Consider the following 56,350-nt stretch of genomic DNA (forward strand, 5'->3'; position numbering starts at 1 on the left):
CCGGTGGCCGTGGTGGGTTACTCCTCGGAAATGGTGGTAGCGGCGGGGCCGGCGCCGATGGGGTCCGGGGCGCCGACGGCAGCATTTCGGGACAGGCGGGCGGCGCGGGCGGTGCCGGGGGTAGTGGTGGCGCAGGCGGTGCCGGCGGCCTGATCTTCGGTGCCGGTGGCTCCGGCGGTGCGGCTGGACGCGGCGGCGATGGTGGCCACGGATACCAGGGGGCCGCTGGTGCCGCGGGTTTGACAGCGGGCGCCGCCGGACAACACGGTCAGGTCGGTGGCGACGGCGGTGCCGGCGGCGTGGGCGGCGCCGGAGGCAGTCAGGGCCAGGGCGGACTTCTCGGCGGAGCGGGTACCGCGGGAGCCAATGGAAGCGGTGGGACGGGCGGCAACGGGGCCCGCGGTGGCAACGGCGGTCGTGGCGCGGACAGCACGCAATTCACTGTCCGCCCGGGTGGCGCCGGCGGCGATGGCGGCGCTGGAGGTAACGGCGGTGCGGCGGGTGCGGCGGGTAGCGGCGGTGCCAACGGCACCGGTGCGGCCGGTGTCGCCGGGAACGTGGGCAGCGGCGGCGACGGTGGGGCGGGCGGCCTGGGATGGGCCAGCCTGACCGCCGGTGGAGCCGGCGGTGACGGTGGCGCGGGCGGGAACGCAGGTTCGTCCGGGAACACCGCAGGCTCGCGGGGCGGTAAGGGTGGCGACGGCGGCAACGGCCGCGGACATGACGGCACCTTCGACCGCAACGGGGCCGAGGGTGTCGGCGGTAACGGCGGTGCGGGCGGCACCGGTGCCGTCGGCGGCGACGGAGGTCATGGAGGGATCGGCTACGGCGGCAGGGGAAGTGGCGATCGTCCGACCCGGGGCGGCAGCGCAATCGGTGGCAACGGTGGTGCGGGTGGTCTCGGCACGGACGGCGCCGGCGGTGACGGTGGGTTCGGTGGTGAGGGTCGTCGCGGTGTCGACTCCACCTATCAGCGGCCTACCGAGCTGCCCATGGCGGAGGGGCGCGGAGGCAATGGTGGTGACGGGGGTGCCGGCACAGGTGCCCGCGGAGGCCATGGCGGCGAGGGTGGTATGGGAAGTGCCGGTGGCCCCAATGGTGTCGCTGTCGGCGGCGACGGGGGTGCGGGCGGTGAGGCCCGCGCGAGTTCATCGGGTGGTGCAGGCGCCGCCGACGGCGGCAACGGCGGCCGGGGCGGTGAGGGCCAGATCAGCTATGGGTCCAGCCGCGGCGGTAACGGCGGCGACGGCGGCCGGGGTGTCCGCAATGGTGGCAACGGCGGTGACGGGGGCAATGGATCGGCCGCAACAACAACAACAAGCAGTATCCAGCAAGGCGGCAAAGGTGGCCGTGGCGGAGCCGGTGGTTCCGCTTCCGGCAGTCCCGGCACCGACGGTCAGCCGTCCGCGGGAGCGGCCTGAGGAACCCGATAGGGCCAGTCAGCCTGACGTGCAACATGATCCGGCACGGATCAACCGAACAGCACCACCGGGTTGGCGTTCATCAACCCGTGGGTGACGAGCAGCGGCCACATGGCCTGCCCGCGCGCCCACAGCAGGCCGAGGAAGAGCCCGGTGACTCCCTGGTTGACGATCGTGTTCGCCAGATCCATGGCGAGGTCGCCGCCGCCCTGAATCGCGGTATGCCAGGACGCCCACAGCAGCGAGGACACGATGACCGCCGGCCACGTACCACCGAGCACCCGGGCCCATCGGGTCTGCAGCCACCTGCGGTAGAAGAATTCCTCCACCACCGCGTTGATGAGAAAACCGAGCACGAGTCCGACGACCAGTGTCACCCACTCGATGTGCTGGGCTGGCGCATGAGCCGATAGCACCAGATGGGTTGCCGCCCAAGCGAGCACGGGGATCCAGGGGCGCCACCGGTGGCCGGGTCGTGGTTCGTCGACGAAACCCGAGGCAGGTCCCCGGCGGCGCCCGACCGCGAACAGCAAGAGCGGACAGATCACCAGCAGAGCCACCTTGAGCACGGTGTAATTCGGCTCTGTCGGACCCAACAGGACAAGCAGCGTGGCGAACATGATGGCGAGCAGTGTGAGCACCACCGCGTCGACACGGTCACGAGACGTAGCCAAAACCGGTCGGCTCCGCTGCGGTAATGCAACAAGCGTCAGTGCGATACCGACCGCGGCCGGCAGCCACGGGTGCCACATCGGGATGGTCGCCGAACTGTCTGCCGTGAAACGGATCTGGCCCGCGGCGCCGACGTACACGGCGACAGCAGCGGCCAGGTAGATGACCAGACCCACGCCAATGACAGCCGACGGAACCCACCGCACAGAAACGCGAAACGAATCTGCGGTGCCGGACACGATCTCGATGCTAGCCAACGTCAGGTATGTCACCCTGGCGGCATGGTCGGAGTTGTCATCACAGAGCCCGGGGAACTCAGCGGATCCCAGCTCGACAGCGCTGAAGCATTGGTGCGCAGCGCATTCGGTTCGTCGTTCAGATCACACGATTGGTTGCACGCCGTCCCCGGCCGACATGTTGTCCTCACCGATGAGGACCGGTCCATGGTGGGCTTCGCCGCCGTCGTGCCACGGACGTTGCACCACGACGGTGTGGCGTTCGACACTGGTTATGTCGAGGCCGTCGCTGTACGCGGCGATCAACAGGGCCGCGGGCTGGGTCGGATCATCATGGACCGCGTCGAGGACATCATCCGCGTCCGCCACCAGCTCGGTGCGCTCAACGCGGTCGCCACGGCCGCGCCGTTCTATGCTTCCCGCGGGTGGCAGCTCTGGACCGGCCACACCCAAGCCATCGGATCGACCGGGGTGGTGGACACCTTCGACAGCACCGACCTGATCTACCTGTTCGGCGTCAACGGTCGCCCCCTGCCGGATCCGCATACATCGCTGGTCTGTGATTGGCGGCCGGGGCATCTCTGGTAGCCGAAATTGCCGTCGGAACACTTCGCGCGCCCGCCGTAACATTGACGGCGATGCACACCACCGAAGGGGATTCGATATGACGGACAATCTGGTCGTCGACCCCGCGTCGCTGACAGCCGCCAGCACCGCTTTTCGTCAGGCCGGTGCGCAACTGGCGGGCCTTGGTGCCGATGCACCGCTCACCGGCGCCGCAGCCGCGGTCCCGCAGCTACAGACCGGCGCCGCCTGCCACGCGGCCGGGACCGCCATAGCCGCGGACACCGCCGCCCTTGCCGAGTCTGTGCAGTCCTACGCCGACAACCTCTCCGCGGCCGCCACCCGCTATACCGACCAGGACGCGGCCGCAGCCCAGGCGCTCACGCCGTAGCCAAACCCGGCACCGATTGAGTACCGCCGCGCGCAAGTAGGGTCGACTGCGTGACGGGTCTCGTGCTGGCGCTGCTCGGGCTGGCGTTTCTGGACTCCCTCAGCGTCCTGAACATCGGAGTGGTCTCGGCCGTGGTGTACGGCAGTCGGTTGAATCGTCAATCAGCCCTACCCGGCGGTCTGAGCTTCATCGCCGGAGTGTTCGCGGTCACCTCCACCTTCGGGATCTTCTTCGTACTGGGCGTCGACCTGCTCACCGAACTCACCGAGTTCGAGATCACACCCGGCGTCCGGTACTGGGGTGAGTTACTGATCGGCGCGGCGTTGATCGTGCTGGCGTTCTTCCCATTGGTGGCCCAGTCCACCGCCCCGGGGTGGGCGTTCGCGGCACTCAAGCAGCGACCGTGGCTACTCGGATTCGTCGGTGTGGCAGTCGGTCTCGGTCAGGCACCGACCGCAGTGCCATATCTGGCCGGGCTGGCGATGATCGCCACCCGCCAACCGCTGCCGACGGGTTGGCCGGTGCTGGTGTTGGCCTACTGCGCGTTGGCGCTGTTGCCGTGCATCCTGGTGCTGGCCCTGTCCACCAGCAGGAGTCGGCGGGCCGACCGGATGCAACGCGCACTGGTACGGACACTGACCAGGTACGGACCCATCGGGGTGCGCATCCTGTTCGTCGCCGCCGGGGTGGCGCTTGTCGCCGATGCGCTGATCCACCGCAGGGCTCTGGTGTGACCGGCTCAGTCGCAGTTGACGCAGATCCCGGTCAGGGATAGCTCCAGCCCGCACGGGCACCGTTGGGCGGCGCGCCGCACGTCACCGGTGCGCACCCGTGAGCGCTCGGCGGATTGTTCGGCCCTCGGCGGTGATTCGGAACGCTCATCCGTCGACGGCACGTACCCGACGATAGGTGGGTTGAGTGTCACCGGCGAGGCATGACAGTTGAAATCCCTTTGAACAGAGCGTGTTCAGCGGACGACGTCAGCCCAAGGCCTGCGCCAGCGATTCGGCTCCGGTGACCACCGGCTTCAACCGGTGTCGCACCGCTGACTCCGCCCACTCTTCGGCGGAAAGTTCATAGACCTGTTCGGTGAGTTGCCGGCCATGCTCGACGATCATCTCCGCGCCGATCAGGCGGTATCCGAGCCGTGCCGACACGGTCGTGCTGGCGACGTTCTCATCCAACGCCCAGGACTTCGCCTTCTCCGCACGCAGGATCCCGAATGCGAGTTCCAGGACGCCCGCGCGGGCCGCGGTCCCCAGGCCGCGGCGCTGATACGAGGTGATCAACCACGACGTGGTGCCGACGACCCGGCGCTGCGGCCACTGCTCGAAACCCGACAGGCTTTGCAGCCCGACGGGACGACCGCCCACGACGATGGCGAGGTCGAGAGTCCATCCCGGGCCCGTGGTGAGGTCGCGATTGGAGCGAACCCGATCGATGCGCTGCTGCTCGATCACTTCCGGGCTGCGTCCGTCGATCCACTTGACGTAGTGGGTCTGATCCTCGGGGAGTACCGCTCCCGGCGTCGCGGCCTGCCGGGCCAGTACCGCCAACTGCGCATCCGTCGGAACGACGAGACAGACCCCGGTCACGTCGACGCGCAGGTGCCTTGCCGGCGAGGTCATCACAGCGCGGGCGCCTCATCGGCCGGCGGGCGCGGCTTGTTGCCCTTGGCCAGGTACAGATCGCGGTCCGCGGCAGCCAGCAGATCGGCGAACGCAGCCGGATCGTACGCGGCTCCCACGGCGACGCCGTTGCTCACGCGGATCGGCCCGTCGCCGCTGAGCGTTTCGGCGAGTGCCCGCGCTCGGGACTCGTCGTAACCGGTGAGCACGATGACGAATTCGTCGCCGCCGAGTCTGGTGACGAGCGCACCGTCGGGCACCTGGGCGGTCCAACGCGCGGCGAGTTCGGTCAGTACGGTGTCCCCGGCTGCGTGGCCGTCACGGTCGTTCACCGACTTGAAATCGTCGATATCCAACACGATGACTGCCAGGGCTTCCTTGCGTCGCCGCGCACGGGGCAACAGATCGTCGAGTGCGCGATTCAGGCCGGCCCGGTTCCACACCGTGGTCAGCGGATCACGGTGTCCGACATCGAGAAGAGCCGAATGCAGCAGCCCGATCACCTCGGCGATGCCCATGATGCAGGCCGGGAACATCAACAGCCACAACGGCGGGACCGGGGCGGGCGCGATCAGCAGCCCCACATCCGCACCGAGACCGAGCGCGGCCGTGACCAACCGTGCGGTCCGCGTGCGGTGCCAGCTCCTGACGAACACGGCGATGAGGATCAACGGGATCAGCGCCCAGACCTGGGCGGCCAACTCGGTATGACTGATCAACGCGATCGGCGGCGCCGCACAGGCGCAGAACAACGCAACCCGGTAGCGCCACCCGGCGGCCGGCCGGGGGAGCGCGGCCAGCAGTCCGATCGCGACCAGCGATGTCGCGATCCATTCACCCCACGCGTCGGACCGTCCGAGCGAGCTCAGTATCGCGAGCGCGTAGAAGAACAGGCAGACCGTCAGATAGATCAGCAGGATGCGGCGGCGCAGCACCGTATTCAATACCGGCACCACCACCTCGCCCCCGCCAAGTCCCCATTCCGGCATCCCGATTGTCCATGTTCCTACCGGATGACGCACGCCTTGGGAAATGCCGGGAAACGGGCGGATGGCCACCGGGCTACACGCAAGCGGTTGCGCGGCGCCCGTGCGGTCAGAAGTCGGTCCAGCCGCCCTGCACCATCGTCTGGAACTTCCAATCGCCCGCGCATTTCACCAGCAGGTCGCCGTAGCGCACCTGCCGGCTGATATCGCCCATCGTGATGGTGGCATCGGTGACGACGAAGACCAGATTCTCGTTCAGGAACGTCGGTGTGCGGACCGAGACCATGTCGACCTGTTCTGAGCCGCCGAACTCGGAAGTCATCTGTGCGATGTAGCGGGCGCGGTCATAGGACTCCGCCTTGCCATCGCTGACCTCGTTCAATGGAAACATCGCCTTGTCGGCCATTGCCTCGACATCCCTGGCGACGGCAAGGGCGTCGAAATGCTCGAACCAGGCCAGGACACTGGCGATGTCGGCGGGGCTCGGGGTGTATCCCGTCGGTGCGGGGTTGCCGGTGCTGAGTGCGGACATGATCTCTCCTCGATCTAATAACTCCGTACAGCGTACGCCGTACATAGTACGGAGATATATCGTGGCCGTCTACGATCGACGGACAGCGAAAGGAGGATCGACCATTGCCCAGCGACAAGGAGCGCTCCAGCGCCGGAGACCCGGTGCGCACCCTCGAGTTGCTGTGGCGTCGACCCTCCGGCAAGCCGATGCGTGGTCCCCGGCAGCGCATGACCGTCGATCAAGTGGTGGAGGCCGCGATCGGCATCGCCGACGAGCACGGCCTGGGTCAGGTGACCATCCGCGCGGTGGCCGCCGCGCTGGGCGCGGCGCCGATGGCCATCTATACCTATGTGCCGGGTAAGGCCGAGCTGCTGGACCTGATGCTCGACGCCGTCTACCGGCAGATGCCGCGCACCGACCTCACCGGAATGTCCTGGCGAGACAAGGTTTCGGCCATTGCGGACGAGAATCGGGCGATGCTGGCCCGCCACCATTGGGTCGTCGGTCTACCCACCACCCGGCCGCCGCTCGGTCCGGGGATGATGACCAAATACGAACACGAACTGAGCGCCTTCGACGGCCTCGGACTGACCGACCTGGAGATGGACGCGGCCCTGACCCACCTACTCGGCTTCGTCGACTCGGTATCCCGGATCGCCACGGAGTCCCGCGCCGCAGCCGAGGACAGCGGCGAATCCGACGACCAGTGGTGGCAGCGGGTCGGTCCGCTGCTGGAGGGCGTCCTCGACGCCGAGCGATACCCGCTGGCCGTCCGGGTCGGCGCGGCGGCCGGCCAGACTCACCACAGCGCCTACGACGCTGGGCACGCCTACGATTTCGGGCTCGCCCGAATCCTCGACGGATTCGCCGTACTCATAGAGCCCCGCCGCACCTGATCGGACTCAGATGCCGAAAGCGTTGCGCAGGAACGGTGTCGAATCCGCCAGCGAGGCCAGCACCGTTCCGCTGTGGTCCTCCTCGGGATACACCTTCAACTCGACATTCTGGTTGTTGGCCACCAGCTGGTCGTAGAACGCCAGCGTCGAGGCCGGCGGCACATCGCGGTCGAGCAGGCCCACGCCCAGGAAGATTGGCCGGTCATACCCGGTGACCGGGGTCCCCATGAACTCGTTGAGCGCGTCCTCGATGCCCGGGATGCTCAGCAGCGGCTTGGTGAACATCGCCGCCGGATTCAGGTGGGCCAATTCATCGGTCAGTGGGTGCACGCAGACCGTCTCGGCCCGGTCGGCCGCCTGAAGACCGGCCGGTGACAGCACGCTGTTGACGTCCAGGTCGGGCCGCGCCTCGCGCAGAGCTGCGAGGATATAGGCGGTGTACGCGTTGGCGACCGGGCCGAGTTCGGGCAGTTGCAGGTCGGGGCCGGCCTGCGCCACGAACTTCTGGATGTTGGCCGGCGTCCCGGTGGCCACGACGCCCCGATAATCCAGCCCGCTGCCGGCACTGAACTCGGTGGCCCACCGGGCGCTGGCCACCGCCGCACCACCACCCTGGGACTGTCCGACGATCGCCCACTTCGGTGAGAGTGACAGCGGCATCTTGTGCGCGGCGACGACCGAGTCGATGACGCCGTGCGCGGTGGTCACGCTGTTGAGATAGCTCATCAGCCCGGGTGTCCCGAGCCCGGCGTAGTCGCTGGCCACCACGACGTAACCCTGGTCCAGCCAGTGCGACAGGTACTCGTTGTCGCGCGGCGTGCGCGGCAGCGCCGACGGGGTGCAGTCGTCACCGAGCCCGACGGTGCCGTGCGCCCACGCGATCACCGGGTAGCCGCCCGCCGGTGCGGGCGCATGCGGGACGAACACCGCCGCGGTACTCACGGCCGGAGCTCCGTGCTGATCGGTGGTGGAGTACAGGATGCGGTAGGCGGCTCCCGCACCGGTCAGGGACAGCTCGGGGGCCAGCGGCACGGTCTCGATCACGTTGCCCGCGGCGGGGATCGGCCCCGCGTAGAAGCGGGCATCCATCCCCGACCAGTTCGGGGCGACCGCCTGTGCCGCCGCGGGTATGGCCAATGCGATTGTCGAGAAAAGCAATACGAGAACCCGCGCGACATGTCGAAGAGCCATGCCGCACACCCTAGTGGGGCCCGATCGGCGCACCTAGAGCCCGTCATCGGCGGGGTATGGTCGAACGGCGCTGGGCCGCACGGTCCAGCCCGTTGCCAGATTCTGCGCTGGCGCCCGTGACGAGACGATGACGAGGGGCCCGTCGGCCCGGACTGCGAGACCAACGATGCCGAGCGCGCCAGATCAACCGACATCGCCATCCGCGCCGGGTCGTATCCCCCGGCTGGCTGCCTGGCTGTTGGTACTGGCCGGCGCCGCGCTGCTGGCTGCCGCGCCGACTGCCGCCGAGCCGGTCCCGGATCAGGAACCCGAGCCGAGGTCGACCACGGTGGCGGTGCACACGCTGGAGCCGTTCGTGATGCGGACCGGCAATGGGGACCTGACCGGCTTCAGCATCGAGTTGTGGAACGACATCGCCAAACGCCTCGGCTGGTCCACCGAGTACGTCGATGTCGGCAGCGTCGGCGGCCAACTGGCGGCGGTCGCCTCCGGGCAGGCCGACGTCGCGGTCGGCGGCATCTCGCTGACCGCGGATCGCGAGCGCACGTTCGACTTCTCCCATCCCACGCTGGATGCCGGCCTGCAGATCATCGTTCCGGTACACGACACCCGACCGTCGATACCTGGCCTCGGGGGATACCTGGACTTGTTGCTGTCGCGCACCATGCTGATCTGGCTCAGTGCCGCGATCGTCGTCAGCGTCGTACCGGCACACATCTATTGGCTGATCGAGCGGCGCAGTCCCGAACCGGTGATCGCGCGCGCGTACCTGCCGGGAATCTTCCAGGCGTTCGGCTGGGGTATCGGATCGTTGGTCGGCAAGAACGCGACCACGGCGACGCGGACGGTCACGCAGGCGTTGGCGATCCTGTGGGGTTTTGCCGGGATCGTCTTCATCTCCTTCTACTCGGCGAACCTCAGTGCCAGCCTCACCGTCGCCAAATTGGACGCCAAGATCGCCGGACCTGCCGATCTCTACGACAAGTCCGTCGCGACCGTCGGCGGCACCACCGCCGCGGAGTACCTGCGTGACATGGGTATCGACGCCACCCTCACCGACACCATCGAGGAGTCGTATCACCTGTTGCGCGAGGAGGGTTATGACGCGGTCGTCTTCGACGCGCCGACGCTGCGCTACTACGTGGCGCACCGCGGTGAGGGTGTCGCGGTGATGGCAGGTCCGGTATTCCACGACGAGGATCAGGGTTTCGTGATGGGATTGGATAGTCCGCTGCGCAAGCCGGTCAACCAGATGCTGTTCCAGATGCGTGAGGACGGCACCTACAACCTCATCAAGAAGAAGTGGTTCGGCGACGACATCGCGACCACGGCGGCCGATCCCAACTGAGGCAGCCCACCGGCATCCTTATCTTGACTAATTCCAGAAAACGGTCCAGACTCGTCGTGTGCCGACCGCGCAGGAGTTCCAGCAGATGCTGCGGGGCGCATCGCTTCGAGTGACGCGCCCGCGCATCGCGGTGCTCGGTGCGGTGCACCGGCATCCGCACGCCGACACCGATACGGTGATCCGGGCCGTGCGCGCCGAACTCGCCGATGTCTCGCATCAGACCGTCTACGACTCGCTCAACGCGTTGACCGCGGCCGGCCTGCTGCGCCGCATCCAGCCCACGGGTTCGGTGGCGCGATACGAGTCCCGGGTCGGCGACAACCACCACCACGTCGTGTGCCGCTCATGCGGCGTCATCGCCGACGTCGAGTGCGCGGTGGGGGAGGCTCCCTGTCTCACCGCGGCAGACGACCACGGGTTCACGATCGACGAGGCCGAGGTCATCTACTGGGGCCTGTGCCCCGATTGCATTACCGCACAAGAACTTCAGCCGCACGTCGGCTCGAAGTAAGTAACCAGTCCGACAGCCCCGGAAAGGATCCACCACGTGCCCGAGACAAGTCCCCCGATCGGTGAAGCGCAGACCGAACCCACCGAGGCGAAATGCCCGATGGTCATCAAGCCGCCGGTCGAGGGTGGCAGCAACCGTGACTGGTGGCCCAACGCGGTCAACCTGAAGATCCTGCAGAAGGATCCTGAGGTCATCAACCCGCACCCCGGATTCGATTACCGCGAGGCCGTGCAGAACCTGGATGTCGCGGCACTCACCGCCGATGTCGACGCCGTGATGACCGACTCGCAGGACTGGTGGCCCGCCGACTTCGGCCACTACGGCCCGTTCTTCGTCCGGATGACCTGGCACGCCGCAGGCACCTACCGGGTGGCCGACGGCCGCGGCGGCGGCGGTAAGGGCATGCAGCGCTTCGCCCCGCTCAACAGCTGGCCCGACAACGTCAGCCTGGACAAGGCCCGTCGGTTGCTGTGGCCGGTGAAGAAGAAGTACGGCAAGCAGCTGTCCTGGTCGGATCTGCTGGTGTTCGCCGGCAACCGGGCACTGGAGAAGATGGGTTTCACCACCGCCGGTTTCGCGTTCGGTAGGCCCGACTACTGGGAGCCCGAGGAGGATATCTACTGGGGCGCCGAGCACGAGTGGCTGGGCAGCCAGGAGCGGTACGCGGGCGCCAACGGTGACCGCACCAAGTTGGAGAACCCGCTGGGCGCCAGCCACATGGGTCTGATCTACGTCAATCCTGAAGGCCCGGAGGGCAAGCCGGATCCGCTCGCGGCGGCAACCGATATCCGCGAGACCTTCGGCCGGATGGCGATGAACGATGTGGAGACCGCGGCGCTGATCGTCGGTGGTCACACCTTCGGCAAGACTCACGGCGCCACCGAGGTCGAGAACGGACCCGAGCCCGAGGCTGCACCGCTGGAGAGCCAGGGCCTCGGCTGGGCCAACTCCGGCGTGGGCAACGAGACCGTCAGCAGTGGTCTCGAGGTGACTTGGACGCACACCCCGACCAAGTGGGACAACAGCTTCCTGGAGATCCTGTACGGCAACGAATGGGAACTCGTGAAGAGCCCCGCCGGTGCCTACCAGTGGCAGCCCAAGGACGGCGGTTGGGCCAACTCGGTGCCGATGGCCCAGGGCAACGGCCGCACCCATCCGGGCATGCTGACCACCGACCTCACTATGCGGATGGATCCGGGCTTCGAGAAGATCACCCGGCGCTGGCTGGATCACCCCGAGGAGCTGGCCGAGGAATTCGCCAAGGCCTGGTTCAAGCTGCTGCACCGCGATATGGGACCGGTGAGCCGCTACCTGGGCCCGCTGGTTCCGAAGCAGACGTGGCTGTGGCAGGACATCGTTCCGGAGGGCACCCCACTCTCGGATGCCGATGTGGCGAAGCTCAAGACGGCGATCGCCGACTCGGGTCTGACTGTCTCCCAGCTCGTCTCGACGGCCTGGAAGGCTGCGGCGTCCTACCGCAACAGCGATATGCGCGGCGGCGCCAACGGTGGCCGCATCCGGTTGCAGCCGCAGATCGGCTGGGAATCCAACGAGACCGACGAACTGACGCCGGTGATCGCCAAGCTCGAGGAGATCCAGGGCTCGGCCGGAGTTGACGTCTCCTTCGCCGACCTGGTCGTTCTCGGTGGCGTCGTGGGCCTGGAGAAGGCCATCAAGGCAGCCGGTTTCGATGTCGCGGTACCCTTCACCTCCGGTCGCGGCGATGCCACCCAGGAACAGACCGATGTCGAGTCGTTCGCCTACCTGGAGCCCAAGGCCGACGGCTTCCGCAACTACGTGGGCAAGGGCCTGCCGCTGCCCGCGGAGTACCAGCTGATCGACAAGGCCAACCTGCTGGGTCTGTCGGCTCCCGAGATGACCGTCCTGATCGGCGGACTGCGGGTGCTGGACACCAACTTCGGTGGCACCAAGCTCGGTGTGTTCACCGACAACCCGGGCGCGCTGACGAACGACTTCTTCGTCAACCTGCTCGACATGGGCACCAAGTGGGCGCCCGCGCCCGCCGATGACGGCACCTATGTCGGTACCGATCGCGCCAGTGGGGCCGAGAAGTTCACCGCCAGCCGGGTCGATCTGCTGTTCGGGTCGAACTCCCAGCTGCGGGCCTTCGCCGAGGTGTACGCCGAGGACGAGGCCAAGCAGAAGTTCGTCGAGGACTTCGTCGCCGCGTGGACCAAGGTGGCCAATGCCGATCTGTTCTAGGCGGACCTGAACCAATCTGCAGCCCTCGATCCAGGCCGGTTCCTTCGGGAACCGGCCTGGTCGTGGTTGTGCGGGCTTTCAGTGCGCCGAACCTGAAGAAGATGCCGGAGAATGCGCGAATCCTCGCAATCTTGTGCAGATTCGGCGCGGAAGGCCGGTCTAGTGCGCGGCGGCCTTCTTCTTGCCGAAGGGCAGCACGTGCACGATCAGCGCGACGACCGCGCCGATGATCAACCCGACCACCGCCGAGATCCCGGTGTTGACCAACCAGGCCACCCCACCCTCGAACACGCCGATGGCATGCGCGGTCCAGTGTTCGGCGTCGTGGACCAACTCGTACGGCGGGCGCAAGCCGGCCTCGTAGCTCTGTGCCAGCAGGATGTGACCGCCGACCCACAGCATGGCCACCGTTCCGACGATGGACAGTGTGGACAGCACCTTGGGCATCGCGGCGACCAGTCCGCGACCCATCTTCTGGGCGAAGGCCGAGCTGCGTTGTGCCAGAGCCAATCCCGCGTCATCCATCTTCACGATGAGCGCGACGACGCCGTACACCGCGGCGGTGATCACGATGGCCACGATCACCAGACTTGCCAGCCGCAGCCAGAACGTCTGCTCGGCCACCTCGTTGAGTGCGATAACCATGATTTCGGCGGACAGGATGAAGTCGGTGCGGATGGCCCCGGATGTCATCGTCTTCTCGACATCCTCACCGGCCACCGCCGCCGGCGCGGCGTGCCCGTCACCACCGGAGATCCAGCCCCACACCTTCTCGGCGCCTTCGAAGCACAGGAACGTCGCCCCGGCCATCAACAGGTAGGGCAGCGCCCACGGCGCGAAGATGCTCAGCAGCAGCGCGGCGGGCAGGATGAACACCAGCTTGTTGCGCAGCGACCCGATGGCGATGCGCTTGATCATCGGCACCTCGCGGTCGGCGGTGATGCCCTGCACATACTGCGGCGTCACCGCGGTGTCGTCGATGACGACGCCCGCGGCCTTCGCGGTGGCCCGCCCGGCAGCGGCGCCGATATCGTCCACCGACGCGGCGGCGAGGCGGGCCAAGGCGGCCACGTCGTCGAGGAGTCCGAACAGGCCTGCGCTCATGCTCCGAAAGGCTAGCCGGTAGCGCGGTCGGTGGCGACGGCACAGCGAACACGGGGGGGATCCCGGTGCCCGACGGCGCCGTGAGCACCTGATAAGGATTGATGATGGGAATCAATCAGCGCTCCAAGATCGTGATGTCCGATGAGGAGATCGCCGAGTTCATCGATCACAGTCGCACCGCCACCATGGCCACCGTGTTGCCCAACGGCCGTCCGCATCTGGTGGCCATGTGGTACGCCGTCCTGGACGGGGAGATCTGGTTCGAGACCAAGGCCAAATCGCAGAAGGCGGTCAACCTTCGACGCGACCCCACCATCACCGTGATGATCGAGGACGGCCACACCTACGACACGCTGCGCGGTGTGTCGATCGACGGGACCGCGGAGATCATCGATGACCCGGAGACGAACATGCGCGTCGGGATCAGCGTGTGGGAGCGCTATACCGGGCCGTACTCCGAGGAGGTCAAACCGTTCGTCGAGCAGATGATGAACAACCGGGTATGCGTCCGCGTGGTGCCGGGGCGCACCCGCAGCTGGGATCACCGCAAGCTCGGCATGCCCGCAGTTCCGTTGGGCGGCAGCACCGCTCAGTACCTGGGTTAGACCGGCGGCGGTGCGAACCCAGGACTGATCAGTGCGGTGGCGATCCCGCTGCCGATCGGGCCTGTCCGGTCGAACAGCGTCGCCGTTCCGGTGGCGACCCCGGCGTCGGCGTAGTGCGTCAGCGCGCTCAGGCCGATATCGGGGCCTTCCGGCAGCCGGCTCAGCGTCAGCGTGTAATCGGCATTGATGTACAGCAACCCGTCGGGTCCGAAGTGGGTCAGCGAGCTCACCACATCACCGGCGATCGCGGCGTGGGCGAACGGTGTCATGGGCTGACCGTCGACCAGTGCGGCCACGGTGCGCAGCCACATGTGTTTCGGGCCGTGGTGCGCCCAGGCGCTCAGGTCGGTGCTGGTGCCCGCGCCGTGCGCGACGAACTGCATGGGCGCGTCGATGGGTGAACCATCGGGATCCGGCGGGGCGGGCAGGTCGACCGCAGTCGTCCAGATATGCGTGTCCGGTGCCGCCCCGCGACGTAGGTAGAGCACGCTGGCGCGTGCCACCGGCTGATCATCCTGCACCGCGGTCGCGTCGATCACGATGATCCGGCGGCCGGCCCGCACGGTGGCCGTGCCGACGGTGAGCGGGGCCAGCGCAGCCGGCCGGAAGAGGTCGACGGTCAGCCGGGCGGGCTGGAAGTCCGGGTTTCCGTGGTCGCGGTCGACGACGAAACCGAGCAGGCCACCGAGGATGTTGCCGCTGATGGTCTGGCCCCACGGGCCACGGGCGATGCTGGTGGGGGTGTAACGGTCACCCTCGGCGGTGAAATACGCGGCGGGCCTGGGGTTCGGCACGAACGCTAGGGATTCTTGGCCAGATACGCCGTCACCATCGAGCAGTACGACTCGATCTGTAAGCCCGCTGCCCGGGTCGCCGCCACGGTCTCAGCGACCAGGTGGGTGCCCAGCCCCCGGCCGCCGAACGCGGGATCGATCTCGGTGTGGGTGAACACCCGGACCCCGTCGCGATCGTGGAAGTCGATGAGACCCACCTGTCGCCCGTCCAGGGCGATGGTGAAGCGGTTGTCACCGGGGGTCACCACGGCGGGGTGCTGTTCAGCGCTCACGGGGTTTGAGCCTAGTGCCGGGCATACCGGGGGCGGGCAGTCGGTCGACGGCGCCGCGGTAGCCGATGACCTCCCCGAACTGATCGGATCGGTCCTGCCACGCTTGCCGGTAGGCGACGATCTCGTCATGGCTTCGGCCGACGAAGTTCCACCACATCAGCAGTGCCTCGCCGAACGGCGGTCCGCCCAACAGGATCATCCGGGCCGGCTGCTCGCCGCCATTGACGATCGCCAGTCGATCAGTCCCGGGGGACTGATACGCCAGATCGGCCCGGGACAGGGCGGTCCCGTTGACCTCGACGGCACCTTCGTCGAGCAGCACGCCATGTTCGAAGGACGGGTCGACGGCCAGGCTGACGGTGGCTCGCGGCGCGATGTCCACCTGTGCACCCAGCAGCGGGGTGAAGGTGTGCACCGGTGAGCGGTCGCCGGCGAGCTCGCCGAGAAAGACCCGCACCGTCGCACCGTCGATCACGCGTGGTTCGGGTACGTGATGGGCGAAGTCCCGTGCGGTGTGCCGGTCGCCGTCGGGCAGGGCGACCCACAGCTGGACGCCGTGCAGGATCGTGGTCTCGGGTGTGGCCACCTCGGAATGGCAGATGCCGGCACCGGCCGTCATCAGGTTGAGCTCGCCGGGCCGCACCGCCGCGTGCACCCCGTTGCTGTCGCGATGCTCGATCTCACCGTCGAAAAGCCAACTGACGGTCTGTAATCCGGTATGCGGATGCGGGGGGACGTCCATTCCGGCGGACGTCCGGATGTCCTGCGGTCCGTAATGATCGGCGAAGCACCAGGCGCCGATCATGGAGCGTTGGCGCGACGGCAGCGTACGGCGCACTTTCATGGCTCGCGGCCCGCCGAGCGGCACCTCGCGAGCCTGCAGGATGCCCGTGAATGAGGAAGGGCGGCAGGCCACTTCGTCGGGAGCCGGATCGGCATTGCTCATCGGGCCAAGCCTAGCGATGGTTCGGGGACGGTGCCGGCATGTCGCCTCTCGGCAAGTGGTCGCTCGAAGCGACGATATTTCAGTGGTACCCGGGGCATGTCCGGCACCGTCGCAACAGATCAACCGATCGCTGCGGCGCGGTATTCCATCGGCTGCCGATCGGGTGCCGCTCCCGCTGCCTGCCCCTCGTCGACGGCAGCGGGAACGGCCCGTCTAGGCGGACTCGAGAAAGAGTCGACGCGCCCGCACCGGGTAACCGTTGCGCTCGGCCAGCGAGCGCAGTTGCTTGAGCGCGAACGTTCGGCCCCGACCGGCTTCGGGGATGACGATTCCCGCCCACAGCCCCTCGGCCCGCGGAAGTTCGCACGCCTCCCGCGCGCAGGCCCACCGGCGCGGGCACATCCGGCACACCGCCTTGGCATCCTCGTCGGCGGTGATGGTCCAGCGTTCCGGATCGCGGGTGCATTCGCCGATCGGCAGTCCGTCCAGGCCCAGTGCGTTCATGGTGTCTCCTCGTGCGGCGGCGGCTCGGGTGCCGCGATGCCGACGAATCTAAAGCAGAAACCGTAGCGATGCAACAGTTTGTTCGGCGAAGCTGCAGCGGTGCGCTATCGCATTCCCGATGGCAGGAGATGGAAGGCGCAGTTCTAGGCATTTTTTGAGGATGCTGCTAAAAACCGCGTGCAACGGTTTGTCTGTCGCATTGATTCGGTAGTGTGGCAGCGGTGCAGCCCTACTCGCACCCCTAGCCATAGCAGTGCTACGGCTTTGGCTACGATCAGCCCACCCACCTCGGGGATCAGAAGGGATATGGCGTGGTCGAGACCGGGAACGGCGAGCCTGCCGAAGACCCCGGCATGGTCCGGGCGGGCGCCGCCGCGGCCGCTCGTCGTCGCGAACTCAACGTCAGCCAACGCCGGCTCGCGGCAGATGGCGTCATCAACGCCGGTGCGTTGATCGCGTTCGAGAAGGGACGCAGCTGGCCCCGCCTGGCCACCCGCACCAAGCTCGAGTCCGTCCTGCAATGGCCGCACGGCACCATCGAACGCATCCGTCGGGGCGAGCCGGCGACCCCGGCGGCGCCCGCACGCCCACAGGCCCCCGCGTCCGATGAGCTGCCGTTGATCGCACAGGCCGTCGTCGCGGCGGCGAACACCTTTGCCGGCAGTATCGACGCATTACCGCCTGTCACCGACCCCGGGTTCACCGGCCGGGCCACCGCGATCCTGTCCGACCTGCGTCAGCTCGAGGCGGTCGCGGCCCGGGCGGCCCGCATCCAGCTGACCCCCGAGCTGATCAGGGCGTTGAGTGGGGTACGAGGCCGGATCGACCAGCTGACCCTGCGGGCCGCCGAGGCCCCGTCGGCAACGCTGGGCCAGCGGTTGTACGCCGCGCGACGTCGCGCCAACCTGACCGTCAGCGAAACCGCCCTGGCCGCCGGTGTGTCCGACGATGTCATCGTCGGAACCGAGGCCGAGCAGCCGCCGACCGAGGCCGAGATCACCGCCATCGAGGCCCTGATGGCCCAGATCGACTGAGCCGAGCTCGGCTCAGAAACGCTCGCGGTGCCGATCATCGCTGGTGGGAAAGTGCGCGGCCAGTGCGGCGGCGATCTCGACGAACTTTCGCCGGGTCGGTGCGGACATCGTGGCGGTGCCTGCGATCACGCCACCGGGACGCAGATGAGGGTCGAACGGCACCTCCACGACGGCCTGACCCTGCCCGGCGAACTGCTGGGCGAGGATGGTGCGCGTCCGCTTGTCGGCGTGACCGTCGGAATCGTTGAGCACCACCACCGTGCGCTGCAGCAGCCCGGTCAGTCCCCGCGCGGCCAGCCAGTCCATGGTCTGGCCCGCCGCCGCGGCACCGTCGACCCACGGCGAGGACACCACGATCAAGGCGTCCAGGTCACGCAGCACCTCCTGGGTCACCGGACTGTCCATCGTGGAACTGCAGTCGATGATCGAGATGGAGAAGTGCCGGTCCAGCCGGGAGGTGGCCTCCCGGTAGATCGCCGGATCCAGAACCCGCCGCCGCGCCGGTGTCGCCTCACCAGCCAGCACGAACAGGCCCGCGGCATTGTGGCCCACCCGCCCGCGGATATCGGCGAAGGTCTCCAGGTGCTCGTCGGCGGCAAGCTCCCAGTAGGACCCGACGGCCCGCGGATCCACCCGGCTGCCGAGCTTGCCGAACGCCGTGTCCGCGTCGACGGCCACCACCCGATCGTCCTGGCGCAGTTCGGCCAGCACCGAGCCCACACTGGCAGACACCGTCGTCTTACCCACGCCACCCTTGCCCAGCACACCGATCTTGTAGTGGCCGCGCAGCGCACCGCGGATCCTGGCCTCGAGTTCGGCATCGCGGCGCTCATCGGGTGACGGCCCGAGGTTGATCAGCCCGAACGAGGCCCGCAAAACCAGCCGGCGCCAACCGCGTCCCGGTGCGGGCTTGGTGCTGGGAACCAGTTCTGCCACCGGTATCCGCTCGGCGTAGGAGGCGGGCGGTTGCGGCGGCTGCTGACCGGTCCACGGTGGTGGCGCGTAGGGCGGCCGGTGGGGAGCGCCGGCAGGCGGGACCGTCCGTGGCGGTTGCGGCCAGGGCGGTGCAACCTGGCGCTGCGCGGGGATGGGGCCGGTCGCCGCAGCATCACCGGCCTGACGGCGCAGCGTGTCATCGCGGTCGGTCAAGGCGTTCTCCTCGTTCGATGTACTCCCAGTATCGACCACCGCCGCGTCATGGCCCGTGTGGATCCGGCCGCCATCACCGTGCCCACGGCACGGGGTGTGGCCTGCCAAAATTCGTGCATCTGGGGTACTCCGGGCGCTGCTAGGGTCGGGTGGGCAAACACGCACTTGGCCGGTTTTCGGGCTGAATCCGCCGGATACGGTCCGCGTGGGCCGTCACGACGCGACGATGGTTCTCCGAGGGGGAGGGGGATGTAGCCGATGACAAGTTCTTTCGCCGGACACGGTGAACCCACGCACTATGACGACGTGGTCGCCGTCGAGGTCACGATCGACGGCATGCTCGTCATCGCCGATCGGCTCCAGCTCGAGGAGTTCCCGCCCGCCCTCGGAATTCGGCCCAACATCCCGCAGCCCGACCTTCGGGAGAAGGTGTGGGACCAGGTCGCCCGCGATCTCACCGAGCAGGGCGTGCTCGATGCGTTCGGTGCACCGCATCCGGAAGTGGCGGCGATGACCGACACGTTGTCGCGGCCCGACCGCACGCTGGAATGCCGATGGTGGCGCCGTGACGTCGGCGGCAAGATGGTCCGGTTCGTCGTGTGCCGCAAAGGTGATCGCCACGTCATCGCCGCCCGCGACGGTGACATGCTGGTACTGCAACGGGTGGCGCCGCAGGTCGGACTGGCGGGCATGGTCACTGCGGTGCTCGGTCCCGCCGAGCCGGCAGATGTCGAGCCGATGACGGGGGTGACGGCCCGGCTGGCCGAATCGCGGACGCCCAATCAGCTGTCCCAGTTCGGGATCTCACCCGCCTCGGCGCGCACCTACGCCGACGCGACGGCCAACCCGAACAGCTGGGTGGAGATCACCGCCGCAGAGCGCCATTCCGGCGGCACGTACACCCAAGCCGATGTCGCTGCCGGCGTGCTGGATTCGGCGCAGGGGCGCATCGTGTCGATCCCGCGCAAGGTCAACGGTGAGCTCTACGGAAGTTTCCTGGCCGGTACCCAGGACAATCTCCAGCGCGCGTTGGACGGCCTGATGTCCTTCCTGCCCGCCGGAGCCTGGTTCGAGGCCAAGGTCGAGCCGACCTACTACGACGACGGAGACTGAGCACCTTCATGACGGGCAACCAGCCCTTTGACGATGACGACGAGGTCGATACCGAGGACGGGGCGGACATCGGTAGCGGCCTCGCCGCGTTCGACGACATCTTCGACGTCCCGGCGCCGCACTCAGACCCCGAGCTCGATGCCTTCGGACCGGACTTCGGCACCCCCGAGCCCGCGGCGGGTGAGCCGCTGTTCACGGTGACCAACCCGCCGGGCACCGTCACCGTCTCGGCATTGCTCGACGGCCGCATCCACCGCATCGAACTGTCGCCGGAGGCGACCGCCGAGGCCGATTCGGAGGACCAACTGGCCGGCGAGATCGTCGTCATCGCCGACCTGGCCCACCAGCAGGCGCGCTCTGCGCAGTTCTCCTACGTCCTCGAAGGGATGCAGGATCATGGTCACGACGCGACGGAAACACGTGACTTCTTGACCCGTAGCGTGGGGCTGCCCTCCCCGGAACAGGCCGATGCCGCCCGGGCACAGATCTTTGCGACCAGGTATGCAGGTGACCATGAGTGATCACCTGGTAGCCCTCTTCGGCTCGGCGGTCGGCATGCTGCCCAGCGCTCCCGCCCGTTCCCTGGAACTGTTCACCGAGATCACCTCGGCGGACGAGACGGCATGCGACGCGTGGGTGGGTCGGATCCGCTGCGGTGACTCCGACCGGGCAACGCTGTTCCGGGCATGGTTCTCGCGGAACAACTTCGGGCAGCTGGCCGGCGCTGCCGAGATATCGATGAACAGTGTGGGGGCACGCATCCCCATCGGCGGGATGTTCGGTGACATCACCTATCCCGTCAACTCACCGCTGGCGATCACGATGGCGTTCGCCGTGCGGGAAGCGGCCGAAGGCAACCACGCCGACGCCATGGAGGCGCTCGACGATGCCCCGGCGATGGGCGGCGAGTACCTGGTGTCCTGGATCCGTGCGGTCATCTACGGCGCGGCGGAGCGGTGGACCGATGTCATCGACGAGGTGCGCTCCGCAGGGAGCTGGCCGGACAAGTTCCTGGGCGCGGCTGCCGGTGTGGCGCACGGCGTGGCGGCGACCAATCTCGGTCTGTTCACCGAGGCCGAGCGGCGACTCACCGAGTCCAACTCGTCGCCGGCGGGCGAGGCCTGTGCCCCTGCGATCGCGTGGTATCTGGCCATGGCGCGCCGCAGCCAGGGCAACGAGGAGGCCGCCGTGGCGCTGCTGGAATGGCTGCAGGCCACCCATCCGTCGCCGAAGGTGACCGCCGCACTGCGTGATCCGTCCTACCGCCTGGTCACCACGACCGCCGAGAAGATCGCCCAGCGCACCGACCCGTGGGATCCGGGCAGCGTCGTCGCCGACACCTCCGGTCGGGAGAAGCTGCTGGCCGACGCGCAGGCCGAGCTGGACCGCCAGATCGGCCTCAGCCGCGTCAAGGAGCAGATCGAGAAGTACCGTGCGGCAACGCAGATGGCCAAGATCCGCGCTGCCCGCGGGATGAAGGTGGCTCAGCAGTCCAAGCACATGATCTTCACCGGACCGCCGGGAACCGGCAAGACCACCATCGCCAGAGTGGTCGCCAACATCCTGGCCGGCCTCGGCGTGATCCCCGAGCCCAAGCTGGTGGAGACCTCGCGCAAGGACTTCGTCGCCGAGTACGAGGGACAGTCCTCGGTGAAGACCTCGCGCACCATCGACCGTGCCCTCGGTGGCGTGCTGTTCATCGACGAGGCCTACACCCTGGTGCAGGAGCGCGACGGGCGGACCGACCCGTTCGGTACCGAGGCGCTGGACACCCTGCTGGCACGCATGGAGAACGACCGCGACCGGTTGGTGGTGATCATCGCCGGTTACAGCAGTGACATCGACCGGTTGCTGGAGACCAATGACGGTCTGCGGTCCCGGTTCTCGACCCGCATCGAGTTCGACTCCTATGCCCCCGAGGAGATCGTCGACATCGCCAAGGTGATCGCCGAGGCCAATGACTCGCAGCTCAGCGAGGAGGCGGCCAAGCGGGTGCTCGATGCCGCGACGCTGTTGAGCGACCGTTCACTGGGTGGCAAACCGGCGCTCGACATCGCCGGAAACGGCCGGTACGCACGACAATTGGTGGAGGCGGGTGAGCAGAGCCGGGATATGCGGTTGGCACGGTCGCTGGACTTCGAGAACCTCGGTGTGGAAGAGCTCAGTGAGATCAGCGGTGAGGACATGGCGGCCGCGATCGACGCCGTGCACACCAGGCTGAACATCGGATAACCCATGGCAGGATTCCGGCTCACCACCAAGGTCCAGGTCAGCGGCTGGCGCTTTCTTTTGCGTCGCGTCGAGCACGCGATCGTGCGCCGCGACACCCGCATGTTCGACGACCCGCTGCAGTTCTACAGCCGGGCGGTCATGTGCGGGGTCGTGATCGCCGTCGTCATCTGCATCGGCGCTGCATTGCTGGCGTACTTCAAACCGTTGGGCAAACGCGGCTCGGACACGCTGTTGGTCGACCGCACCACCAACCAGCTCTACGTCATGGTGCCCGGATCCGACAGCATCCGGCCGGTCTACAACCTGACCTCCGCGCGGTTGGTGCTCGGTAACGCCGCCACCCCGTCGGCGGTCAAGTCCGAAGAGCTCAACCGGATGACGAAGGGTCAGCCGATCGGCATTCCTGGTGCCCCGTACGCCACCCCGGTGGGCGCGCCGACCTCGACATGGTCGCTGTGCGACAACGTGATCAAGCCCGAGAGCGTCGCACCCCAGGTGGAGACGTCGGCGTTGGTGATGCCCTTGGCCATCGACGCCTCGGTGGGTCCGTTACGCCCGAACCAGGGTGTGCTGGTCACGTATCAGAATCTCACCTGGCTGGTGACCGCGGATGGCAGGCACGCCATCGACATGGCCGACCGGGCGGTGACCTCCGCGGTCGGCATCCCGGTCACCGCGCGGGCCACCCCGATCTCGGAGGCACTGTTCAACGCCCTGCCCAACGTCGGGCCGTTGAAACTGCCCGCCGTGCCGGGTGCGGGCGCGCCCAACAGCCTGGGGCTGGCACCGAATCTGGTGATCGGCTCGGTCTTCCGGACGCTGAACAACGATGTCGAACAGCGGTATGTCGTGTTGGCCGATGGGGTCGCCAAGGTCAACGGGACCACGTCGGCGGCATTGCGCGCGACCAACTCCTTCGGGCTGATCACGCCGCCTTCGGTGGAGGCCAGCGATGTCGCCAGCATCCCTGAGCAGGTTTTCGTCTCGCCGCTGCCCGATGAGCCGATGGACATCCGGTTGCGCGCCGACGCGCCGACGCTGTGCTGGTCGTGGCAGCGCGACCCGGGCGACCAGGGGCCACGCCAGACCGTGATCAGCGGTAGGCACCTGCCCGTGCCGCCCACCCGGATGAACAGTGGCATCGACCAGATCTCGGGCAATGCCACCGTGTACATCGACGGCGGTCAGTACATCAGGCTGCAGTCGCCGGACCCGCGCTATGGCGAGAGCCTGTATTACATCGACCCACAGGGTGTCCGCTATGGACTGCCCAACGAGGACACCGCCTCATCGCTGGGACTCAGCGGACCGCTCACCGCGCCGTGGCAGGTGGTCAGCTGGCTCATCGACGGTCCGGTGTTGTCCAAGCAGGCCGCCCTGCTGGAACATGACACACTGCCGCCGAGCCCGAACCCCCGGAAGGTGACCGGCGAACTCGCCGCGCCAGCCGGTGCTGCCGCCCCAGCCGCGGGCGTGCCCGCGCCCGCACCGGGCGGCAACCTACCCGCCCAGGCTCCTGGATCACCGCTGCCGCCGGAAGGAGCAGGTGGATGACCACCAAGAAGTTCACCCCGATCATCAAGCGCGGTCCCCGGCTGACACCCGGTGAAATCACCATCACCCCACCGGATGACCTCGGCATCGACATTCCGCCCTCGGGTATCCAGAAGGCGCTGCCCTGGGTGATGGGCGGCGGCATGCTCGGCATGATCGCGATCATGATCTTCACCGGGATCAGGCAGCTTTCGCCCTACATGCTGATGATGCCGCTGATGATGATCATGGCCACGGTCGGTTTCATGGCCGGCGGCGGACCTGGTGGCAAGCGCGTCCCCGAGATCAACGCCGACCGCAAGGAGTACCTGCGCTACCTGGCGGGGCTGCGAACCCGCGTGACCACCTCGGCTGCCGCCCAGGTCACCTTCTTCAACTATCACGCACCGCATCCCGAGGATCTGCTCTCGATCATCGGCACCAACCGGCAGTGGTCACGCCAGACCAACGCCGACTTCTATGCCGCCGTCCGCATCGGCGTCGGATCCGAGCCCGCCGTCGACCGTTTGCTCAAACCAGCTGTGGGCGGTGAGCTTTCGGGTCCGGCCGGCGCGCCGCAACCGCATCTGGAGCCGGTCAGCCACATGTGGTTGATCAAGTTCCTGCGTACCCACGGCCTCATCCACGACTGCCCGAAGCTGGTGCAGCTGAGAACGTTCCCGACCATCGCCGTCGGCGGCGACGGTGCAAGGGCGGCGGCATTGCTGCGCGCCATGATCTGCCATCTCGCGGTGTTCCATCCGCCGGACCTCTTGCAGATCAGGGTGCTGACCGACAATCCGGAGGATCCGGATTGGGCCTGGCTCAAATGGCTGCCGCACGTGCAGCATCAGACCGACACCGATTCCGCGGGCGCCACCCGGATGGTGTTCACCCGGCCCGACGGTCTGGCCGACCTGACCGCGCGTGGCCCGCACACCGCCGACGCGGCGCCTAGTGGGCCCTATGTCGTCGTGATCGACCTGACCGGTGGCAAGGCCGGGTTCCCCGTGGACGGGCGGGCCGGCGTCACCGTCATCACGCTCGGCAACCACCGCGGATCGGCTTACCGGATCCGGTTGGCCGACGACGGCACCGCCGACGACAGGTTGCCCAACCAGACCTTCCGGCTGGTTGTCAACACCGCCGACCAGATGACGCCCTCGGCGGCGGGTCGGGTAGCCCGCAAGCTGGCGGGGTGGTCGATCACCGGCACGATCATCGACAAGAACACCAGGGTGCACAAGAAGGTGGCCACCGAATGGCATCAGCTGGTGGGCGCCCAGTCGGTCGAAGAGGTCACCCCCGCCCGGTGGCGGATGTTCGCCGACACCGACCGCGACCGGCTCCGGATCCCGTTCGGCCATGAGCTCAAGACCGGCGACATCATGCATCTGGATATCAAGGAGGGCGCCGAGTTCGGTGCGGGCCCGCACGGGATGCTGATCGGCACGACCGGTTCGGGCAAGTCCGAGTTTCTCCGCACACTCATCCTCTCGCTGGCTGCCACTCACCATCCCGACCAGGTGAACCTGTTGCTCACCGACTTCAAGGGCGGCTCGACATTCCTCGGCATGGAGAAACTCCCGCACACCGCGGCGGTGGTCACCAACATGGAGGAGGAAGCCGAGCTGGTCAGCCGCATGGGCGAGGTCCTCTCCGGTGAACTCGACCGTCGCCAGTCCATCCTGCGCCAGGCCGGTATCCAGGTGGGCGCGGCCGGTGCGCTCTCCGGCGTCGCCGAATACGAGAAGCACCGCGAGCGCGGTGCCGACCTGGCCCCGTTGCCGACGCTGTTCGTCGTCGTCGACGAGTTCGCCGAGCTGCTGCAGAACCATCCGGACTTCATCGCGCTGTTCGACCGGATCTGTCGCGTCGGCCGCTCGCTGCGCGTGCACCTACTGCTGGCCACGCAGTCGCTCAATACCGGTGGCGTGCGCATCGATAAGCTCGAACCCAACCTGACCTACCGAATCGCGTTGCGCACCACGAGTTCGGCCGAATCGAAGGCCGTCATCGGTACCCCGGAGGCGCAGTACATCACCAACAAGGAAAGTGGTGTCGGTTTCCTGCGGGTCGGTATGGAGGACCCGGTGAAGTTCCGCAGCGTCTACACCGGGACCAACTATGTCCCGACGTCGGTGATCACCACCAACGGGGATAGCGCGCCCCGGATCCAGGTGCCCAGCCAGGTGCGGATCCAGCCGTTCACGGCCGCGCCGATGATGGATGCGTCGCAGGTGACGTCCCGATGATCTCTAGCAGCGAGCAGCCGGAGGTGGATGGCTCATGACGTTGGACTCCGAGCCGCGCGTCCTGCGCGAAGTGGTGCTCGACCAGTTGACCACCGGCGAGGTGCGGGCCTACAAGATGTGGCTCCCGCCGTTGACCGATCCCACCCCGGTGAACGAACTCGTCGAACGTGATCAGCGTCGGCCCTTGCGATTCGGGCTCGGCATCATGGACGAGCCGCGCCGCCACCGCCAGGAGGTGTGGGGTATCGACGTGTCGGCAGCGGCGGGCAACATCGCGATCGGCGGGGCGCCGCAGACCGGCAAGTCGACGTTCCTGCAGACGCTGGTGTTGTCGGCGGCGGCGACTCACACCCCGCGTCAGGTGCAGTTCTACTGCATCGACCTCGGTGGCGGCGGGTTGATGTACCTCGAAGACCTGCCGCACGTCGGCGGAGTCGCGACCCGTTCGGAGCCGGACCGGGTGAACCGCGCCGTCGCCGAGATGAAAGCCGTTCTGCGGCAACGTGAGGCGATGTTCAAGCAGTATCGAGTCGGCTCCATCGCGTCGTACCGGCAGATGCGCGAGGATCCCAACCACCCGGCGTTCCACGATCCGTTCGGTGACGTGTTCCTGGTGATCGACGGTTGGCCGGCATTCGTCGCCGAGTTCCCGGATCTGGAGCCGGTGGTGCAGGATCTGGCCGGGCAGGGGCTGGCGTTCGGTGTGCACACCATCATCTCCACACCCCGCTGGACCGAGTTGAAATCACGGGTCCGCGACTATTTGGGCACCAAGGTCGAGTTCCGACTCGGCGATGTCAACGAGACCCAGGTCGACCGGATGACCCGCGACATCCCCGCCAACCGCCCGGGGCGGGCGATCTCGGGGGAGAAGCACCACCTGATGATCGGCGTGCCGCGTCTGGACGGCGTGCACAGCGCCACCGATATCGTCCCGGCCATCACCGCGGCGGTGGACCACATCGCATCACTGCACACCGATGAGGCCCCGCGGGTGCGCGTGCTACCCGAACGTATCCACCTGCGCGAGCTCGATCCCACGCCGCCGGGCCCCGATGCCGACTATCGCACCCGGTGGACCATCCCGGTCGGCATCCGGGAGTCCGACCTGTCGGTGGCCTACAACAACATGCAGATCACGCCGCATCTGCTGATCTTCGGGGCTCCGAAGTCGGGTAAGACGACGATCGCGCATGCGGTGGCCCAGGCGATCTGCGCCCGCAACAGTCCGCAGCAGGTGCGGTTCATGCTGGCTGACTATCGGTCGGGCCTGCTGGATGCGGTGCCGCAGAGCCATCTGCTCGACGCCGGCGCGGTGAACCGCAACAGTGCCTCGCTGGAGGAATCCATCAAGGCGCTGGCCGTCAACCTCAAGAAGCGTCTGCCGCCGCCGGATCTGACCACCGCGCAGCTGCGGGCCCGGTCGTGGTGGACCGGCCCGGACGTGGTGCTGCTGGTCGACGATTGGCACATGATCGTGGCGGCATCCGGGATGGTGCCGCCCATGACACCGCTGGCGCCATTGCTGCCCGCCGCGGCGGATATCGGCCTGCACATCGTGGTGACCTGCCAGATGAGCCAGGCGCACCGGGCCACCATGGACAAGTTCGTCGGTGCCGCGTTCGGCGCGGGATCCCCAACCCTGTTCCTCTCCGGTGAGAAAACCGAGTTCCCCTCGAGCGAGTTCAAACTGAAGCGAAGGCCCCCTGGCCAGGCACTTCTCATCTCTCCCGACGGCAAAGAGGTCGTTCAGGCGGCCTATATCGATCCCCCCTCAGAAGAAGTGTTCGGAGCACCCCCGAACGGTGGTTAATATGGATTGGTAGCCACTCAGCGAACTTGACGGTGGCTAGGCAGCAAATGGGGTCGGGGGAACGATTCTTATGCAACAGAGCACTATTTCTGTCTCCCTTCTCAGTTTTTGCATCCAGGCTTTTCCGACGATGTGAGGAGGTACGCAAATGCAACCGATGGCACACAATCCCGCTGTTCTCGGTGTCGGGAACCAGGTGATTGCGAACGGATCCCGGGGTTTGGCCACCGGAACCGCAGCCACCGCCGAGGCGTCGGCGCTGTTGCCGGCCGGCGCGGAAGAGGTATCTGTGCAGGCAGTCCTGGCGTTCGCCAGTGAAGGCGCGCAGATGGCGGCGCTGAACGCGTATGCCCAGCAGGAGCTGGCGCGCGCCGGAGCCGCCTACCTCGAGGCCACCGGTATCTACACGACCGCCGACGCCCAGGCCGCAGCGACGCTGTCCTGACCGGGGCGCGAATAACCCGCTATCGAGACTGAGTCCAGCAAATGGTTGCCTCAATTCCCCCTGTGCCGTTTGTGTACGGGGCACTGCCGCCGGAGGTGAATACCGGCCGGTTGATGGCCGGTGCCGGTGCGGCGCCCATGTATCAGGCTGCTGCTGCCTGGGAATCCTTGGCGATTGCGTTGGAGACCCAGGCCGAGGAGCTTTCCGCCAGCCTCGCTTCGCTGGCGGGGTCCTGGCAGGGCGGGGCGAGTGAGCAGGCGGTCCAGGCAACCACGCCCATGGTCGTCTGGTTGCACACCGCCGCCCTGCAGGCCCAGAAGCGGGCCATGCAGGCGATCGCCCAGGCGAACTCGTACCTGCTGGCCATGGCGGTGACGCCGCCACTGGTCGAGATCGAGGCCAACCACGTCACGCACGCCGTCCTGGAGGCGACCAACTTCCTCGGCGTGAACACCGTGCCGATCGGGGTCAACGAGTTCGACTACTTCGTGCGGATGTGGACGCAGGCGGCCGTCGCGATGCACGGCTATCAGGCGGAGACGGCCGCCAACACCATGTTCGAACCGATCCCGCCGCTCAAACCGATCGTGATGCCCGGTGTCGGTGAGGCAGCGCTGGGGTTCGCCTCGGGCAAGATCGCAGCGACCCTGCCGGGTTCGGCGATGCGAGAGCTGGCATTCGCGCAGGTCACTGCGCAGGCGAGCATCGAATCCGCGGCGCTGCATGCCGGTCGTGCCGCGGCGAACAGCAATGCGGCGATGGTGTCGGCGCAAACGCAGGCGCGCAAGGGTGAGAACACCGCCCAGCAGGCCCAAGGTGAGCCCGAGCAGCTGATGCAGGGTGCGCAGCAGGGCGCGCAGATGGGTATGCAGGTTGCCTCGCAGGTGGGTTCGATGCTCACCCAGGCTCCGCAGCAGATGATGCAGACGGTCACCCAGCCGATGCAGCAGATCCTCGCGCCGATGCAGCAGGTCAGTTCGATGTTCGGCCAGATCGGTGGCGGTCTGAACAAGGGTGCGCAGTTCGGGCTGATGGGTGCCAGTCCGTTCTCCAACCATCCGCTGGCCGGTGGGACCGGCGCCGGAGCCGGTGCCGGACTGGTGCGCGCGGCGTCGTTGCCCGGCGCGGGCGGCACGCTGGCCAGCACACCGCTGATGAGCGGATTGCTCGGACAGACGGCGGGGGCTGCTGCCCCGGCCGGTGCGGCGGCCGGCGGTGCCGGATCGGGGTTGGCCCCGGTCGGCAACGGAGCCGGCGGCGGACCCATGGGGGGCATGGGGCAGGGAGCGAAACGCGGTACGAATCGGCAGAGCCTGGCGGCGCCGTCCGCCCTCGCCCACGACCTGGGTGAGGACGAGGACGAGGACGACGACTGGTGAACCGTCAACCGACACAAGACTTCCCGGCCGAGGGGGCTGGAAGACTCGCCATCAGTGGTGAGGACACAGGAAAACAGAAAGAGTACCGAGCATGGCACAGATGAATACAGATGCCGCTGTCCTCGCCAAGGAGGCGGCCCACTTCGAGAGCATCTCCGGCGAGCTCAAGGGAGTGATCTCTCAGGTCGAGGCCACCGGTGGTGCGCTCGCGGCCCAGATGGTCGGTCAGGCGGGCACCGCGGCACAGGCCGCGCTGCTGCGCTTCCACGAGGCCGCCGCGCGACAGGTTCAGGAGCTGAACGACATCTCCCAGAACATCCAGACTTCGGGCATGCAGTACACCACCGCGGACGAGGACCAGGCCGGCACCCTTTCGTCGGCCATGAACCTCTGACCCTTACCAACTTTCAAAGGAGATAACATATGTCGCAACAGGTTTGGCAGTTCGGCGGTATCGAAGGTTCCGCAGGCGAGATCCATGGCGCCGTCGGCGTCACCCAGGGTCTGCTCGACGAGGGCAAGGCCTCGCTCGCTTCGCTCGCCTCGGTGTGGGGTGGCTCGGGTTCGGAGGCCTACCAGGCCGTGCAGATGCGGTGGGACAGCACTTCGGCCGAGCTGAACGCCGCGCTGCAGAATCTCGCGCAGACGATCAGCGAGTCCGGACAGCACATGCAGCAGATCGAGCATGGCGTCACCGGGATGTTCGCCTAGTCCAAGCGCACCAAGGGGTGGGCGGATTAGCCTTTGGGCATCCGCCCACTCCGTGTGTTTTACAACGTGTTTTTCACTGGCACGACTTTGAGAGGTGCTTATGTCGGCAGACTATGACCGGCTGTTCCATTCCTCCGGCGCGTCCGACGCTGCCGACGAGGATGCCGCGGCACGTCGTGAGGGTGCCTCCCCGATGCCGGTGAACGCCTCCGGTGCGGGCAATGCGAGTTATGCCGGCGAGCACACCCCACCGCCGATGCCGATCGCACCCACCCAGGCCGCCGCGGCCCCGCCGCCGGCCTCGGTCGCGCCGCCACCCAGTGCTTCCGAGGTGACCAGCCAGATTCCGGTCACCGGGCCGCAGCACGTCCAGAACGGCATGATGCGCACCCCGCAGACCGCCCAGCCCGCGGGTGCTCGATTCGAACAACAGACCTTTGCGCCACCGCCGCAGCCCCGCTCCGCGCCCGCGCCCGCGCCGAGCGCGCATTACAACGACACGGTGGAGACGGGCTGGACCCCGTCGAGTGCACCCGCGCCCACCGGGCAGCCCGCCCCGACATCGGCGGCAACCATGGGCAATCACCGGGCCATCGACGCGCTGTCACACGTCGGGGTTCGCACAGCGGTCAAGATGCCGTCGCAACGCGGCTGGCGACACTGGCTTTATCTGCTGACGCGGATCAACATGGGCCCGTCACCGGATGAGCTCTACGAGATGGACCTCCAGGCTCGGGTGCGCCGAAATGCCAGGGACTCTTATCAGATCGGGGTGTTCGGTCTCAAGGGCGGTGTCGGCAAGACGGCTGTCACCGTTGCCCTCGGCTCGGCACTGAGCCGGGTCCGCGGCGATCGGATCCTGGCCATCGACGCCGACCCGGATTGCGGCAACCTCGCCGACCGCGCCGGTCGACAGTCGGCGGCGACCATCGCAGACCTGTTGTCGGACAAGGAATTGTCCCGCTACAACGACATCCGCGCCTATACCAGCATGAACGCGGCCAACCTGGAGGTGCTGTCCTCCGAGGAGTACAGCGCGGCCCGGCGCGAGTTCAACGAAGAAGACTGGAAGGGTGCGGTCAGCGTCGTATCCCGCTACTACAACCTGGTGCTTGCCGACTGCGGCGCGGGCTTGTTCCAACCGGCCTCGCGCGGGGTGTTGGCGACCGTCTCGGGCATGGTCATCGTCGCCAGCGCGTCCATCGACGGCGCGCGCCAGGCGGCGGTCACCATGGACTGGTTGCGCCAGAACGGATACCAGGATCTGCTGGGTCGCTCCTGCGTGGTGATCAATCACGTGACACCGGGCAAGACGAACATCGACGTCGAGGATCTGGTGCAGCAGTTCGAGCGGCACGTTCCGCCCGGTCGGGTTGTCGTGCTGCCGTGGGACAAGCACATCGCCGCGGGCACCGAGATCCAGCTGGACCTGCTCGGTAAGACGTTCCAGCGGCGAATCCTGGAGCTGGCCGCGGGTCTGTCCGACGACTTCGACCGGCTCGAACGGCGTTGACCGCGACGGCCGCGCCTTCGGGGGCGACAGGGACGACACCGGTCACTCCGGGTAGGCCCGCCACCACCCGGGTCACCATCCTGACCGGGCGACGGATGACCGACCTGGTCCTGCCTGCCTCGGCACCCATCGAGACCTACATCGACGAGACGGTGTCGGTGCTCGCCGATCTTCTCGACGATTCGCCACCGGATGTGCTGGCGGGCTTCGACTTCAAGGCTCAGGGGGTCTGGGCGTTCGCCCGTCCGGGTGCGCCGCCGATGAAGGCATCGGAATCCCTCGACGAGGCCGGTGTCGTCGACGGAGCGCTGCTGACGTTGGTGTCGGTGAGCCGGACCGAACGGTACCGCCCGCTGGTCGAGGACGTGATCGACGCCATCGCGGTGCTCGATGAGTCCCCCGAGTTCGATCGCACCGCACTGAACCGGTTCGTCGGGCTGGCCATCCCGGTCGTGTCGACGATCGCGACCGTGGTTGCGCTGGTGGCATGGACGCAATCCGGTAAGGACTGGTGGTGGTCCATCGCGTTGGCGCTGTTGGGCCTGGGGCTGGTGGGCGGCGCCATGATGGCCCGTTCTCGGTACGACAACGTGAACCTGTCCGAAAGCCTGGTCGTCGCTGCGCTTCCGGTGCTCTCCGGCGCGGCGGCGCTGGCAGTGCCGCTGCCCCGCGAGGCCGACGGGCTGGGCGCACCCCAGGTCGCCGGTGCCGCCGCGGTGGCTCTGCTCTACACCTTGGCCACCCGTGGAGGCCCGCGCAGACGCGCCAGCGTCGCGGCCTTTGCCGCGGTGCTTTCGGTGGCGATCACTGCGGGTGCCATCGCCTTCGGTTATGGCGGGCAGGAGTGGGTCCCGGCCGGCGCCATCGCCTTCGGGCTGATCGTGGTCACCAATGCCGCCAAGTTGACGGTCGCGGTTGCCCGTATCGCGCTGCCCCCCATTCCCGCTCCCGGCGAGGCGGTGGCCAACGACGAGCTGCTCGACCCGGTGTCGCGTCCCGATGGCGCGGATGAGGAGACTCCGACCTGGCAGGCGATCATCGCCTCGGTGCCCGACTCCGCCGCGCGGCTGACCGAGCGTAGTGAGCTGTCCAAGCAACTGCTGATCGGATTCTTGACCGCAGGTGCCTCGGTGCTGGCCGCCGGCGCGATCGCGGTTGTGGTGCAAGGACATTTCTTCCTGCACAGTCTGATCGTCGCGGCACTGGTCACGGTGATCTGTGGCTTCCGGTCACGGCTCTACGCCGAGCGTTGGTGCGCCTGGGCGCTGATGGCCGTCACCGTTGCCGTGCCGACCGGTGTCACCGTTCGGCTCTGCCTGTGGTTCCCCGACCAGTCCTGGCTGGTGCTGGGCATCTATCTGCTGCTGGCCATGGTCGCGCTGATCATGGTGGGGGCCACCGATAACGTCAACCGGCTCTCGCCGGTGACCAAGCGGATCCTCGAACTGCTCGATGGCGCGTCGATCGCGGCGGTGATCCCGCTGCTGCTCTGGATCGCCGGGGTGTACGACCTGCTGCGTAACCTGCGCTTCTAGGTACCGGTGATCTCCGCGACGGCGTCATTGAGCCGGTCGCGGTCGGCGGCGATCGACTCCGAGGCCACCTCGGTCGCATTGCGCAGCGCCTCGTTCAGACGTTCCTCGATGGTCTGCGACCCCAGCCGTAGGAGTCCGTCAGCCAGATAGACGTCGACGAGTCGGTGGTGGCCGTTCAGCGTGACCTCCACGGTCTCGGATTCATCCGTGGCAGTGAAGGATTCGCTGTCCATCTTGTGCAACTGAGCGTCCATCAGCTCCTGCAACCGGCCGGCCTGACGCAGCACGGCCGCCACCTCCGGATGCATCTGTTCGCTCACTTGGATTCCTTGTCCTGGACGTCTTTACGCCGCCGTTGACCGATCACCGGTTCGGTATAGGGGCGGTCCTCGGTGTAGAGCTCTTCATCGGGTGAGAAGCGTGAGTCGCGGCGCTTCTGCTGGCCCTGCTGGGCGCCGCCGCCGTGGCCCATACCGCCCATACCGCCACCCATACCCATGCCGCCGCCCATGGCCGATGCCGGTATGGCACCGCCGGTGCCACCCGCGCGTGCGCCCCCGGCCGCAGGACCCGGAGCGACCGTCTCGGCTCCGACACTGGGCTGCAGCGGCATCGACGGGACACCACCACCACCTCCCCCGGATCCACCTCCGGAACCGCCGCCTCCGACGCCGGCCGGCGAGACGCCCGGATCGTCGAGATCGGGCATACCCGTATCGGGCAGGCCGCCGGGTAGACCGCCACCGGGAAGCCCACCGGACGGTGCACCACCACCGCCGGGCTTTCCACCCCCGGACGGGGCGCCACCACCGGATGGTGCGCCTCCGCCCGACCCTGCCCCCTGGCCCGAGGACGGTGATCCCGTCTGCGGCGAGCCGGCGGGCTGACCGTTCTGCGCTGACATCGAGGCCGGCGATACCGCGGGTTGGCCGCCTTCTGGCGCGCCACCGCCACCGCCACCGCCACCACCACCGGTGCCTCCGGTCCCGTTGCCACCGGGCGGTCCGGTCGGTCCCTGCTCGGCGATGGGGATACGGGGTGGCGGCGGAGTCTGTACGGGAGGCAGGTTGGACACGGCGGCGTAATCCTGGCGCAGATCGTCCGAACGTTCCTGCAGAGCGGCCATCTCCTGCTGAATCTGCGTCATGGCCGAGCCCTGGCCTGGTTGTCCAACGAGGCTTGCGAGCTGTGCCTCGAGCGCTTTGTACTGGGTGTAGATCGGGGTGTGGTTCGCGCGCGTCGCGGTGTGGGCGGCAAGGAGAACCTGCGCCTCGTTGGCCAATTTGTCCCACGCCTCGGCCAGATCGGTGACCCATTGCGCATACTCGTTGATCTTCGCTATCGCAGCATCGGCCGCATCACCTTCCCATCCGCCCGCGAATCCACCGGTGTCATTGCGGCGGGCGGCATTGGCGGCCGCAGTGAACTCCGCCGCGGCGGCCTTGAGCGAGACGCCGTGGTCACCCGCCTGCAGAGCCATCTCCGCGGACTCGACGTCCTTGTAACCACCGGGGGAGGCCATGGCGAAAGCGCCGAGCTCGGGCAGCTGAGGATTGGATCCCGAGGGTTGTTTGACGGTGATCCGGTCGACGGCGCCTGCGCGGGCATCACTGTCCATGGCATCGGCGTATGCACGGTCCACTTCCCGGTAGGCCGTCGCCGTGTCACGCAGCATCTGGTTGAGGACGGTGTTCTGCTCCTTGGCGATGTTCTGGCACTCGACCAAGGCGGCCGCGTTCTTGTTGAGGTTCTCCACCGCGGTCGCAGAGTTCGGCAGGGCGTCCGGGGCGGCGATATTGGCCTCGACCGGAGGCCATTCGGCCTCGTCGCGCAGCTTGGCCAGCATGTCCAACGAATCGGGTATGACCCGTACACGGTCACCCATGACTATCGCCCCCCGATCATCACACGGTCTCCAACGCCATCTGGTAGCGACTCTCCTCGCGCGGGTTGATCAGCCGGATCGGCAGCTGACTATGCCGCGGAGTCTCGATGTAGTTGCTGCGCAGTACAACTCGTCCGACTCCCGGATGTGTGCCCAGATAGGTCGTCGCGTTCGGCCAGACCACCTTGGCCACCTGCCCGATTCGGCCGTTGACGAAGCCGGCGAACTCGCCGAACTGCGGGCCGAGGGTCACCACGCCACCGGCCGCCGCGGAGCGGATGACGAATTGGGTGAACAGTCGGGCATCACCGAGGTTGATACTGGAGTCGACATCGTCGAACGGCATGTACACCGGGTAGCGATCCGCGGTCTCACCGATGAGTACTCCGGCCGAACCGATGGGCAGTTCGTAATGCCGGTCGGTCACCGGGCTCTCACCGAGCAGCGCGGCGCGCTGACCGCCGAACAGACACGAAAAACCGCGGGGCGTAGCGGGATTGGCGAGCGTGGTCAGCAGCACCGTCGTGGTCGGCGCCTGGCCGGGCCGCAACCGGACGCGGGTGATGGTGTGGTCGGCGCGGGCCGACCACCAGACGTCCGGCCCGCCGGGGGCCACGTAGGCCACCGTGAAGCTGCTGCGTCCCTTGATCGATGACCACGATTCACGCTCGAAGCTGATCTCGGTGGCACGGTCGAAATCGTCGAAACTGCGGCCACACCGTGCGTCGATCCCGTTGCCGGCCAACTGATCTGCGATACGGGTCGCCGACGAGACAAGGTAGCGGGCCAGCCCGGAGACGCCGGTGTCTCGGCGCAGTGCGGGGCGGCGGGTCGACTCCGGATCCGCGCGCAGCACGATCCAGGTCCGCCGGTTGGCCGGTGCCGGATACGGGCCGACCACCTGGTCATAGAGCGCGACCAGGTTGGCAGGCGCGGTCTTGCCGACCCGGTAACCGGCTGCCACCACGTCGGCCTCCAGTTCGGGGCAGTGCGCGGCGAGCAGGTTCTGTACCAGGCGGGTGTCCACCACGTCGTCGGTGAAGGCCTCGCCATCGACGAGCACGGTCGGGGTGAACGGGCGCGGGATCAGCTCGATGAGGGCGACCAGATAGCCGTCCTGCCAGCGCACCGCGACGTGGTCACCGGGCATCACCGTGGCCCCGACGGCGGGTGCCGACGGCGGCGGAGGCGGGACGGAGAGCCGTCGCCGCCAGGCGAACAGTGCCGCGATCCAACCGGTGAACCGCCGACCGCGCACCGTCAGCGTCGTCGCAATGGCGAGCAGGACGCTCAACGTGATGCCCAACCACAGCAGGTCCAGCGTCGTGAACACCGCGATAAGCGCGGGAATCAGGGTGGCCGCCCACAGCAGATGCCCGGTCGTGAACCGAAAACCGAACTGGCCGAGGAACTCCTTCATCGGCGTCTCATCGCCCGTCGTGCCAGCGCACCGATGCCCAGCACCAGCGCCAGGCCCACCCCGCTCAGCACCACCATCGTGATGGGGCCGCGGTCCGGCGGCTCGATGACCACCGGCGGCGGCAGCTGCTTGACGCGGTAGGCAGCGACCTTCGGTCCGTCCGGCACATCCCAGGTCAACGCTGCGACCGGATCGATGACCCCGGCACCGACGTAGTTGTCGACACCACCGCCGGGGTGACGCGCCGTCGCGGTGATCCGGTGCATGATCTGCGCGGCGGTCAGCTCGGGGAAGCGCTGCTTGAGCAGCGCGGCCAAACCCGACACGTAGGCGGCGGCGAATGATGTGCCTGCGATCGGGATGGGGCCATCGGCGCCGGCGAGGGCGTTGACGGGATTGCCGTCATAGCCGAGGGCGGTGATGTTCTCGGCGGGAGCGGCGGCGTCCACCCACGGGCCGGACATCGAGAAGGTACTGGGCTGGCCGGTCTGGCCGATGCCGCCTACGGTCAGCACCAGCGGCGAGTACCAGGCGGGCGAGACGATGGTCTGAACCTGGCGCCAGCCGCGCGGGTCATCCGGCTCGTCGGCCTCCGGTGGCGGATTTTGGGCACAGTCCTGCCCGGTGTTCCCGGCCGCGACGACCACGACGGCGCCCTTGATGTTCACCGCGAAGTTGATCGCCGCGCCGACGGTGGCCTCGTCGATCGGTCGGGTGACCTTGTAACAGGCGGCTTCGCTGATGTTGATGACCTGCGCGCCCAGGTTGGCGGCGTGCACTATCGAGCGCGCGAGGCTGCGCAGCGAACCGGCGGTCTGCGTGGTGTTGGGGTTGTTCGGATCCTGGCGTGCGCCCACCGGCTGGAAGTTGTCCGAGGTCTGGCGCAGCGACAGGATGCGGGCATCGGGTGCCACGCCGATGAACGAATCCGTCGGGGCGCCGCGGCCGGCGATGATGGCCGCTGTCAAGGTGCCGTGGGAGTCGCAGTCCGACATCCCGTTGCCGGCCTTGTCGACGAAATCCCCGCCCGGCTCGGCGGGTACCCGCGGTGACCCGTTCACGCCGGTGTCGATCACCGCGACGGTGACCCCGGCCCCGGTGGCGAACTTCTGCGCATCGGCCAGCCGCAGGTAGTCACTGGCCCAGGGCTTGTCGGTGAAGTTCGAGTTCGGGAAGACGATCGGCGCCGAACACTGCCGCCGTTGTTCGGTCGGCTGGTCGGGCCCGGTTTCGTCCGGGGGAACGGCGCCGGCGTCGATCACCGGCGGCTCGATCGCACCGGCGGGCGGTGCCGCCACGATGAGCAGAGCCGGCGGCGCCGTCAGCAACACCAGCGCCAGGGTGGCCAGCAGCACACCGATGCGTCGCACGGTCTGTTCACTCCCCTTTGCAGTCCCCGGGTGCCGGATGTGCTGGCACATCCCGCAGCAAAGCGAAGGCCGCCGTTCGGCGACGCATCGTGTCACGTCAGCCTAGGTCGGCCTTCGCCAGAGCAAGTTTACGGGGGTGTAGACAGGGTGCGTTCCGCTTTCTTGCGTGCTGTTCAGGCGTCCAGATCTTTGGCCACCAGCTCGGCGATCGAGGCCAGGGCGGCCGAATCCTCGGAGCTGACGGTCACCTGGGCGCCGTTACCCGCACCCAGGGTCATGATCATCAGCGCCGAGCCCGCGTCCACGGGTTCCCCGCCGTCCAACGACAGGGTGACCTCGGCACCGGAATTGGTGACGGCCTCGGCGATGATGGCGGCCGGCCGGGCGTGCAGGCCGATGGCGGATCCGACGGTGACGGTCTTCTCGGGCATTCTTTCTCTCCTTGTTTATTCGGGGGGTGGGGTTTGTTGGGCGTTGGGTTTGTTAGACGTTGGGTACTGCGGTCTCAGGCGGCGACGGGTTGCCGCGGCTTGACGAACTGTTTGGCGGCGACGACCGCGGCGGCCGCCGCGATGGTTCCCGCGGCAAGTGACACGAGGAACCAGATCAGGTTGCCGATCGCGAAGAAGACGAAGATGCCGCCGTGCGGTGCGCGCAGCGTGACATCGAAGGCCATGCACAGCGCCCCGGTGATGGCGCCGCCGAACATCATCGACGGAATGACGCGCAGCGGGTCGGCCGCGGCGAAGGGGATGGCACCCTCGGAGATGAAGGCGGCTCCCAGCAGCCAGGCCGCCCGGCCGTTCTCCTTCTCGGGCTCGCTGAACAGGCTCGGCCGGACGGTGGTCGCCAGGGCCATGGCCAGCGGCGGCACCATGCCGGCGGCCATGACGGTCGCCATCACCTCGAACGAGGCGGTGGTGGCGGCGGCCAGGCCCGCGGTGGCGAACGCATAGGCGGCCTTGTTGACCGGTCCGCCGAGATCGAAGCACATCATCAGACCCAGGATCACGCCGAGCAGGATGGCCGAGGTGCCGGTCAGTCCGTTGAGCCAGTCGGTCAGCCCGGTGTTGATCAACGCCAGCGGGCGCCCGATGAGCAGGAACATGATGAGGCCGACGACCAGTGAGGCGACCAGCGGGATGATGACGACCGGCATCAGTCCGCGCAGCCAGCGCGGCACGTCGATGCGACTGATCCACAGCGCGGTGAAGCCGGCGATCACGCCGCCGACGATGCCGCCGATGAAACCGCCGCCGACGAACACGGCGAGCGCACCCGCGGTGAAGCCCGGGGCGATACCCGGACGGTCGGCGATGGCGAAGGATATGTAGCCGGCCAGGGCGGGCACCAGGAATCCGAATGCCAGACCGCCGAGGCTGAACAGGATGGCTCCGAAGTACTGGGCCAGTCCGCCGTCGGGGAGGTTGCTCAAGGAGTTGTTCAGGGCGATGTCATTGGCGACATCGGCGATCTCGTAGCCGCCGAACAGGAAGCCCAGCGCGATCAGCAGACCGCCGGCGGCCACGAACGGGATCATGTAGCTGACGCCGGTGAGCAGGATCTGGCGGGTCCGGGTGCCCCAGCCGACATTCGACGAGCCCTCGGTGGCCTCATCGGCTGGACCACTGCCCTCCACTCGGGCGGCCTTCGGGTTGCTCGATGCGGCAACGGCTTCGGAGATCATGGCATCGGGTTCGTTGATCGCGCGTTTCACGCCGGAGGCGATGACGGGCTTCCCGGCGAACCGGCCGCGGTCCTTCACGCCGACATCGGTGGCGAAGATGACCGCATCGGCTGCGGCGATCGTCGCCGCCGGCAGCGGTGTGCTCCCCGACGAGCCCTGGGTCTCCACGACGAGGTCCACATCGGCGCGTTCGGCGGCCAGTTTGAGCGCATCGGCGGCCATGTACGTGTGCGCGATCCCGGTGGGGCACGCGGTGATCGCGACGATGCTCTTCTTGCCTGCCGGTGCCGCGGGTTGTGCGGGGGCTGCCGCAGGCGCGGGTGCGGCGGGCGCCGGGTTCACCACACCGTCGACCAGTGCGACGAGCTCACCGGCAGTCGGCGCGGCACGCAGTTGTTCGACGAAGTCCTTGCGCACCAGCGCACGAGCGAGGCTGGAAAGCAGCTTGAGGTGCTCAGAGCCGCCCGATTCCGGTGCCGCGATGAGGAATACCAGGTCGGCGGGACCATCCGGAGCGCCGAAGTCCACGGCCGGGGACAGTCGGGCGAAGCCGATGGTGGGGGCGTCGACATGAGGGGACCGGCAGTGCGGGATGGCGATCCCGCCGGGCAGGCCGGTGGCCGACTGGGCCTCGCGGGCCAGCGCCGCCGCGATCAGGCCGTCGGTGTCGGACGTGCGGCCGGCACCGGCGAGCAGACCGGCGAGTCGGCCGATGACGGCCTCCTTGTCGGTACCGGCGTCGGTGTCGAGGAGCACCAGGTCGGTCGTGATGACCGGAGCGGATGTGGACATGACCAAACTTTCTGTGGGGGTCAGGAAATGGGAGTCAGGAATCGGTATGTACGGGGGAGATGGCCCGCACGGGGACGGCGTCGAGGTGGAGCTGGTCGGGTGAGGGCAGGGCGGAACCGGGCAGGGCGGCCGCCGCACTTCCGTAGGCGACCGCCATCCGCAGCCGCTCCGCCGGATCGGCACCGGCCTGTTCGGCGCGCACATAACCGGCCAGCGACGAGTCCCCGGCCCCGACGGTGCTACGCGGGGTGATCGGTGGTGAGCCGGCCAGCCAGCTGCCCGACGGATCGACCAGTACCGCACCGGCGGCACCGAGGGTGACCAGCACGCTCCGGGCGCCGCGGTCGACCAATTGCCGGGCCGCGGCGACCACCGGACCCGGATCACCCTGGGCAGCAGCATCTTCCAGCTCCTGGCCGGAAGTTCCGGTCAGCCCGGCCAGCTCTTCGGCGTTGGGTTTGATCAGGTCGGGCGCGGCGGTGCCGAATGCCTCGGCCAGTGCGGTGAGCGGAGCGTCGGAAGTGTCGACGGCCACCCGGCAGTTCGATCCGGCCAGTTCGGCGACGACGTCGGCATACCAGCTTGTGGGCACACCCGGCGGCAGCGAGCCCGACAGCACCACCCAGCTGGCGCTGCGTGCGGCGTCGATGACCGTGCGGGTGAGCGCATCCAGCGCCGCAGCGTCCAACGGCGCGCCGGGGGCATTGAGTTTGGTTGTGGTGCCGTCATTTTCGGTGACGGCGATGTTCGTGCGCACCGGAGCCGGGACGGCCACCGCGCGGAACGGGACGGCCGCGGCGCGCAGCGCGGTGAGGATCGGATCGTCGGCGGCGGCGGGTAACACGGCCACCGCGTCCAGGCCTGCAAGGCCGAGTGCGCGGGCCACATTGACGCCCTTGCCGCCGGGCTCGTCGGTGACCGAGCTGATGCGGTGTACCGCGCCGCGGGTGAGGGTGCCCGGCAGCGTGACCGTGCGGTCGATGCTGGGGTTCGGGGTGACGGTGACGATCATGCGGTTGCTCCTGCACGGATGATGTCGATACCGCAGCCGCTGAGTTCGGCATGGGTGTCGGGGCTGATCTCGGTATCGGTGATGATGGCGTCGACACTGGACAGTGCGGCGAAGCTGTGCAGTTCCTCACGGCCCATCTTCGATGAATCAGCAGCCACCACAACGTAATTGGCACACTTGACCATGGCGCGCTTGATGGCGGCCTCCTCGGCGTCGGGAGTGGAAAGACCGTGTCGGGCGGTGATGCCGTTGGTGCCGATGAACGCGATGTCGACCCGTAGTTGCTCGAGAGTCTGCAGGGCCTGTTCGCCGACGCAGGCCTGGGTGAGGCCGCGAACCCGCCCGCCGAGCACCTGCAGGGACACCGAAGTCACGGTGGACAACCGGCCGGCGACCGGAATCGAGTTGGTCACCACCACCAGTTCGCGGTCGGTCGGGATGGCCGCGGCGATGCGGCTTGTGGTCGTGCCGGCGTCGAGCAGCACGCTGCCACCACCGACCGGAAAGAACTCGGTTGCCGCCGCGGCGATGGCGTCCTTGTACGGCGCCCGGGTGGCATCGCGTTCATCGACGTCCTGCTCGACGAGGTGCAGTGCCCGGGCCGGAACGGCGCCGCCGTGCACGCGGCGCAACAGGCCCGCCTTGTGCAGCACCGCGAGGTCGCGTCGCACGGTTTCGGTGGTCACGTCATAGGCGGTGGCGAGCTCGGCGACCGAGGCGCGGCCGCGCTGGATCACCAGGGCGGCGATGGCCTGCTGGCGTTCCTCGGCGTACATCGGGCTCCGTCCAGGGGTGGCACGATCTGCTGAAATGTTGATATGTGTGGTTTTACGCTTGTTTCTGTTGACTTGTCAATGCTTTCTTGTAATCTGAATCACATGAGTTCTTCAACAGTGACCGACTCGAAGGTCCTCCACGGCGTCCCGGTGGTCGCGGGCGTCGCCTATGCGCCGGTGATCCGTCCCGGCGCCCGGCCACAGGTCACCGAACAACCGGCGGCCGAACTTGCCGAAGCCGACCGTCCGGCCGAGGTCGCGCGGCTCAAGGAGGCTGCCGCGACCGTCGCCACCAGGTTGCGTGATCGCGCCGGACACGCCACCGGCGTGGCATCGGAAGTGCTGGCGACCACCGCCGCACTCGCGCAGGACCGCGCCTGGCTCGGTGACGCGGAGAAGCGGGTCAACACGGGCACTCCCGCGCCACAGGCGGTCGGTGCGGCCATCGGCAAGATCGCCGATGCGCTGTCCAAGGCGGGTGATCTGATGGCCGAACGCGTCACCGACCTACGCGATATCCGGGATCGGGTGCTGGCCCAGCTCGCGGGTCTGCCCGAACCCGGCGTCCCGACCCCGGACAGCCCGTCGATCCTGTGCGCCGAGGATCTCGCGCCCGCCGATACCGCCGGGTTGGATCCGAGACTGGTCGTGGCATTGGCGACCACCCTCGGTGGGCCGACGAGCCACACCGCGATCATCGCGCGCCAGTTGGGGATTCCGTGCGTTGTTGCCGTGGACGGCCTCGACGAGGTGCCGGTCGGTGTGCCGGTGATGGTCGACGGCGCGCTCGGCACCGTGACGGTGGCGCCGGACGCCGCCGAGGCCGCGCGCGCTGTCGAGACCTCCCGGGCCGAGGCTGAACGGGTCGCCCAATGGAAGGGCCCCGGTGCGACTGCCGACGGGCACGCCGTCGCGGTACTGGCCAACGTCCAAGATGGAGCCGCGGCGCAGGCCGCTCGCCAGACCCCGGCCGAGGGTGTCGGATTGTTCCGCACCGAATTGTGCTTCCTCAACCGCGATACCGAACCCTCGGTGGACGAGCAGGCGCGGATCTACGGCGAAGTGCTGACCGCCTTCGAGGGACGCAAGGTCGTCATCCGCACCCTGGACGCAGGTTCGGACAAGCCGTTGAAATTCGCCGGTCACCCGGATGAGGCCAACCCGGCGCTCGGCGTGCGCGGTGTGCGGATCTCGTTCGGCAACCCGGGATTGATGACGCGTCAGCTCGAGTCGATCGCGGCGGCCGCCGCCGCCACGGGTGCCGACCCGTGGGTCATGGCTCCGATGATCGCCACCGCCGACGAAGCGAAAACCTTTGCCGAGCAAGCACGGTCATTCGGACTGACACCCGGGGTGATGATCGAGATCCCGGCGGCTGCTCTGTTGGCGGGCCGGATCCTTGAGCATGTCGACTTCCTGTCCATCGGTACCAATGATCTGGCCCAGTACACGATGGCAGCGGATCGGATGTCGGCCGAGCTGGCGACGCTGACCGACCCGTGGCAGCCGGGCGTGCTGGCGCTGGTGGACATGACGGCGCGGGCCGGCGCGGCGGCGGGTAAGCCGGTCGGCGTGTGCGGGGAGGCTGCGGCCGATCCGATGCTGGCTTGCGTGTTGGTGGGGATGGGCATCACGTCGCTGTCGGCGGCGGCGACGGCGGTACCGGGCGTCGGCGCCGCGCTGGCCGCGGTGACCTTGGACCAATGCCGGGCCGCTGCCGAAGCCGTTCTGGCTACGGCCAGCGCGGCAGATGCACGAGCGGCGGCGTCTCAGATCCTGAGCTGAGACGCAGCTCGCCGCGAGCGCGCACCGTGTGCACATCTCGCGGCGAGCTGGTGAGAGGAGTCGCTAGAACCAGGCTTTTCGGCCACCGACGGGGCGTCCGACAGCGCCGAGGATCCACAACACGACACCGACGACCACAAGGATCGCTCCGATCGTGTACAGGATCGACAGACTGGTGAAATAGCCGATGATCAGCAAGATGACGCCGAGGATGATCATGATGATTCCCATCCGTAGAAGTGTTGTCGGACCGGTGAATTTCCCTATCCGTCAAAACTCAAACCATGATCGTTCTTGACTGCGCCGATGGGAATGAATCGGACCGTGGTCCGGTTACACGAAACATGCCTGCCATCTCTGCTGACACCCTGACGCTGCCCCGCATCGCAGGGCCGACTCCCGCCGAGACCGACCGGCCGGTCCGGTCGTTGACGACCGGCCCCCGCGGATACGAAGGGGAAGGCTTCCCCGTGGTGCGTGCCTTCGCCGGCGTCAGTGCCGCGGATCTGGATCCTTTCGTGCACATGGACCAGATGGGTGAGGTCGCGTACCAGCCCGGTGAGCCGCGGGGTACCGACTGGCACCCCCACCGCGGCTTCGAGACCGTCACCTACATGCTCGACGGCCGTTTCGCGCACCAGGATTCGCACGGCGGCGGCGGTCTCATCACCGACGGTGCCACCCAGTGGATGACGGCGGGTGCGGGAATTCTGCACATCGAGACACCTCCGGCCGAGCTGGTCGAGAGTGGCGGACTCTTCCACGGTGTGCAGTTGTGGGTGAACCTGCCACGCAAGGACAAGTTCGCTGCCCCGCGCTACCAGTCGATCGAGGGTGGCACGGTGGGGCTGTTGTCCTCCGAGGACGGGGGCGCGTTGGTCCGGGTGATTGCCGGGGAGATCGCCGGACACCGCGGTCCCGGAAGCACCCATACGCCGATCACCTTGACGCACAGCACCATCGAGCCCGGCGCACGGTTGAGCCTGCCGTGGAACCGAAGCTACAACGCCCTGGTCTACATCCTGTCCGGGCGCGGCACCGTGGGCCCGGTCGGTCACCCGATCCAGCAGGGTCAGCTGGCCGTCCTGGGGCCCGGTGACCGCATCGTCATCACCGCGGACGAGGGCCAGGACGCTCATCGCCCCGCCCTGGAGGCACTGGTGCTCGGTGGCCAACCGATTCGTGAACCGGTGGTCCAGTACGGACCGTTCGTGATGAACACCCGCGCCGAGGTCCTGCAGGCGCTCGATGATTTCAACGCAGGCCGGTTCGGCTCCCTGCCGCCCGATGCGCTGATGCCCCACCGAGTCGGCTGAATGTTTGCTGTGACTCGGCGGTCACCTCGCCGCGCAACGAACGTCCGATAGCGGGGTCTGCGGGCTGTGGCAGAATTTGACTGTGCCGCATACAGCCAGCAGGGGTCCGGGTCGTCCGCCGGCGGCAAAAGCCGCCGAGACCCGCGAGCGAATCCTGCAGGCCGCGCGCGAAGTCTTCAGCGAACTCGGTTACGACGCAGCGACATTCCAGGCGATCGCGGTCCGGTCTGATCTGACGCGGCCGGCCATCAATCACTACTTCCCGAGCAAGCGTGCGCTCTACCGTGAGGTGGTCGAGCACACCAATGCCGTCGTGGTGCAGACCGGGATCGAGCGGGCCCGTTCCGAGACGACGCTGCTGGGCCGATTGTCGAAGTTCTTCGCGATCGCGGTGCAGGCCGACAGCAAGGATCGCTCGGCGGCCGCCTTCCTGGTGACCTCGGTGCTGGAAGCGCAGCGCCACCCCGAACTCAGCCAGGACGGCTCCGACCCACTGGCCAGCTCGCGGGAATTCGTCCGGTGGGCCGTGGGCGCGGCGGTCGACAGCGGCGAGCTAACCGATGATGTCGATATCGAGACGGTCGTCGAGATGCTCGTCGCGGTGACGTGGGGGATGGGTTTCTACTCCGGATATGTCGGGACCCATGACCGATCCGAGGCGGTGATCGCCCAGTTGGAACTGCTGCTGGCAAACAAGTTGTTTCGTCCGGTTCGATAACTGCGCTCTTCTGGAACGCATCGTCGAATAGGCAACCTAACCTTCGCCTAGCATGGGGCGATGAGTTCACTGCGCTCCCACGACGACACCTGGGATATCGACACCAGCGTCGGGACCACGGCCGTCATGGTGGCGGCCGCCCGCGCCGCCGAGACGGCGGCTGCCGATCCACTGATCTCCGATCCGTACGCGCGCATCCTGGTCGACGGCGCCGGCGGCGGACCGTGGAGCATGATGCTCGACAGCGACTTCGCCGCCCGTGCCGAGGAGATCGACCCCGAGGCGGCGGTCCTGTTCACCCATATGGGCAACTACCAGGCCGTCCGTACCCGGTTCTTCGATGACTACTTCGCCGAGGCCGGACTGCGGCAGGTGGTCATCCTGGCCTCGGGCCTGGACTCCCGTGCGTTCCGGCTCAGCTGGCCGGCGGGCACCACGGTCTTCGAGATCGACCAGCCCAAGGTTCTGGAATACAAGCGACAGGTGCTCGCCGAGCATGGCGTCCAGCCGACGGCGACCCGCGTGGAGGTCGCGATCGATCTGCGTCAGGACTGGCCGACGGCGCTGCGAGCCGCCGGTTTTGACGATGCCGTGCCGACGGCGTGGTTGGCCGAGGGGCTGCTGATGTATCTGCCCGGTGACGCGCAGGACCGCCTCTTCGAGCAGATCACCGAGCTCAGCGCGCCCGGTAGCAGGATTGCCGCCGAGACGGCGCCCGTACAGGCCGAAGAACGTCGGGCCCAGATGAAGGAACGCTTCGACCGCATCAAGGAGAAGTTCGGTCTCGCCGACGGCGTCGATATCGGCGAGCTGATGTACAACGACCCCGACCGGTCGAATCTGGCGCCGTGGTTGGCCGGACACGGCTGGGAGAGCTCCGCGGTCAACGCGGCCGATGAGATGCGCAGGCTGAAACGGTGGGCACTTCCGGAGGGGCCAGAGGTTCCCGACGATGATGCGTTCTCGCAGTTCGTCACGGCGACGAAGCTCTGACGCAGTTTCGGCAGACGGGCGATCCGACCCTTACGAAGGGCCCAACCAACTGGTTAGGATCGAGTTTCCCGGTCAGGAAGGACGGTCCCATGACCACCCATGCCGATGCGCCATCGACACCCCTCGCCAGCGACATCCCGGCGATCGTCGCACGACTGCGTGCCACCTATGCCACGGGCCGCACCCGTGACCTGGAGTGGCGGCGCAGGCAGTTGCGCGCACTGGAGAGTCTGGTAGTCGACAACGAGGAGGCCATCGCCGCGGCGCTGAAGGCAGACCTCGGCCGGCAGCCGTTCGAGGCATGGCTGGCCGATGTCGCCAGCACCGCCGCCGAGGCCGCGGATGCGGCCAAGAACGTCGGGAAGTGGGCCAAGCGCCGCTATCGGTTGTTGGAACTGTCCCAGCTGCCCGGTATGGGGTGGGTCGAGTACGAGCCCTACGGCGTCGTGCTGGTCATCGGTGCGTGGAACTTCCCGTTCGCGCTCACCCTCGGACCCGCCGTCGGCGCGCTGGCCGCCGGTAACACCGTCGTGCTCAAGCCCTCGGAGTTGGCGCCGGCGTCCTCGGCGCTGATGGCCGAACTGGTGCCCCGCTACCTCGACCAGGATGCGGTGGCGGTCATCGAGGGTGACGGCATGGTCAGCCAGGAACTGATCGACCAGGGTTTCGACAAGATCTGCTTCACCGGCGGTACCGAGATCGGTCGCAAGGTTTACCAGGCTGCCGCGGCCCACCTGACTCCGGTGACCCTCGAACTCGGCGGTAAGAGCCCGGTGATCGTCGCCGCCGACGCCGATATCGATGTCGCGGCTCAGCGCATCGCCTGGACCAAACTGATCAACTCGGGTCAGATCTGCATCGCGCCGGACTATGTGCTCGCCGATGCCTCCATCCGCGACGAACTGGTCACCAAGATCAAGGCCGCCGTACAGACCTTCGAAGCCGAGGCGACCGGAGGCAAGCGCATCGTCAACCGGCGGCACTTCGACCGGCTGGCCGCTGCGGTGGCCGCGACCAAGGGCGACGTCGTCATCGGCGGCGGGTCGAATCCGGACGCCCTCGAGCTCGACGCGACCGTCGTCGTCGATCCGTCGTTGTCCGAACCGCTGATGACCGATGAGATCTTCGGTCCGGTACTGCCCATCGTCACGGTCCAGAATCTCGACGAGGCAATCGAATTCGTCAACGCGCGACCGAAGCCGCTGGCCGCCTATCTGTTCACCAAGGCCAAGGCGGTCCGTGAGCGCGTCATCCGCGAGGTGTCCTCCGGCGGCATGGTGGTCAACCACCTGATCTTCCATTTCGCCACCACCAAGTTGCCCTTCGGTGGTGTCGGTCCGTCCGGCACCGGCGCTTACCACGGCCGTTATGGCTTCGAGGAGTTCAGCCACCGAAAGTCGGTGCTCACCAAGCCCACCCGGCCGGATCTGGGCAAGCTCATCTACCCGCCGTACACCGACAAGGCGTGGAAGCTGGCCCGCAAGCTCTTCTGAACCGGCGACCCGGGTCCTGACGGCCCGGTACCGCGCCGTATACAGAGATGGATCGTCTGGACAGCCGAGCCAGTCAAGCGTGTTGAGATCGAGCGTGTTGAGAGAGGAATCCCATGCCCGGAGTGCAGGATCGTGTTGTCGTCGTCACCGGAGCCGGCGGCGGTCTCGGTCGCGAGTACGCCCTGACGCTGGCCCGCGAGGGTGCCAGCGTGGTCGTCAACGACCTCGGTGGTTCCCGTGACGGAACCGGTGCCGGCCACAACATGGCCGACCAGGTGGTCGAGGAGATCAAAGCGGCCGGCGGCCGTGCGGTCGCGAACTACGACAGCGTCGCCGAGCCCGAGGGCGCCGAGAACATCATCAAGACCGCCATCGACGAGTTCGGCAAGGTCGACGGTGTGGTCAGCAATGCCGGCATCCTGCGTGACGGCACCTTCCACAAGATGACGTTCGAGGCCTGGGACGCCGTGCTCAAGGTGCATCTCTACGGTGGCTACAACGTCATCCGCGCCGCGTGGCCGCATTTCCGTGAGCAGAGCTTCGGCCGAGTCGTGGTGGCGACCTCCACCAGCGGCCTGTTCGGCAATTTCGGGCAGGCCAACTACGGCGCGGCCAAGCTCGGCCTGGTCGGCCTCATCAACACGCTGGCTCAAGAGGGTGCCAAGTACAACATCAAGACCAATGCCGTCGCGCCGATCGCGGCAACCCGGATGACGCAGGACATCCTGCCGCCGGAGGTCTTCGAGAAGCTCACTCCCGAGTACGTCGCACCCGTGGTCGCCTACCTGATGACCGAGGAACTTCCCGATACCGATTCGATCTTCATCGTCGGCGGCGGCAAGGTGCAGCGCACCGCACTGTTCCAGAACGAGGGCATCACCTTCGGTGAGGTTCCTTCGGTCGACGATGTGGCCGCCAAGTGGGGCGAGATCACCGATCTGTCGGCTGCCCAGCAGGCCAGCTTCAAGCTCGGATGAAAGCGCTTGTAGCACAGGAGCTCACAGGACCGGCCGGGCTGGTCTACACCGATGTCGAGGATCCGGCGCCGAGCGATGACGCGGTCATCGTCGACGTCGGGGCCTCCGGGGTGTGCTTTCCGGACCTGTTGTTGACCCGCGGTGAGTATCAGCTCCGGTTGGAGGCCCCCTTCACGCCCGGTCTCGAGGTGGCCGGCACCGTGCGGTCGGCCCCGGTCGACTCGGGATTCACCGTGGGGCAACGGGTTTCGGGTTTCACTATGATCGGCGGCTACGCCGAACAGGTCGCGGTGGCGCCGGACTCGCTGCAACCGGTACCCGATGGCATCGACGATGCCACCGCGGTCTGCCTGCTCGGCAACTACACCACCATGTTCTTCGCACTGACCCGTCGTGGCGCGCTGCGGGCCGGGGAGACGGTGCTGGTGCTCGGGTCCGGTGGCGGCATCGGTGTGGCCAGCATCCAGCTGGCCAAGGCGCTCGGAGCCAAGGTGGTGGCGATGGTGCACCGCCCCGACGCGATGGACTTCGTGGCCGGACTCGGCGCCGATGTCGTGCTCCCGCTGACCGACGGATGGCGCCAAGCCGTGCTCGATGCCACCGGTGGCCGCGGTGTCGACATGGTCGTCGACCCGGTGGGCGGCGACGCGTTCGATGACGCGGTGCGGGTGCTGGCGCCCGAAGGGCGGCTGCTGGTCATCGGATTCGCCGCGGGCGGCATTCCCACTGTCAAGGTCAACCGATTGTTGCTGCGCAATATCAGCGTCGTCGGCGTCGGGTGGGGCGAGTTCGCCAGGGTCACTCCCGGTGCCGGTGCGGAGATGGCGGCCGGACTCGCCAAGTTGGTCGAGGACGGGTTGCGCCCGCCGGCGCCGGTGCGGTACCCGCTGTCGGAGGGCGGCGCGGCGCTACAGGCGTTGGCGGACGGCAAGATTCACGGCAAGCTGGTCCTGGAACCGTAGTGCACGGCCTGCGCGCACTGGCGTTCGACGTCTTCGGAACGGTGGTGGACTGGCGGTCCAGCATCATCGCCGAGCTGCAGTCCTTCGGAGCCCGACATGGGCTGCAACGGGACTGGCCGTCGTTCGCCGATGCGTGGCGGGCAGGTTACGCCCCGGCGATGGATCGGGTGCGCCGCGGCGAGCTGCCGTGGACCCGCATCGACGACCTGCACCGCGCGATCCTCGTCGATCTGCTCGGTGATTCCGCGGTGGCCGACGCCGATGTCGACGAGCTGAATCGGGCCTGGCATCGGCTGGTCCCGTGGCCGGATTCGGTGGCGGGATTGCAGCGTCTCAAACAGTCCTTCGTGATCACCACGCTGTCGAACGGCAACATCTCGCTGCTGACGAATATGGCCAAGAGCGCCGGGTTGCCGTGGGATTGCGTGATCTCCGCCGAGCTGTTCGGCCACTACAAGCCGGATCCCGGGGCGTATCTCGGCTGCGCGCGGCTGCTCGATGTGGCCCCGCACGAGCTGATGCTGGTGGCCTGCCATCCCAGTGACCTGCGCGCGGCACGGGACAGTGGCCTGCGAACGGGTTACGTCATGCGACCGCTGGAACAGGGATCCGGCCGCCCCCTGCCCGAGGTCGCCGATGGTGAATTCGACGTCATCGCTCACGATTTCATCGACCTCGCCCACCGGTTGGGTGTCTGAGGGTGGGGACGCTCGGCATCGTCGCCGTCGCATTGGCGATCGCCGTCGGTCTGGTGGGCATCATCGTGCCGATCCTCCCGGGTGGGCTGCTGGTCCTCGGTGCGATCGGCGTGTGGGCCTATGTCGAGGGCACGACGAACTCGTGGGTGACCTTCGGCGTCGCCGCGACACTGTTCGTGGTCTCCGAGATCGTCAAGTACACCTGGCCGGTGCAGCGCATGCGCCGGGCCGAGGTGCGTACCTCGGTGTTGGTGGTCGGAGGTGCGGCCGGCGTCGTCGGTTTCTTCGTCATCCCCGTGATAGGACTGCTGATCGGGTTCGTGCTCGGGGTCTATCTCGCCGAGCTGGCGACCCGCCGCGACCCGACCCGTGCCTGGGCCTCGACGGTGCACGCGCTCAAGGGCGTCGCGCTCTCGGTCGGTGTGGAGCTCACCGGCGCACTGCTCGCGACGATCTGCTGGGTGGTCGGAGTGCTGGTCAGTTAGTCAGCCGAGCCCGCAACCGGGCGAGCTCGTCATCGGTGATTCCCGCGGACCGCAGGAAGCCCGATACCGATCCGTAGCGTTCGTCACGCGCCCGATGCGCGGCCTCCAGGTACTCCTCGCGCACGCCGAGCACCGCGTCGGTGAGCCGCGCCTCGATGAAGGTGAGCGCCGCCGGGTCCTCGCCGGCACGGGCCTTCACCGATTCCATGATGCTGTCCCGCAAGGGGTCGATCGCGTCGTTACTGCGCAGGAAGTCGGTCATGATCGCATCGCGCGGTACCCCGACGGCCTCCAGCACGGTGGCCACCGTGAAGCCGGTCCGATCCTTGCCGGCGAAGCAGTGCGCGATGACGGGACGGCCGTCGGCCAGCAACGAAATGACCTGCCGCACCGCCACCTGCGCACCGGTCAGCGCGGGAAACTCCTCGTACACTTCGGTCATATAACGCTTGGCCGCCTCGGCCACGTCCTCGCCCTCGGGGGATTCGGACATCACCCGCTGGAAGGTCGCCTCGTGCGGGGCATCCTGGGCGGAGTCATCCTCGAAGTGGAACGGCAGGTGATGAAGCGCGACACCGGCGGGCACCTGACCGGCACCGCGCCGCTCGAGCTCACGGCGTGACCGCAGATCGGCGACATCGTTGATGCCGAGCGTCAGCAGCGTGGACCGACCCTCGTCGGTGAGCTTGCTCAACTCGCTGGACCGGAACAGCAGTCCTGGCCGGATGCCGGCGGACTCGGCTACATCGCGAAAGTTCCAGGCTCCAGTCAGTTCCACGATCTCTACTGTGTCACAGCGTGTTCGACGGGCTGCAGGCCGCCGCAGCGAACGCCGACTTCTCCTTGCCGAGTTCGGCGCGCGCAATCGTCCGCATGTGCACCTCGTCGGGGCCGTCGAAGAGTCGCATCGCGCGGTGCCAGCCGTAGAGGCGGGCCAGCGGGAAGTCATCGGACACCCCGGCGCCGCCGTGCACCTGGATGGCGCGGTCGAGCACATCGCAGGCGACCTGCGGCGCCACCGACTTGATCTGCGACACCAGGACGTGGGCGGCCTTGTTGCCCTCCTTGTCGATCGTCCAGGCGGCCTTTTCGCACAGCAGCCTGGCCTGGTCGATCTCGTTGCGAGACTTGGCGATGGACTCACGCACCACACCCTGCTCGGCAAGCGGCTTGCCGAACGCGATGCGCGTCTGCACGCGGTCGATCATCAGAGCCAGTGCCCGCTCGGCCGCGCCGAGGGCGCGCATGCAGTGGTGGATGCGACCCGGGCCCAGCCGGGCCTGAGCGATGGCGAACCCGCTGCCTTCCTCGTGCAGCAGGTTCTCGGCGGGAACCCGGACGTTGTCGAACACGATCTCGCAGTGTCCGTGCTGGTCCTGCCAACCGAAGACCGGCAACGAGCGGAGGATGGTGACTCCCGGGGTGTCGATGGGAACCAGGATCATCGACTGCTGCTGGTGTGCGGCCGCATCGGGATTGGTGCGACCCATGGTGATGAGCAGCTTGCAACGCGGGTCCGAGGCCCCGGTGATCCACCACTTCCGGCCGTTGATGACGTAATCGCCGCCGTCGCGCAGGATGGTGGTCTCGATGTTGCGGGCATCGCTGGAGGCGACGGCGGGCTCCGTCATCGCGAACGCGGACCGGATCTCACCGTTGAGCAGGGGCTCGAGCCACTGCGCGCGCTGCGCCTCGTTGGCGAACAGGTGCAGCGTCTCCATGTTGCCGGTGTCCGGTGCGGCGCAGTTGAGCACCTCGGGGGCGATCTCCATGCTCCAGCCGGACAGCTCGGCAAGCGGTGAGTACTCGAGATTGGTCAGCCCGGACTCCGAGGGTAGGAACAGGTTCCACAGCCCGGCGGCCTTCGCCTTGGTTTTGAGCTCTTCGACCACCGGGGGCACGGTGTGGTCCTTGGGACCCTTCTCCTCGCGGTAGGCGTGGTAGGACTCCTCGGCGGGGAAGACATTCTCGACCATGAAGTCGGAGAGGCGCTTGTGGTAATCAGCGGCTTTGGCCGACATCGCGAAGTCCATGCCGCCACGATATGCCACTTGGTTAGATAAGTGAACGCGCGGGTCCCGATCAGCGGGCTGACGTCACTGCCCAGGGTGAGCGACAAAGGACATCACCATCACCGCGGGGTAGCGGCGCCTTTTCGGCCCGCGTTCCGAGGCCGAGCGCGGCGCGGATTCTCCAGTGTGGTGATGGCGAGCACCCCGGCCAGCGCCGCGAGGACGATGACCGATCCGGCCACGGCGGTCCAACCGGCGGCGTCGAAGGCCACACCGCCCAACCAGCCGAGGGCGCTGGATCCCGCGTAGTAGAACAAGTTGTAGAGCGCTGATGCCTGCGCCTTGGCTGTGCCCGCGCGGGCACCCACCCACCCCGAGGCGATGGCGTGTGCGCCGAAGAACCCTGCGGTGGCGATGAGCAATCCGAGCAACATCACGACGAGTTCGGTGCTGATGGTCATGGCCGTGCCGACGATCATGGTGGCGATAGACGCCAGCAGCACGGGCTTTCGGCCGAATCGGTCCGCCTCGGCGCCGGCGCGCGCAGAGGCCCAGGTGCCGGCCAGATAGGCAAGAAAGACCAGGCTGACGAGGGTCTGGGGCAAGTTGTAGGGTGCGGCCGCCAGCCGAAATCCCAGGAAGTTGTAGAGCGCGACGAATCCGCCCATCAGCAGGAATCCCTGGCCGTAGAGCACGAGTTGTTGTGGTGAGCGCAGATTTTCGGCCAGGCGTGTGCCCAGTCCCTTGATGCGGGCGGGTTGGAAACCGCGTGCCCGCGGGGCGAGCTTCACGAATGCCATAGCCGACAGCGCACACAGCACCGCAACGGTGACGACGCCGATGCGCCAGCCGGCGAACTCGGAAACGGGGCCCGTGACCAGTCGGCCGGTGAGCCCGCCGATGGTGCTCCCCGCCACGTAACTTCCCGCAGCCCGCGCGGCGTGGCCGGGATCGATCTCCTCGGACAGGTAGGCGATGGCGATGGCGGGAACCCCACCAAGCATGAGGCCCTCGAGAAAACGACCAGTGAGCAGGAGGTCGGAGGTGGGAGCGAGTGGGACGAGTAGGCCGAGAAATGTTGCCGCCGTGATGGATACCGTCATCGCCTGAACTCGACCGATGCGGTCGGCGACGGCCGCCCATGGAATGACACCGACGGCCAGACCCACCGTGGCGGCCGAGACGAGCAGAGCGGCATGGGCGGCACCGGTGCCCAGGTCTGTGGCGATCATGGGTAGTACGGCCTGCGGTGAGTACAACTGCGCGAATGTCGCGACACCGCCGCAGAACAACGCGGCCAACAGTCGTCGGTACTCCCTGGAGCCACGCGGATGCCCAGGCCAGTCGGTGGGGCTCAGGGTCGTGGTCACCCAGGCGAGACTAGGAGGGCTTGGGCAATGTGTCTAATGTATGAACCGCTGTCAGATCATGCAGATTATGCATGATGAATGAGACGAGCCTGGCTGCCGCCGGCGGTAGGTCGCCATCGGGTCGCCAGGTCAGGCCAAGCTGACGTTTGGCGGTGGGTTCGGACAGCGGGATATAGGCGGCTCCGCCGTCCATCCGATCGGGGTGTGGAAGCGGGACGACCGCGACGCCGAATCCGGCAGCGACCAGGCCCTCGACCGTTGGGATCTCCATGGCCTCGAAGACGATCGTGGGCGCGATCCCGGCTGCGGCGCAGAGCTCGTCGGTCAACTGGCGCAGCCCGAATCCCGGCTGCAGGGCGACGAAGGGCTCGTCGCCCGCATCGGACAGTCGCAGTCGGCTGCGCCCGGCGAATCGGTGATCCCGGGGAACGGCGAGGCACAGGCGCTCGCCGTAGAGCACCCGCCATGGGTAGCCTGCTGGTCGCGGCGAGGTGATGGCCAGGTCGACATGCCCTTTGTCGAGCCGATCGAGGATATCGAGTGTGGCGCCCTGGAACAGTTCGAACTGAACGTGGGGGGCCTCGGCGCGGAATCGGCGCAGCAGGTCCGGGACGAACCCTCCGGCTTGTGAGTGCAGGAACGCGAGTCGCACGGTACCGGTGTCGGGATCACGCAGTGCGGCGATTCGCTCTGTGGCGCTGGTGATTTCGGCGATGCTACGGCGTGCGTGATCGAGCAGGATCGCGCCGTAGGTGTTGAGCCGGAGGCGTCGGTTCACGCGGTCGAACAGGGGAGCTCCGATACGCGCCTCCAGTCGAGCGAGCGCACGCGAGAGGGTCGGTTGGCTGATGCCCAATTCGGCGGCGGCATCGGTGACGTGCTCGGCCTCGGCGAGTGTCACGAACCAATGCAGCTCGTCGAGGTCCATGGCTGGAGTGTAGAGGTGGGTCGGCCCCGATATCTGGAGCCGACGGCTCCCCGGACTCCGGATGCTCGGCGTGCGACGAGGTTCCCGCGGTGTCGAGCCGCCCATCTGGCGATGCAGGGTGGGTGAGCTTCTGCCCGAGGGCGTCTGGGTGAG

56 protein-coding genes (1 of these 56 cut by a window edge) are annotated in these 56,350 nt (G+C 67.6%); 31 read left to right on the plus strand and 25 right to left on the minus strand.

What is annotated here, in order from left to right; translation table 11 throughout:
* Window positions 1-1,421 carry the 3' portion of a PGRS repeat-containing protein gene (locus tag PGN27_RS14135; protein ID WP_335326668.1) on the plus strand. It extends 439 nt beyond the left edge of the window, so only the last 1,421 of its 1,860 coding nucleotides appear in the window; its start codon lies off the left edge, out of view; it ends in the stop codon at window positions 1,419-1,421.
* 50 nt (window positions 1,422-1,471) lie between these two features.
* On the opposite strand, the gene PGN27_RS14140 is transcribed toward PGN27_RS14135, so the two are convergent.
* Window positions 1,472-2,332: a CPBP family intramembrane glutamic endopeptidase gene (locus PGN27_RS14140; protein ID WP_335326669.1), complete on the minus strand. Its 861-nt coding sequence runs from the start codon at window positions 2,330-2,332 to the stop codon at window positions 1,472-1,474.
* 42 nt (window positions 2,333-2,374) lie between these two features.
* Here PGN27_RS14140 and PGN27_RS14145 point away from each other — a divergent pair, with 42 nt between their 5' ends.
* The 3 genes from PGN27_RS14145 (at window position 2,375) to PGN27_RS14155 (ending at window position 4,018) form a co-directional block, all read left to right on the plus strand.
* Window positions 2,375-2,917 (plus strand): GNAT family N-acetyltransferase, encoded by a 543-nt coding sequence (locus PGN27_RS14145; RefSeq protein ID WP_335326670.1) that lies wholly within the window; start codon window positions 2,375-2,377, stop codon window positions 2,915-2,917.
* Window positions 2,918-2,993: 76 nt separating this feature from the next.
* Window positions 2,994-3,284 (plus strand): type VII secretion target, encoded by a 291-nt coding sequence (locus PGN27_RS14150; RefSeq protein WP_335326671.1) that lies wholly within the window; start codon window positions 2,994-2,996, stop codon window positions 3,282-3,284.
* Between the two features lie 50 nt (window positions 3,285-3,334).
* Window positions 3,335-4,018, plus strand: a complete 684-nt coding sequence (locus tag PGN27_RS14155) for a GAP family protein (RefSeq protein WP_335326672.1) — start codon at window positions 3,335-3,337, stop codon at window positions 4,016-4,018.
* A gap of 5 nt (window positions 4,019-4,023) precedes the next feature.
* On the opposite strand, the gene PGN27_RS14160 is transcribed toward PGN27_RS14155, so the two are convergent.
* The 4 genes from PGN27_RS14160 to PGN27_RS14175 form a co-directional block, all read right to left on the minus strand.
* Window positions 4,024-4,179 (minus strand): hypothetical protein, encoded by a 156-nt coding sequence (locus PGN27_RS14160; RefSeq protein WP_335326673.1) that lies wholly within the window; start codon window positions 4,177-4,179, stop codon window positions 4,024-4,026.
* An 85-nt stretch (window positions 4,180-4,264) separates the two neighbouring features.
* The gene (locus tag PGN27_RS14165; protein ID WP_335326674.1) at window positions 4,265-4,912 is read right to left on the minus strand and encodes a GNAT family N-acetyltransferase; all 648 of its coding nucleotides are present in this window, start codon (window positions 4,910-4,912) and stop codon (window positions 4,265-4,267) included.
* Window positions 4,912-5,901: a GGDEF domain-containing protein gene (locus PGN27_RS14170; protein ID WP_335326675.1), complete on the minus strand. Its 990-nt coding sequence runs from the start codon at window positions 5,899-5,901 to the stop codon at window positions 4,912-4,914. The genes PGN27_RS14165 and PGN27_RS14170 overlap by 1 nt, the downstream gene beginning before the upstream one ends.
* 106 nt (window positions 5,902-6,007) lie before the next feature.
* Complete coding sequence (locus tag PGN27_RS14175; protein ID WP_335326676.1) at window positions 6,008-6,430, minus strand: nuclear transport factor 2 family protein; 423 nt, start codon at window positions 6,428-6,430, stop codon at window positions 6,008-6,010.
* A gap of 104 nt (window positions 6,431-6,534) precedes the next feature.
* Between PGN27_RS14175 and PGN27_RS14180 the strand changes: the two genes are divergently transcribed.
* On the plus strand, window positions 6,535-7,308 hold the full coding sequence (locus tag PGN27_RS14180; protein ID WP_335326677.1) for a TetR/AcrR family transcriptional regulator C-terminal domain-containing protein: 774 nt from the start codon (window positions 6,535-6,537) through the stop codon (window positions 7,306-7,308).
* 6 nt (window positions 7,309-7,314) lie between these two features.
* On the opposite strand, the gene PGN27_RS14185 is transcribed toward PGN27_RS14180, so the two are convergent.
* Window positions 7,315-8,499, minus strand: coding sequence for an alpha/beta hydrolase family protein (locus tag PGN27_RS14185; RefSeq protein ID WP_335326678.1), 1,185 nt, complete (start codon window positions 8,497-8,499; stop codon window positions 7,315-7,317).
* 166 nt (window positions 8,500-8,665) lie between these two features.
* Here PGN27_RS14185 and PGN27_RS14190 point away from each other — a divergent pair, with 166 nt between their 5' ends.
* The 3 genes from PGN27_RS14190 to katG all read left to right on the plus strand — a co-directional run bounded on the left by PGN27_RS14190 (window position 8,666) and on the right by katG (window position 12,581).
* Complete coding sequence (locus tag PGN27_RS14190; protein ID WP_335326679.1) at window positions 8,666-9,847, plus strand: transporter substrate-binding domain-containing protein; 1,182 nt, start codon at window positions 8,666-8,668, stop codon at window positions 9,845-9,847.
* An 85-nt stretch (window positions 9,848-9,932) separates the two neighbouring features.
* On the plus strand, window positions 9,933-10,358 hold the full coding sequence (locus tag PGN27_RS14195) for a Fur family transcriptional regulator (protein ID WP_187697582.1): 426 nt from the start codon (window positions 9,933-9,935) through the stop codon (window positions 10,356-10,358).
* A 36-nt stretch (window positions 10,359-10,394) separates the two neighbouring features.
* Window positions 10,395-12,581 (plus strand): catalase/peroxidase HPI, encoded by a 2,187-nt coding sequence (gene katG, locus PGN27_RS14200; protein ID WP_335326681.1) that lies wholly within the window; start codon window positions 10,395-10,397, stop codon window positions 12,579-12,581.
* A 159-nt stretch (window positions 12,582-12,740) separates the two neighbouring features.
* Here the strand turns inward: katG and PGN27_RS14205 are convergent, their stop codons facing one another.
* Window positions 12,741-13,685: a DUF808 domain-containing protein gene (locus PGN27_RS14205; protein ID WP_335326682.1), complete on the minus strand. Its 945-nt coding sequence runs from the start codon at window positions 13,683-13,685 to the stop codon at window positions 12,741-12,743.
* Window positions 13,686-13,789: 104 nt separating this feature from the next.
* On the opposite strand from PGN27_RS14205, the gene PGN27_RS14210 reads away from it, so the two are divergent.
* Window positions 13,790-14,290 (plus strand): pyridoxamine 5'-phosphate oxidase family protein, encoded by a 501-nt coding sequence (locus PGN27_RS14210; protein WP_335326683.1) that lies wholly within the window; start codon window positions 13,790-13,792, stop codon window positions 14,288-14,290.
* On the opposite strand, the gene PGN27_RS14215 is transcribed toward PGN27_RS14210, so the two are convergent.
* The 4 genes from PGN27_RS14215 to PGN27_RS14230 form a co-directional block, all read right to left on the minus strand.
* Window positions 14,287-15,084 carry an acyl-CoA thioesterase domain-containing protein gene (locus PGN27_RS14215; RefSeq protein WP_335326684.1) on the minus strand — a complete coding sequence of 266 codons (798 nt, stop codon included), beginning with the start codon at window positions 15,082-15,084 and terminating at the stop codon, window positions 14,287-14,289. The two genes, PGN27_RS14210 and PGN27_RS14215, sit on opposite strands and share 4 nt — an antisense overlap.
* A 5-nt stretch (window positions 15,085-15,089) precedes the next feature.
* Window positions 15,090-15,356, minus strand: a complete 267-nt coding sequence (locus tag PGN27_RS14220) for a GNAT family N-acetyltransferase (protein WP_030133022.1) — start codon at window positions 15,354-15,356, stop codon at window positions 15,090-15,092.
* Window positions 15,346-16,302: a pirin family protein gene (locus tag PGN27_RS14225; RefSeq protein WP_335326685.1), complete on the minus strand. Its 957-nt coding sequence runs from the start codon at window positions 16,300-16,302 to the stop codon at window positions 15,346-15,348. Before PGN27_RS14225 ends, PGN27_RS14220 begins: the two co-directional genes overlap by 11 nt.
* A gap of 213 nt (window positions 16,303-16,515) precedes the next feature.
* Complete coding sequence (locus tag PGN27_RS14230) at window positions 16,516-16,806, minus strand: WhiB family transcriptional regulator (protein WP_335326686.1); 291 nt, start codon at window positions 16,804-16,806, stop codon at window positions 16,516-16,518.
* Between the two features lie 353 nt (window positions 16,807-17,159).
* Here PGN27_RS14230 and PGN27_RS14235 point away from each other — a divergent pair, with 353 nt between their 5' ends.
* Complete coding sequence (locus PGN27_RS14235) at window positions 17,160-17,840, plus strand: transcriptional regulator (protein WP_335328733.1); 681 nt, start codon at window positions 17,160-17,162, stop codon at window positions 17,838-17,840.
* A 12-nt stretch (window positions 17,841-17,852) separates the two neighbouring features.
* Here PGN27_RS14235 and PGN27_RS14240 read toward each other — a convergent pair whose 3' ends face one another.
* Window positions 17,853-18,989 carry a MinD/ParA family ATP-binding protein gene (locus PGN27_RS14240; protein ID WP_335326687.1) on the minus strand — a complete coding sequence of 379 codons (1,137 nt, stop codon included), beginning with the start codon at window positions 18,987-18,989 and terminating at the stop codon, window positions 17,853-17,855.
* 258 nt (window positions 18,990-19,247) lie between these two features.
* Here PGN27_RS14240 and PGN27_RS14245 point away from each other — a divergent pair, with 258 nt between their 5' ends.
* The 12 genes from PGN27_RS14245 (at window position 19,248) to eccD (ending at window position 33,518) form a co-directional block, all read left to right on the plus strand.
* Window positions 19,248-20,102 carry an ESX secretion-associated protein EspG gene (locus PGN27_RS14245; RefSeq protein WP_030133026.1) on the plus strand — a complete coding sequence of 285 codons (855 nt, stop codon included), beginning with the start codon at window positions 19,248-19,250 and terminating at the stop codon, window positions 20,100-20,102.
* A gap of 8 nt (window positions 20,103-20,110) precedes the next feature.
* On the plus strand, window positions 20,111-20,623 hold the full coding sequence (locus PGN27_RS14250; protein ID WP_335326688.1) for a hypothetical protein: 513 nt from the start codon (window positions 20,111-20,113) through the stop codon (window positions 20,621-20,623).
* Window positions 20,616-22,334, plus strand: coding sequence for a type VII secretion AAA-ATPase EccA (gene eccA / locus PGN27_RS14255; RefSeq protein ID WP_335326689.1), 1,719 nt, complete (start codon window positions 20,616-20,618; stop codon window positions 22,332-22,334). The genes PGN27_RS14250 and eccA overlap by 8 nt, the downstream gene beginning before the upstream one ends.
* Before the next feature lie 3 nt (window positions 22,335-22,337).
* Window positions 22,338-23,888: a type VII secretion protein EccB gene (gene eccB, locus PGN27_RS14260; RefSeq protein ID WP_335326690.1), complete on the plus strand. Its 1,551-nt coding sequence runs from the start codon at window positions 22,338-22,340 to the stop codon at window positions 23,886-23,888.
* Window positions 23,885-26,122, plus strand: coding sequence for a type VII secretion protein EccCa (gene eccCa / locus PGN27_RS14265; protein WP_335326691.1), 2,238 nt, complete (start codon window positions 23,885-23,887; stop codon window positions 26,120-26,122). The genes eccB and eccCa overlap by 4 nt, the downstream gene beginning before the upstream one ends.
* Before the next feature lie 34 nt (window positions 26,123-26,156).
* Window positions 26,157-27,935 (plus strand): type VII secretion protein EccCb, encoded by a 1,779-nt coding sequence (gene eccCb / locus PGN27_RS14270; RefSeq protein WP_030133031.1) that lies wholly within the window; start codon window positions 26,157-26,159, stop codon window positions 27,933-27,935.
* 157 nt (window positions 27,936-28,092) lie between these two features.
* Window positions 28,093-28,380 (plus strand): PE domain-containing protein, encoded by a 288-nt coding sequence (locus tag PGN27_RS14275; protein ID WP_418888656.1) that lies wholly within the window; start codon window positions 28,093-28,095, stop codon window positions 28,378-28,380.
* Between the two features lie 41 nt (window positions 28,381-28,421).
* Window positions 28,422-29,759, plus strand: coding sequence for a PPE family protein (locus tag PGN27_RS14280; protein ID WP_335326692.1), 1,338 nt, complete (start codon window positions 28,422-28,424; stop codon window positions 29,757-29,759).
* A gap of 91 nt (window positions 29,760-29,850) precedes the next feature.
* Complete coding sequence (locus PGN27_RS14285) at window positions 29,851-30,153, plus strand: WXG100 family type VII secretion target (protein WP_019512279.1); 303 nt, start codon at window positions 29,851-29,853, stop codon at window positions 30,151-30,153.
* Window positions 30,154-30,182: 29 nt separating this feature from the next.
* Entirely contained in the window at window positions 30,183-30,470 is a 288-nt protein-coding gene (locus tag PGN27_RS14290; protein WP_030133034.1) for a WXG100 family type VII secretion target, read from the plus strand.
* Between the two features lie 100 nt (window positions 30,471-30,570).
* Window positions 30,571-31,983, plus strand: a complete 1,413-nt coding sequence (locus tag PGN27_RS14295; protein ID WP_335326693.1) for a MinD/ParA family ATP-binding protein — start codon at window positions 30,571-30,573, stop codon at window positions 31,981-31,983.
* Complete coding sequence (eccD, locus tag PGN27_RS14300; protein WP_335326694.1) at window positions 31,980-33,518, plus strand: type VII secretion integral membrane protein EccD; 1,539 nt, start codon at window positions 31,980-31,982, stop codon at window positions 33,516-33,518. The genes PGN27_RS14295 and eccD overlap by 4 nt, the downstream gene beginning before the upstream one ends.
* On the opposite strand, the gene PGN27_RS14305 is transcribed toward eccD, so the two are convergent.
* From PGN27_RS14305 to PGN27_RS14340, 8 genes are all read right to left on the minus strand, one after another.
* On the minus strand, window positions 33,515-33,838 hold the full coding sequence (locus PGN27_RS14305) for a YbaB/EbfC family nucleoid-associated protein (protein WP_335326695.1): 324 nt from the start codon (window positions 33,836-33,838) through the stop codon (window positions 33,515-33,517). The genes eccD and PGN27_RS14305 overlap by 4 nt on opposite strands.
* A complete protein-coding gene (locus PGN27_RS14310) occupies window positions 33,835-35,403 on the minus strand; it encodes a PPE domain-containing protein (RefSeq protein ID WP_335326696.1) in 1,569 nt (522 codons plus the stop codon). Before PGN27_RS14310 ends, PGN27_RS14305 begins: the two co-directional genes overlap by 4 nt.
* A gap of 19 nt (window positions 35,404-35,422) precedes the next feature.
* Complete coding sequence (gene eccE, locus PGN27_RS14315) at window positions 35,423-36,823, minus strand: type VII secretion protein EccE (RefSeq protein ID WP_335326697.1); 1,401 nt, start codon at window positions 36,821-36,823, stop codon at window positions 35,423-35,425.
* A complete protein-coding gene (gene mycP / locus PGN27_RS14320) occupies window positions 36,820-38,193 on the minus strand; it encodes a type VII secretion-associated serine protease mycosin (protein ID WP_335326698.1) in 1,374 nt (457 codons plus the stop codon). Before mycP ends, eccE begins: the two co-directional genes overlap by 4 nt.
* A gap of 173 nt (window positions 38,194-38,366) precedes the next feature.
* Entirely contained in the window at window positions 38,367-38,624 is a 258-nt protein-coding gene (locus tag PGN27_RS14325) for an HPr family phosphocarrier protein (RefSeq protein ID WP_030133041.1), read from the minus strand.
* A 74-nt stretch (window positions 38,625-38,698) separates the two neighbouring features.
* On the minus strand, window positions 38,699-40,672 hold the full coding sequence (locus PGN27_RS14330; protein ID WP_335326699.1) for a PTS fructose transporter subunit IIABC: 1,974 nt from the start codon (window positions 40,670-40,672) through the stop codon (window positions 38,699-38,701).
* 34 nt (window positions 40,673-40,706) lie between these two features.
* Window positions 40,707-41,684, minus strand: a complete 978-nt coding sequence (gene pfkB, locus PGN27_RS14335) for a 1-phosphofructokinase (protein ID WP_335326700.1) — start codon at window positions 41,682-41,684, stop codon at window positions 40,707-40,709.
* Window positions 41,681-42,460, minus strand: a complete 780-nt coding sequence (locus PGN27_RS14340) for a DeoR/GlpR family DNA-binding transcription regulator (protein ID WP_335326701.1) — start codon at window positions 42,458-42,460, stop codon at window positions 41,681-41,683. Before PGN27_RS14340 ends, pfkB begins: the two co-directional genes overlap by 4 nt.
* Before the next feature lie 42 nt (window positions 42,461-42,502).
* On the opposite strand from PGN27_RS14340, the gene PGN27_RS14345 reads away from it, so the two are divergent.
* On the plus strand, window positions 42,503-44,245 hold the full coding sequence (locus PGN27_RS14345; RefSeq protein ID WP_335326702.1) for a phosphoenolpyruvate--protein phosphotransferase: 1,743 nt from the start codon (window positions 42,503-42,505) through the stop codon (window positions 44,243-44,245).
* A 63-nt stretch (window positions 44,246-44,308) separates the two neighbouring features.
* Here PGN27_RS14345 and PGN27_RS14350 read toward each other — a convergent pair whose 3' ends face one another.
* On the minus strand, window positions 44,309-44,464 hold the full coding sequence (locus PGN27_RS14350; protein WP_023985078.1) for a hypothetical protein: 156 nt from the start codon (window positions 44,462-44,464) through the stop codon (window positions 44,309-44,311).
* Window positions 44,465-44,589: 125 nt separating this feature from the next.
* Here PGN27_RS14350 and PGN27_RS14355 point away from each other — a divergent pair, with 125 nt between their 5' ends.
* From PGN27_RS14355 to PGN27_RS14390, 8 genes are all read left to right on the plus strand, one after another.
* Entirely contained in the window at window positions 44,590-45,561 is a 972-nt protein-coding gene (locus tag PGN27_RS14355) for a pirin family protein (protein ID WP_335326703.1), read from the plus strand.
* 82 nt (window positions 45,562-45,643) lie between these two features.
* A complete protein-coding gene (locus PGN27_RS14360; RefSeq protein ID WP_335326704.1) occupies window positions 45,644-46,279 on the plus strand; it encodes a TetR/AcrR family transcriptional regulator in 636 nt (211 codons plus the stop codon).
* Window positions 46,280-46,339: 60 nt separating this feature from the next.
* Window positions 46,340-47,272 (plus strand): class I SAM-dependent methyltransferase, encoded by a 933-nt coding sequence (locus tag PGN27_RS14365; protein WP_335326705.1) that lies wholly within the window; start codon window positions 46,340-46,342, stop codon window positions 47,270-47,272.
* A gap of 89 nt (window positions 47,273-47,361) precedes the next feature.
* On the plus strand, window positions 47,362-48,765 hold the full coding sequence (locus PGN27_RS14370; RefSeq protein ID WP_335326706.1) for an aldehyde dehydrogenase family protein: 1,404 nt from the start codon (window positions 47,362-47,364) through the stop codon (window positions 48,763-48,765).
* A gap of 113 nt (window positions 48,766-48,878) precedes the next feature.
* Window positions 48,879-49,742 carry an SDR family oxidoreductase gene (locus PGN27_RS14375; RefSeq protein ID WP_036462540.1) on the plus strand — a complete coding sequence of 288 codons (864 nt, stop codon included), beginning with the start codon at window positions 48,879-48,881 and terminating at the stop codon, window positions 49,740-49,742.
* Complete coding sequence (locus tag PGN27_RS14380) at window positions 49,739-50,704, plus strand: NADPH:quinone oxidoreductase family protein (RefSeq protein ID WP_335326707.1); 966 nt, start codon at window positions 49,739-49,741, stop codon at window positions 50,702-50,704. The genes PGN27_RS14375 and PGN27_RS14380 overlap by 4 nt, the downstream gene beginning before the upstream one ends.
* A complete protein-coding gene (locus PGN27_RS14385; RefSeq protein WP_335326708.1) occupies window positions 50,704-51,402 on the plus strand; it encodes a haloacid dehalogenase type II in 699 nt (232 codons plus the stop codon). Before PGN27_RS14380 ends, PGN27_RS14385 begins: the two co-directional genes overlap by 1 nt.
* 2 nt (window positions 51,403-51,404) lie before the next feature.
* On the plus strand, window positions 51,405-51,887 hold the full coding sequence (locus tag PGN27_RS14390; RefSeq protein WP_335326709.1) for a DUF456 domain-containing protein: 483 nt from the start codon (window positions 51,405-51,407) through the stop codon (window positions 51,885-51,887).
* Here the strand turns inward: PGN27_RS14390 and PGN27_RS14395 are convergent.
* The 4 genes from PGN27_RS14395 to PGN27_RS14410 all read right to left on the minus strand — a co-directional run bounded on the left by PGN27_RS14395 (window position 51,880) and on the right by PGN27_RS14410 (window position 56,197).
* Window positions 51,880-52,665 carry a tyrosine-protein phosphatase gene (locus PGN27_RS14395; protein ID WP_335326710.1) on the minus strand — a complete coding sequence of 262 codons (786 nt, stop codon included), beginning with the start codon at window positions 52,663-52,665 and terminating at the stop codon, window positions 51,880-51,882. The genes PGN27_RS14390 and PGN27_RS14395 overlap by 8 nt on opposite strands.
* A 13-nt stretch (window positions 52,666-52,678) precedes the next feature.
* Window positions 52,679-53,920 carry an acyl-CoA dehydrogenase family protein gene (locus PGN27_RS14400; protein ID WP_335326711.1) on the minus strand — a complete coding sequence of 414 codons (1,242 nt, stop codon included), beginning with the start codon at window positions 53,918-53,920 and terminating at the stop codon, window positions 52,679-52,681.
* A 98-nt stretch (window positions 53,921-54,018) separates the two neighbouring features.
* Window positions 54,019-55,269 carry an MFS transporter gene (locus PGN27_RS14405; protein WP_335326712.1) on the minus strand — a complete coding sequence of 417 codons (1,251 nt, stop codon included), beginning with the start codon at window positions 55,267-55,269 and terminating at the stop codon, window positions 54,019-54,021.
* A 10-nt stretch (window positions 55,270-55,279) separates the two neighbouring features.
* A complete protein-coding gene (locus PGN27_RS14410) occupies window positions 55,280-56,197 on the minus strand; it encodes a LysR family transcriptional regulator (RefSeq protein WP_335326713.1) in 918 nt (305 codons plus the stop codon).
* Window positions 56,198-56,350 lie beyond the last annotated feature (153 nt).

The organism is Mycolicibacterium neoaurum (assembly GCF_036946495.1).
GTDB lineage: Bacteria > Actinomycetota > Actinomycetes > Mycobacteriales > Mycobacteriaceae > Mycobacterium > Mycobacterium neoaurum_B.

Excerpts from the sequence above, each read along its gene's own strand:
- PGN27_RS14145 (WP_335326670.1), top strand. The coding sequence starts at position 2,375 with ATGGTCGGAGTTGTCATCACAGAGCCCGGGGAACTCAGCGGATCCCAG.
- PGN27_RS14150 (WP_335326671.1), top strand. The coding sequence starts at position 2,994 with ATGACGGACAATCTGGTCGTCGACCCCGCGTCGCTGACAGCCGCCAGC.
- PGN27_RS14165 (WP_335326674.1), bottom strand. The coding sequence starts at position 4,912 with ATGACCTCGCCGGCAAGGCACCTGCGCGTCGACGTGACCGGGGTCTGT.
- PGN27_RS14170 (WP_335326675.1), bottom strand. The coding sequence starts at position 5,901 with ATGCCGGAATGGGGACTTGGCGGGGGCGAGGTGGTGGTGCCGGTATTG.
- PGN27_RS14175 (WP_335326676.1), bottom strand. The coding sequence starts at position 6,430 with ATGTCCGCACTCAGCACCGGCAACCCCGCACCGACGGGATACACCCCG.
- PGN27_RS14185 (WP_335326678.1), bottom strand. The coding sequence starts at position 8,499 with ATGGCTCTTCGACATGTCGCGCGGGTTCTCGTATTGCTTTTCTCGACA.
- PGN27_RS14190 (WP_335326679.1), top strand. The coding sequence starts at position 8,666 with ATGCCGAGCGCGCCAGATCAACCGACATCGCCATCCGCGCCGGGTCGT.
- PGN27_RS14195 (WP_187697582.1), top strand. The coding sequence starts at position 9,933 with ATGCTGCGGGGCGCATCGCTTCGAGTGACGCGCCCGCGCATCGCGGTG.
- PGN27_RS14205 (WP_335326682.1), bottom strand. The coding sequence starts at position 13,685 with ATGAGCGCAGGCCTGTTCGGACTCCTCGACGACGTGGCCGCCTTGGCC.
- PGN27_RS14210 (WP_335326683.1), top strand. The coding sequence starts at position 13,790 with ATGGGAATCAATCAGCGCTCCAAGATCGTGATGTCCGATGAGGAGATC.
- PGN27_RS14225 (WP_335326685.1), bottom strand. The coding sequence starts at position 16,302 with ATGAGCAATGCCGATCCGGCTCCCGACGAAGTGGCCTGCCGCCCTTCC.
- PGN27_RS14230 (WP_335326686.1), bottom strand. The coding sequence starts at position 16,806 with ATGAACGCACTGGGCCTGGACGGACTGCCGATCGGCGAATGCACCCGC.
- PGN27_RS14235 (WP_335328733.1), top strand. The coding sequence starts at position 17,160 with ATGGTCCGGGCGGGCGCCGCCGCGGCCGCTCGTCGTCGCGAACTCAAC.
- PGN27_RS14245 (WP_030133026.1), top strand. The coding sequence starts at position 19,248 with ATGACAAGTTCTTTCGCCGGACACGGTGAACCCACGCACTATGACGAC.
- PGN27_RS14250 (WP_335326688.1), top strand. The coding sequence starts at position 20,111 with ATGACGGGCAACCAGCCCTTTGACGATGACGACGAGGTCGATACCGAG.
- eccA (WP_335326689.1), top strand. The coding sequence starts at position 20,616 with ATGAGTGATCACCTGGTAGCCCTCTTCGGCTCGGCGGTCGGCATGCTG.
- eccB (WP_335326690.1), top strand. The coding sequence starts at position 22,338 with ATGGCAGGATTCCGGCTCACCACCAAGGTCCAGGTCAGCGGCTGGCGC.
- eccCa (WP_335326691.1), top strand. The coding sequence starts at position 23,885 with ATGACCACCAAGAAGTTCACCCCGATCATCAAGCGCGGTCCCCGGCTG.
- eccCb (WP_030133031.1), top strand. The coding sequence starts at position 26,157 with ATGACGTTGGACTCCGAGCCGCGCGTCCTGCGCGAAGTGGTGCTCGAC.
- PGN27_RS14275 (WP_418888656.1), top strand. The coding sequence starts at position 28,093 with ATGGCACACAATCCCGCTGTTCTCGGTGTCGGGAACCAGGTGATTGCG.
- PGN27_RS14280 (WP_335326692.1), top strand. The coding sequence starts at position 28,422 with ATGGTTGCCTCAATTCCCCCTGTGCCGTTTGTGTACGGGGCACTGCCG.
- PGN27_RS14285 (WP_019512279.1), top strand. The coding sequence starts at position 29,851 with ATGGCACAGATGAATACAGATGCCGCTGTCCTCGCCAAGGAGGCGGCC.
- PGN27_RS14290 (WP_030133034.1), top strand. The coding sequence starts at position 30,183 with ATGTCGCAACAGGTTTGGCAGTTCGGCGGTATCGAAGGTTCCGCAGGC.
- PGN27_RS14295 (WP_335326693.1), top strand. The coding sequence starts at position 30,571 with ATGTCGGCAGACTATGACCGGCTGTTCCATTCCTCCGGCGCGTCCGAC.
- PGN27_RS14310 (WP_335326696.1), bottom strand. The coding sequence starts at position 35,403 with ATGGGTGACCGTGTACGGGTCATACCCGATTCGTTGGACATGCTGGCC.
- eccE (WP_335326697.1), bottom strand. The coding sequence starts at position 36,823 with ATGAAGGAGTTCCTCGGCCAGTTCGGTTTTCGGTTCACGACCGGGCAT.
- PGN27_RS14325 (WP_030133041.1), bottom strand. The coding sequence starts at position 38,624 with ATGCCCGAGAAGACCGTCACCGTCGGATCCGCCATCGGCCTGCACGCC.
- PGN27_RS14330 (WP_335326699.1), bottom strand. The coding sequence starts at position 40,672 with ATGTCCACATCCGCTCCGGTCATCACGACCGACCTGGTGCTCCTCGAC.
- pfkB (WP_335326700.1), bottom strand. The coding sequence starts at position 41,684 with ATGATCGTCACCGTCACCCCGAACCCCAGCATCGACCGCACGGTCACG.
- PGN27_RS14340 (WP_335326701.1), bottom strand. The coding sequence starts at position 42,460 with ATGTACGCCGAGGAACGCCAGCAGGCCATCGCCGCCCTGGTGATCCAG.
- PGN27_RS14345 (WP_335326702.1), top strand. The coding sequence starts at position 42,503 with ATGTGTGGTTTTACGCTTGTTTCTGTTGACTTGTCAATGCTTTCTTGT.
- PGN27_RS14350 (WP_023985078.1), bottom strand. The coding sequence starts at position 44,464 with ATGATCATCCTCGGCGTCATCTTGCTGATCATCGGCTATTTCACCAGT.
- PGN27_RS14355 (WP_335326703.1), top strand. The coding sequence starts at position 44,590 with ATGCCTGCCATCTCTGCTGACACCCTGACGCTGCCCCGCATCGCAGGG.
- PGN27_RS14365 (WP_335326705.1), top strand. The coding sequence starts at position 46,340 with ATGAGTTCACTGCGCTCCCACGACGACACCTGGGATATCGACACCAGC.
- PGN27_RS14370 (WP_335326706.1), top strand. The coding sequence starts at position 47,362 with ATGACCACCCATGCCGATGCGCCATCGACACCCCTCGCCAGCGACATC.
- PGN27_RS14375 (WP_036462540.1), top strand. The coding sequence starts at position 48,879 with ATGCCCGGAGTGCAGGATCGTGTTGTCGTCGTCACCGGAGCCGGCGGC.
- PGN27_RS14380 (WP_335326707.1), top strand. The coding sequence starts at position 49,739 with ATGAAAGCGCTTGTAGCACAGGAGCTCACAGGACCGGCCGGGCTGGTC.
- PGN27_RS14400 (WP_335326711.1), bottom strand. The coding sequence starts at position 53,920 with ATGGACTTCGCGATGTCGGCCAAAGCCGCTGATTACCACAAGCGCCTC.
- PGN27_RS14410 (WP_335326713.1), bottom strand. The coding sequence starts at position 56,197 with ATGGACCTCGACGAGCTGCATTGGTTCGTGACACTCGCCGAGGCCGAG.